46 protein-coding genes and 7 pseudogenes (2 of these 53 running past the window's edge) are annotated in these 57,671 nt (G+C 62.5%); 24 read left to right on the top strand and 29 right to left on the bottom strand.

The window, feature by feature from the left end:
• Positions 1 to 567, bottom strand: partial view of a LysR family transcriptional regulator gene (locus AB5975_21255; GenBank protein ID XDR19062.1) — the 5' portion only. 342 nt of this gene lie to the left of the window's left edge; 567 of the gene's 909 nt are visible here — the first part of the coding sequence; it begins with the start codon at positions 565 to 567; its stop codon lies off the left edge, out of view.
• A gap of 110 nt (positions 568 to 677) precedes the next feature.
• On the opposite strand from AB5975_21255, the gene AB5975_21250 reads away from it, so the two are divergent.
• From AB5975_21250 to AB5975_21240, 3 genes are all read left to right on the top strand, one after another.
• On the top strand, positions 678 to 1,739 hold the full coding sequence (locus AB5975_21250) for a YeiH family protein (GenBank protein ID XDR19061.1): 1,062 nt from the start codon (positions 678 to 680) through the stop codon (positions 1,737 to 1,739).
• 131 nt (positions 1,740 to 1,870) lie between these two features.
• Complete coding sequence (ppnN, locus tag AB5975_21245; protein XDR19060.1) at positions 1,871 to 3,244, top strand: nucleotide 5'-monophosphate nucleosidase PpnN; 1,374 nt, start codon at positions 1,871 to 1,873, stop codon at positions 3,242 to 3,244.
• Positions 3,245 to 3,340: 96 nt separating this feature from the next.
• Positions 3,341 to 3,661 carry a DUF2790 domain-containing protein gene (locus AB5975_21240; GenBank protein ID XDR19059.1) on the top strand — a complete coding sequence of 107 codons (321 nt, stop codon included), beginning with the start codon at positions 3,341 to 3,343 and terminating at the stop codon, positions 3,659 to 3,661.
• Between the two features lie 755 nt (positions 3,662 to 4,416).
• Here the strand turns inward: AB5975_21240 and AB5975_21235 are convergent.
• On the bottom strand, positions 4,417 to 5,562 hold the full coding sequence (locus tag AB5975_21235; protein XDR19058.1) for a GGDEF domain-containing protein: 1,146 nt from the start codon (positions 5,560 to 5,562) through the stop codon (positions 4,417 to 4,419).
• Between the two features lie 305 nt (positions 5,563 to 5,867).
• Here AB5975_21235 and AB5975_21230 point away from each other — a divergent pair, with 305 nt between their 5' ends.
• The gene (locus AB5975_21230; protein ID XDR19057.1) at positions 5,868 to 6,215 is read left to right on the top strand and encodes a hypothetical protein; all 348 of its coding nucleotides are present in this window, start codon (positions 5,868 to 5,870) and stop codon (positions 6,213 to 6,215) included.
• On the opposite strand, the gene AB5975_21225 is transcribed toward AB5975_21230, so the two are convergent.
• Entirely contained in the window at positions 6,160 to 7,101 is a 942-nt protein-coding gene (locus AB5975_21225) for a LysR substrate-binding domain-containing protein (GenBank protein ID XDR19056.1), read from the bottom strand. The two genes, AB5975_21230 and AB5975_21225, sit on opposite strands and share 56 nt — an antisense overlap.
• A 101-nt stretch (positions 7,102 to 7,202) precedes the next feature.
• Between AB5975_21225 and AB5975_21220 the strand changes: the two genes are divergently transcribed.
• Entirely contained in the window at positions 7,203 to 8,162 is a 960-nt protein-coding gene (locus AB5975_21220; protein XDR19055.1) for a DMT family transporter, read from the top strand.
• A gap of 9 nt (positions 8,163 to 8,171) precedes the next feature.
• Here the strand turns inward: AB5975_21220 and pssA are convergent, their stop codons facing one another.
• On the bottom strand, positions 8,172 to 9,500 hold the full coding sequence (pssA, locus tag AB5975_21215) for a CDP-diacylglycerol--serine O-phosphatidyltransferase (protein ID XDR19054.1): 1,329 nt from the start codon (positions 9,498 to 9,500) through the stop codon (positions 8,172 to 8,174).
• A 180-nt stretch (positions 9,501 to 9,680) separates the two neighbouring features.
• Between pssA and AB5975_21210 the strand changes: the two genes are divergently transcribed.
• A complete protein-coding gene (locus AB5975_21210; protein XDR19053.1) occupies positions 9,681 to 10,688 on the top strand; it encodes a GlxA family transcriptional regulator in 1,008 nt (335 codons plus the stop codon).
• Positions 10,689 to 10,756: 68 nt separating this feature from the next.
• Here AB5975_21210 and AB5975_21205 read toward each other — a convergent pair whose 3' ends face one another.
• The 3 genes and pseudogenes from AB5975_21205 to katG form a co-directional block, all read right to left on the bottom strand.
• Positions 10,757 to 12,091, bottom strand: coding sequence for an MFS transporter (locus AB5975_21205; protein XDR19052.1), 1,335 nt, complete (start codon positions 12,089 to 12,091; stop codon positions 10,757 to 10,759).
• 119 nt (positions 12,092 to 12,210) lie between these two features.
• Positions 12,211 to 13,421, bottom strand: a pseudogene (locus AB5975_21200) (M24 family metallopeptidase).
• Positions 13,422 to 13,682: 261 nt separating this feature from the next.
• A pseudogene (katG, locus tag AB5975_21195) lies at positions 13,683 to 15,937 on the bottom strand (catalase/peroxidase HPI).
• Positions 15,938 to 16,316: 379 nt separating this feature from the next.
• On the opposite strand from katG, the gene AB5975_21190 reads away from it, so the two are divergent.
• Positions 16,317 to 17,219, top strand: coding sequence for a LysR substrate-binding domain-containing protein (locus AB5975_21190; protein ID XDR19051.1), 903 nt, complete (start codon positions 16,317 to 16,319; stop codon positions 17,217 to 17,219).
• 11 nt (positions 17,220 to 17,230) lie between these two features.
• On the opposite strand, the gene AB5975_21185 is transcribed toward AB5975_21190, so the two are convergent.
• On the bottom strand, positions 17,231 to 18,109 hold the full coding sequence (locus tag AB5975_21185) for a DMT family transporter (GenBank protein XDR19050.1): 879 nt from the start codon (positions 18,107 to 18,109) through the stop codon (positions 17,231 to 17,233).
• Between the two features lie 246 nt (positions 18,110 to 18,355).
• On the opposite strand from AB5975_21185, the gene AB5975_21180 reads away from it, so the two are divergent.
• A complete protein-coding gene (locus AB5975_21180; GenBank protein XDR19049.1) occupies positions 18,356 to 19,180 on the top strand; it encodes an aldo/keto reductase in 825 nt (274 codons plus the stop codon).
• A 42-nt stretch (positions 19,181 to 19,222) separates the two neighbouring features.
• Here AB5975_21180 and AB5975_21175 read toward each other — a convergent pair whose 3' ends face one another.
• From AB5975_21175 to AB5975_21165, 3 genes and pseudogenes are all read right to left on the bottom strand, one after another.
• Positions 19,223 to 21,319, bottom strand: a complete 2,097-nt coding sequence (locus AB5975_21175) for a putative bifunctional diguanylate cyclase/phosphodiesterase (GenBank protein XDR19048.1) — start codon at positions 21,317 to 21,319, stop codon at positions 19,223 to 19,225.
• Positions 21,320 to 21,455: 136 nt separating this feature from the next.
• The gene (locus AB5975_21170) at positions 21,456 to 21,950 is read right to left on the bottom strand and encodes a GNAT family N-acetyltransferase (GenBank protein ID XDR19047.1); all 495 of its coding nucleotides are present in this window, start codon (positions 21,948 to 21,950) and stop codon (positions 21,456 to 21,458) included.
• Positions 21,951 to 22,053: 103 nt separating this feature from the next.
• Positions 22,054 to 23,540: pseudogene (locus AB5975_21165) on the bottom strand (aldehyde dehydrogenase family protein).
• Positions 23,541 to 23,742: 202 nt separating this feature from the next.
• Between AB5975_21165 and AB5975_21160 the strand changes: the two are divergent.
• The 8 genes and pseudogenes from AB5975_21160 (at position 23,743) to AB5975_21125 (ending at position 30,411) form a co-directional block, all read left to right on the top strand.
• Complete coding sequence (locus tag AB5975_21160) at positions 23,743 to 24,894, top strand: amine dehydrogenase large subunit (GenBank protein ID XDR19046.1); 1,152 nt, start codon at positions 23,743 to 23,745, stop codon at positions 24,892 to 24,894.
• A gap of 15 nt (positions 24,895 to 24,909) precedes the next feature.
• Entirely contained in the window at positions 24,910 to 25,446 is a 537-nt protein-coding gene (locus tag AB5975_21155) for a MauE/DoxX family redox-associated membrane protein (protein ID XDR19045.1), read from the top strand.
• Positions 25,447 to 25,450: 4 nt separating this feature from the next.
• A complete protein-coding gene (gene mauD / locus AB5975_21150) occupies positions 25,451 to 26,092 on the top strand; it encodes a methylamine dehydrogenase accessory protein MauD (protein XDR19044.1) in 642 nt (213 codons plus the stop codon).
• Positions 26,093 to 26,106: 14 nt separating this feature from the next.
• Complete coding sequence (locus AB5975_21145) at positions 26,107 to 26,628, top strand: methylamine dehydrogenase light chain (GenBank protein XDR19043.1); 522 nt, start codon at positions 26,107 to 26,109, stop codon at positions 26,626 to 26,628.
• Positions 26,629 to 26,632: 4 nt separating this feature from the next.
• The gene (locus AB5975_21140) at positions 26,633 to 27,151 is read left to right on the top strand and encodes a cytochrome C (GenBank protein ID XDR19042.1); all 519 of its coding nucleotides are present in this window, start codon (positions 26,633 to 26,635) and stop codon (positions 27,149 to 27,151) included.
• Positions 27,152 to 27,476: 325 nt separating this feature from the next.
• Positions 27,477 to 28,391, top strand: a complete 915-nt coding sequence (feaR, locus tag AB5975_21135; protein ID XDR19041.1) for a transcriptional regulator FeaR — start codon at positions 27,477 to 27,479, stop codon at positions 28,389 to 28,391.
• 124 nt (positions 28,392 to 28,515) lie between these two features.
• Positions 28,516 to 28,914 carry a c-type cytochrome gene (locus tag AB5975_21130; GenBank protein ID XDR19040.1) on the top strand — a complete coding sequence of 133 codons (399 nt, stop codon included), beginning with the start codon at positions 28,516 to 28,518 and terminating at the stop codon, positions 28,912 to 28,914.
• Positions 28,915 to 29,092: 178 nt separating this feature from the next.
• Positions 29,093 to 30,411: pseudogene (locus AB5975_21125) on the top strand (hypothetical protein).
• A 151-nt stretch (positions 30,412 to 30,562) separates the two neighbouring features.
• Here the strand turns inward: AB5975_21125 and AB5975_21120 are convergent.
• Both AB5975_21120 and AB5975_21115 read right to left on the bottom strand, forming a co-directional pair.
• The gene (locus tag AB5975_21120) at positions 30,563 to 31,075 is read right to left on the bottom strand and encodes a nuclear transport factor 2 family protein (GenBank protein ID XDR19039.1); all 513 of its coding nucleotides are present in this window, start codon (positions 31,073 to 31,075) and stop codon (positions 30,563 to 30,565) included.
• Entirely contained in the window at positions 31,068 to 32,201 is a 1,134-nt protein-coding gene (locus tag AB5975_21115) for an amidase (GenBank protein ID XDR19038.1), read from the bottom strand. The genes AB5975_21120 and AB5975_21115 overlap by 8 nt, the downstream gene beginning before the upstream one ends.
• Before the next feature lie 146 nt (positions 32,202 to 32,347).
• Between AB5975_21115 and AB5975_21110 the strand changes: the two genes are divergently transcribed.
• Entirely contained in the window at positions 32,348 to 32,827 is a 480-nt protein-coding gene (locus tag AB5975_21110) for a MarR family winged helix-turn-helix transcriptional regulator (GenBank protein ID XDR19037.1), read from the top strand.
• A 15-nt stretch (positions 32,828 to 32,842) separates the two neighbouring features.
• Here the strand turns inward: AB5975_21110 and AB5975_21105 are convergent, their stop codons facing one another.
• The 10 genes and pseudogenes from AB5975_21105 to AB5975_21060 all read right to left on the bottom strand — a co-directional run bounded on the left by AB5975_21105 (position 32,843) and on the right by AB5975_21060 (position 41,365).
• A complete protein-coding gene (locus AB5975_21105) occupies positions 32,843 to 33,340 on the bottom strand; it encodes a flavin reductase (protein ID XDR19036.1) in 498 nt (165 codons plus the stop codon).
• 11 nt (positions 33,341 to 33,351) lie between these two features.
• On the bottom strand, positions 33,352 to 34,311 hold the full coding sequence (locus tag AB5975_21100) for a 2Fe-2S iron-sulfur cluster-binding protein (protein XDR19035.1): 960 nt from the start codon (positions 34,309 to 34,311) through the stop codon (positions 33,352 to 33,354).
• A gap of 47 nt (positions 34,312 to 34,358) precedes the next feature.
• Positions 34,359 to 35,099 carry an SDR family NAD(P)-dependent oxidoreductase gene (locus tag AB5975_21095; GenBank protein ID XDR19034.1) on the bottom strand — a complete coding sequence of 247 codons (741 nt, stop codon included), beginning with the start codon at positions 35,097 to 35,099 and terminating at the stop codon, positions 34,359 to 34,361.
• Positions 35,100 to 35,109: 10 nt separating this feature from the next.
• On the bottom strand, positions 35,110 to 35,586 hold the full coding sequence (locus AB5975_21090) for an aromatic-ring-hydroxylating dioxygenase subunit beta (protein ID XDR23008.1): 477 nt from the start codon (positions 35,584 to 35,586) through the stop codon (positions 35,110 to 35,112).
• Positions 35,586 to 36,869, bottom strand: coding sequence for a Rieske 2Fe-2S domain-containing protein (locus AB5975_21085; protein ID XDR19033.1), 1,284 nt, complete (start codon positions 36,867 to 36,869; stop codon positions 35,586 to 35,588). Before AB5975_21085 ends, AB5975_21090 begins: the two co-directional genes overlap by 1 nt.
• A gap of 16 nt (positions 36,870 to 36,885) precedes the next feature.
• On the bottom strand, positions 36,886 to 37,248 hold the full coding sequence (locus tag AB5975_21080; GenBank protein ID XDR19032.1) for an IacB protein: 363 nt from the start codon (positions 37,246 to 37,248) through the stop codon (positions 36,886 to 36,888).
• Between the two features lie 17 nt (positions 37,249 to 37,265).
• A pseudogene (gene iacA / locus AB5975_21075) lies at positions 37,266 to 38,434 on the bottom strand (indole-3-acetate monooxygenase).
• Positions 38,435 to 38,952: 518 nt separating this feature from the next.
• Positions 38,953 to 39,888: a catechol 1,2-dioxygenase gene (catA, locus tag AB5975_21070; GenBank protein ID XDR19031.1), complete on the bottom strand. Its 936-nt coding sequence runs from the start codon at positions 39,886 to 39,888 to the stop codon at positions 38,953 to 38,955.
• A 43-nt stretch (positions 39,889 to 39,931) separates the two neighbouring features.
• The gene (gene catC, locus AB5975_21065) at positions 39,932 to 40,222 is read right to left on the bottom strand and encodes a muconolactone Delta-isomerase (GenBank protein XDR19030.1); all 291 of its coding nucleotides are present in this window, start codon (positions 40,220 to 40,222) and stop codon (positions 39,932 to 39,934) included.
• 21 nt (positions 40,223 to 40,243) lie between these two features.
• On the bottom strand, positions 40,244 to 41,365 hold the full coding sequence (locus tag AB5975_21060) for a muconate cycloisomerase family protein (GenBank protein XDR19029.1): 1,122 nt from the start codon (positions 41,363 to 41,365) through the stop codon (positions 40,244 to 40,246).
• Positions 41,366 to 41,500: 135 nt separating this feature from the next.
• Here AB5975_21060 and catR point away from each other — a divergent pair, with 135 nt between their 5' ends.
• The gene (gene catR, locus AB5975_21055) at positions 41,501 to 42,373 is read left to right on the top strand and encodes an HTH-type transcriptional regulator CatR (protein ID XDR19028.1); all 873 of its coding nucleotides are present in this window, start codon (positions 41,501 to 41,503) and stop codon (positions 42,371 to 42,373) included.
• Positions 42,374 to 42,405: 32 nt separating this feature from the next.
• On the opposite strand, the pseudogene AB5975_21050 reads toward catR, so the two are convergent.
• The 4 genes and pseudogenes from AB5975_21050 to AB5975_21035 form a co-directional block, all read right to left on the bottom strand.
• A pseudogene (locus AB5975_21050) lies at positions 42,406 to 42,501 on the bottom strand (hypothetical protein).
• Positions 42,502 to 42,746: 245 nt separating this feature from the next.
• Positions 42,747 to 45,959, bottom strand: a complete 3,213-nt coding sequence (locus AB5975_21045; protein ID XDR19027.1) for a T6SS effector BTH_I2691 family protein — start codon at positions 45,957 to 45,959, stop codon at positions 42,747 to 42,749.
• A 142-nt stretch (positions 45,960 to 46,101) separates the two neighbouring features.
• Positions 46,102 to 47,504: pseudogene (locus AB5975_21040) on the bottom strand (amino acid permease).
• 76 nt (positions 47,505 to 47,580) lie between these two features.
• Positions 47,581 to 48,612 (bottom strand): histone deacetylase family protein, encoded by a 1,032-nt coding sequence (locus tag AB5975_21035; GenBank protein XDR19026.1) that lies wholly within the window; start codon positions 48,610 to 48,612, stop codon positions 47,581 to 47,583.
• Positions 48,613 to 48,736: 124 nt separating this feature from the next.
• On the opposite strand from AB5975_21035, the gene AB5975_21030 reads away from it, so the two are divergent.
• Positions 48,737 to 49,219 carry an Lrp/AsnC family transcriptional regulator gene (locus AB5975_21030; protein ID XDR19025.1) on the top strand — a complete coding sequence of 161 codons (483 nt, stop codon included), beginning with the start codon at positions 48,737 to 48,739 and terminating at the stop codon, positions 49,217 to 49,219.
• A 38-nt stretch (positions 49,220 to 49,257) separates the two neighbouring features.
• On the opposite strand, the gene AB5975_21025 is transcribed toward AB5975_21030, so the two are convergent.
• On the bottom strand, positions 49,258 to 50,169 hold the full coding sequence (locus AB5975_21025; GenBank protein XDR19024.1) for a LysR substrate-binding domain-containing protein: 912 nt from the start codon (positions 50,167 to 50,169) through the stop codon (positions 49,258 to 49,260).
• Positions 50,170 to 50,266: 97 nt separating this feature from the next.
• Between AB5975_21025 and AB5975_21020 the strand changes: the two genes are divergently transcribed.
• From AB5975_21020 to AB5975_21000, 5 genes are all read left to right on the top strand, one after another.
• Entirely contained in the window at positions 50,267 to 51,358 is a 1,092-nt protein-coding gene (locus AB5975_21020) for a tartrate dehydrogenase (GenBank protein XDR19023.1), read from the top strand.
• Between the two features lie 194 nt (positions 51,359 to 51,552).
• Complete coding sequence (locus tag AB5975_21015; GenBank protein ID XDR19022.1) at positions 51,553 to 53,151, top strand: BCCT family transporter; 1,599 nt, start codon at positions 51,553 to 51,555, stop codon at positions 53,149 to 53,151.
• 120 nt (positions 53,152 to 53,271) lie between these two features.
• Positions 53,272 to 54,393 (top strand): aromatic ring-hydroxylating dioxygenase subunit alpha, encoded by a 1,122-nt coding sequence (locus AB5975_21010; GenBank protein XDR19021.1) that lies wholly within the window; start codon positions 53,272 to 53,274, stop codon positions 54,391 to 54,393.
• A gap of 78 nt (positions 54,394 to 54,471) precedes the next feature.
• Positions 54,472 to 55,443 (top strand): 2Fe-2S iron-sulfur cluster-binding protein, encoded by a 972-nt coding sequence (locus AB5975_21005; protein ID XDR19020.1) that lies wholly within the window; start codon positions 54,472 to 54,474, stop codon positions 55,441 to 55,443.
• A 217-nt stretch (positions 55,444 to 55,660) separates the two neighbouring features.
• Positions 55,661 to 56,740, top strand: coding sequence for a PAS domain S-box protein (locus AB5975_21000; protein ID XDR19019.1), 1,080 nt, complete (start codon positions 55,661 to 55,663; stop codon positions 56,738 to 56,740).
• Between the two features lie 5 nt (positions 56,741 to 56,745).
• Here the strand turns inward: AB5975_21000 and AB5975_20995 are convergent, their stop codons facing one another.
• On the bottom strand, positions 56,746 to 57,671 hold the 3' portion of the coding sequence (locus AB5975_20995; GenBank protein XDR19018.1) for a Fic family protein. The gene runs 601 nt beyond the window's last position; the window shows 926 of its 1,527 coding nt (coding positions 602-1,527); the start codon falls outside the window, past its right edge — the gene reads right to left on this strand; it ends in the stop codon at positions 56,746 to 56,748.

Raw genomic sequence — 57,671 nt, 5'->3', positions numbered from 1 at the left:
GGCACCCAGCGACGCCAAGGCCTGCTGGTCACTGCCAGCCAGCGGATGACCACTGGGCACGATGGCAACGATCTCGTCCTCCCGCCAGGCCGTCACTGCCGTGCCCAAGGGCAACTCCTGCCCGGGCGGCCCTTCGATCAGGGCGATGTCGACACTGTCCAGCGCAGCGACGATTTCCGCCGTGTTGCCGTGCGATGTCGTCACCAGCACCTCCGGGTGGCGGGCATGGAAGTCGGCAATCAGGTAAGGCAGCAGGTAGCTGGCGGGTGTGGTACTGGCACCGATACGCAAGGTACCGCGCTCCAGGCCACGCATGGCCTCGCGCAATGCCTGGGCCTGGCGGAAGGTCTCGCGCAGGCGCTCGGCATGGGCCAGCAACTGCTCGCCGGCTGCCGTCAACCGCACACCACGGCCGGCACGCTGATACAGCGGCTCGCCAAACGCCTCCTGCAACAGCTTGAGCTGGCCGGACACCGCCGGCTGCGACAAGTGCAAGGCCTGGGCTGCATGGCTGATGTTGCCGTGCTCGGCAACGGTGGCGAACGTTATCAGCTGTTCTGGGGTCATGAATTAAAAATATCAGCTATTCGGATATTTGCCATCCTAAATTACGATTTTTTATAAGCTTATAACCAGATTAACGTAGGCCTTGTCGAAACACTTTCCGGAGGACTCACATGGCCACGGTTCCGTCCAACCCTGCTTTTGCCCCTACCCTCTCTACCCGAGGGCGGCTCAATGGCATCCTGTTCGTCGCGCTGTTCGCGCTTGCAGTCACTCAACTGGCTGCCCTGCCCGCCATCGCCAACCTGGGCATCAGCCCATTGATCGTCGGTATCGTCGCCGGTGCACTGTATGGCAACGCGCTGCGAGACGGTGTACCGGCAAGCTGGGCGGCTGGTATCAACTTTTCCGCTCGCGGCCTGTTGCGCATCGCCGTGGCATTCTTCGGCCTGCGGGTAAGCCTGCAGGAAATTGCCGAGGTCGGCTGGTCGGGGCTCATCGTGTCGGTGCTGGTGGTGTCCAGCACCCTGCTGATCGGCCTGTGGTGCGGCATGAAAGTATTCAAGCTGGACCGCGATACTGCCTTGCTGACCGCCGCCGGCAGCGCCATCTGCGGCGCTGCCGCCGTGCTGGCATTCGAATCGGCGCTGCGCAGCGCCCCGCATAAAAGCGCCATGGCGGTCGGTAGCGTGGTGCTGTTCGGTACCTTGTCGATGTTCCTTTACCCACTGGCGATCAACGCCGGCTGGCTGCACCTTGACACCATGGGCGCCGGGCTTTTGCTGGGCGGCACCATCCACGAAGTGGCGCAGGTGGTCGGCGCGGCCAGCAACGTCAGCCCCGAGGCCACGCACATCGCCACCATCGTCAAGATGACCCGGGTCATGCTGCTGGTGCCGGTGCTGTTGGTGGTGGGCCTGTGGATCAGCCGGTCGCGCCAGGCCGGCCTGGCGCAGGGTAACGGCCGCATCGCCATGCCTTGGTTCGCCTTCGGCTTCCTTGCCCTGGTGCTGGTGAATTCGCTGCAGGTGCTGCCCGGCAGCGTGACCCAGACGGTCAACAGCCTGGACACCTTTGCCTTGACCATGGCCATGACCGCGCTGGGGATGGAGACGCGCTTCAGCCAGATCCGCCAGGCCGGGCCAAAGGCGCTGGCTACCGGGGCGATTCTTAACCTGTGGCTGGTCGGGGGTGGTTTGGCGATTACCCTCGGTGTGCAGAAGCTGTTGGGATGATTCAAGACCGAGTCGCCCGCTTTGCAGGCGACTCGGTTTCAAGCTTTTTCCACGCCCCCCTCGTTGCCGTCCACATTTCTCGGTATGGTGTTGTCAAAGAAGGATGTTTTACCCGCACAGGAAAGACTTAGATGCCTCAACGCAATGTCATCAATGCATCCGTCAGCCCCAAAGGCAGCCTGGAAACGCTGTCACAACGTGAAGTGCAGCAACTGAGTGAAGTCGGTACCGGTAGCCTTTACACCCTGTTCCGCCAGTGCGCCCTGGCCATCCTCAACACCGGCGCCCATGTCGACAATGCCAAGACCATCCTTGAGGCCTACAAGGACTTCGAGGTCAGGATCCACCAACAAGACCGTGGCGTGCGCCTGGAGCTGCTCAATGCGCCGGCCGATGCCTTCGTCGATGGCGAAATGATCGCCAGCACCCGCGAAATGCTGTTCAGCGCCCTGCGCGACATCGTCTACACCGAAAGCGAACTGGCCAGCCAGCGCATCGATCTGGAAAGCTCCCAGGGCATCACCGATTACGTGTTCCACCTGCTGCGCAACGCGCGCACCCTGCGCCCGGGCGTGGAGCCGAAGATGGTGGTGTGCTGGGGCGGCCACTCGATCAGCACCGAGGAATACCAGTACACCAAGAAGGTCGGCCACGAGCTGGGCCTGCGCAAGCTGGATGTGTGCACCGGCTGCGGCCCTGGCGTGATGAAGGGGCCGATGAAAGGCGCCACCATCGCCCACGCCAAGCAACGCATGCACGGCAGCCGCTACCTGGGCCTGACCGAGCCAGGCATCATCGCCGCCGAGGCACCCAACCCGATCGTAAACGAACTGGTGATCCTGCCGGACATCGAGAAGCGCCTGGAAGCCTTCGTGCGTGTCGGCCATGGCATCATCATCTTCCCCGGCGGTGCCGGTACGGCAGAGGAGTTCCTCTACCTGCTGGGCATCCTCATGCACCCGGACAACCAAGGCCTGCCCTTCCCTGTGGTTCTCACCGGCCCGCGCAGTGCCGAGCCGTACCTGCAACAGCTGCACGCCTTCGTCGGCGCCACCCTGGGTGAAGCAGCGCACCGCCTGTACGAGATCATCATCGACGACCCGGCGGAAGTCTCCCGGCACATGGTCGAAGGGCTCAAGGCGGTGAAGCAGTTCCGCCGCGAGCGCAACGATGCCTTCCACTTCAACTGGTTGCTGAAGATCGAGGAGAGCTTCCAGCGCCCGTTCGATCCGACCCACCAAGCCATGGCCGAACTGGACCTACGCCGCGCGCTACCGCCCCATGAGCTGGCAGCCAACCTGCGTCGGGCGTTTTCCGGCATCGTCGCCGGCAACGTCAAGGACAAAGGCATCCGCCTGATCGAGGAACACGGGCCCTATCAGATTCACGGCGACAGTGCCGTGCTGGACCCACTGGGCCGGCTGCTGCAGGCGTTCGTCGACCAGCACCGCATGAAATTGCCCGGCGGCGCGGCGTACGTACCGTGCTACCAGGTGGCGACCTGAGCGTCCCTTTCTGAAATGTAAGTTTGCCGTCATGCCCCTGTGGGTTGGCCATCGATAGCCTGAGTGCCGAGATGACTGACCTACAGAGGTTCGAGGATGAAAGCCTTACTTTCTGGCGGCGCATTGCTGCTAGTGCTGACTGGCCAGGCGCTGGCCTTTTCCGATGACCGTACCGAGCAGTTGCTGGCTGAACACCAGCAGGCGGTTTTGGCGTATGCGGCCAAGGCGGGCAAGCCGATGCCGACGGTTGAGGACTATCGCTACGGCATGAAACTGGATATCGCCAGTGTCGTGCGACAGTCCGGTGACCCACGAACCTGCACCGTAACGCCGAAGCTGATGACTTTCGAAGACAGCCAGGGGCGCTTGCAGACCATTCGCTACAGCGCGCAGTCGCAGTGCATCAACAACAAGTAAATACAACCGCCGCATCGTACATGTTTTGATCTTGATCTTGATCTTGATCTTGATCTTGATCTTGATCTTGATCTTCGCGACTTCAGGAGGCCGAGCGCAGGCCTTGCGGAGGGAGGTGACGGGCATGGATGCCCGTCAAGCGCTGGGCCCCAGGATGGGGCCTGCAGCGCGGTCCTCCCGGGAGCAAGGCCGGAGTGAGGGGACCCCGGAGCGCAGCGTAGGGGCCGGATGATGGGAGCGCAGCGTTTTTTGGTTACTTTTTGTCGCGTTTGACAAAAAGTGACTCGCCGTAAGGGCGAAAAGGTGAGTCAGTGTCGCCATCGCAAACGGACTGTTCGCTGAGTCAAAACAGACAAATTCTGCTTCTTGCTTCTTGCTTCTTGCTTCTTGGATGTGGGCCTTCACACCAAGTAAACATTCATTCACGCAGGTGGCGCAAAGTCACCTTTCCGCCCTTACGGCGGGTCCCTTTTTGTCGTGGCAAAAAGGAACCAAAAACCGTCCGCTCCCATCATCCGGCCCCTGCGCTGCGCTCCGGGGTCCCCTCGCTCCGGGCTTGCTCCCGGGAGGACCGCGCTGCAGGCCCCATCCTGGGGCCCAGCGCTTGACGGGCATCCATGCCCGTCACCTCCCTCCGCAAGCCCTGCGCTCGGCCTCCCGAAGTCGCAACCTGCGTCGCCTGAACTACCGCGCGCTAAAAAGCAAAAGCAAAAGCAAAAGCAAAAGCAAAAGCAAAAGCAAAAGCAAAAAACAGACTAGTGGCTAATGTCTGCCATGGGCCGCTCGACAAACCGAATGCTGTCGCGCCCTCCACGCTTGGACTGGTACAGCGCCACATCCCCCTGCTCGATCAACGCCGCCAGGCTCGCCGGTGGCTGGTCGAACAGGTTGGCACCGATGCTCAAGGTAACCGCCTGCGGCGTTGGCACGGTCTTGCAGGCGTACTGCTGGAACTGCTCACGCAGCATCCCACCCAGCTCCATGACCCGTTCACTACTCGCCCCACTCAGCAAGATGACAAACTCATCGCCCCCCAACCGCGCCGCCAGCGAGCGCTCGGGCAGCGCCGTGCGAATCATCTCGCTCAAGGCAATCAGCAAGCGGTCCCCGGCTATATGCCCGTGCAGGTCGTTGACCAGCTTGAAATTGTCGATGTCGATCAGCAGTAACGCCCCAGGTTGCGCAGGGCTCACGTCCTTGAAGAAATGCCCAGCCCGCACCTCCAGCGCTCGCCGGTTGTACAGCGCGGTCAGCGGATCACGGGCCGCCAGCCGGGCAATCCGTTCCTCACGCCGGTAACGCACGGTTCCCGTCATCGACAAGGCAATCAGCATGATCGCCATCGCCCCCTCGACCAGGGAAACCTGAATGATCAGCCCGCCAAAGGTGGCCAGGTCAATCAACGTACCCGGCGTAATCGCAATGATCGCCTTGGCTACATAGAATGCCCCATGAATCAGCAGCACATAGCGCAACTGCACCGCGCCAACACTCAGCGATCTGCCATGCGGCCGCAACAGGAAACTGGCCTTGAGCGTCAACGCCGCCACCAGCAACGAGTTGACCATCAGCATCACCTTCGACCACTGCGGCCCCACAGGCAACAGCAGCAAGGCGAACCAGACCACCACGATCATCAGCCAGGCACGCGACAAGCGCTCCTGGGTAAATCGCAGCACGCCCATCAGAAAAAAACCGTGCGCGACCACCAGCAAGCCATTGGCGAACCAGATGCCGATGAACAACAAACCGATCCCGCGCAGCAAAGCCAGGATGCAACCGACAGTAATGGTGGCGAAACCGGCGCTCCAGAACAGCAGAGAGGTTTCGCGGACACTGCGCCATTCAATTGCCAGGTACAAGGCAGCGGCAGCAGCCAAGGCAACCGAAATGGTCAACATCGTGGGTGGATCTAGCGCCATATACGCATTGGCCTATCTGGTTAACGAAGAAAGGCCCGATTGTATGCGCTCGTGATGACTTTTCAGAGGGGCCTTGCACGGTTGCCTGCAAATGATAGCCCAGCCCTTGCAGATGCCCGTGCGAGCGACATGTCATATTGACATCATCGTGTCATTCGCACCACAAGAACCGCGGTCGTAATGACCACACTTGGTCGGATAGTGCCGTACCGGAAGGGCTGGCCAACTGGCACGAAAGCTGAAGCGTGACCTTTCGCCAAACACTGCCTTGCGGACCAAAAACCATGAAAAATCCTCTGCTCCCTCTGGCGATGACCCTGACCATCGCCCTGCCCGCCTGCGCCGACCAGGTGCTCTCGGAAAGCGCCGACAATACCGTCGGCTATGGCGCTGGTGGCGTCAGCGGCCTGATGATCGGCGCCGCGCTTGGCGGCCCGTTCGGCGCCATCGCAGGTGCCGCCCTGGGCGCCTTTGGTGGTGCCGCCGTGCAACAAGGCAGCGGGCACAGCGACGCGGCCTATATGGTGCGCCACGACGACGGCAGCACCCAGCGCTACCGTTCGCCGAATGCCCACTTCAAGCCCGGTGATCAGGTGCAGGTGAGCGGTATTCGCCTGGCCCCGGCGCAGTAAGCCGCTGCCCGGACAAGTAACTCACCAGTTGCCGCCCGTGCGAACTCAGGCGCTCCCAGTCACGGAAACACAGGCGTAGCTCCAGGGTGGCCCAGCTTTCCGCCAGGGCCACCCGGCGTACCGGCAGCTCCTGCTCCGCACGCACAGCGGCGGTTTCAGGCAGCATGGCCACGCCTGCGCGCTGTGCCACCAACTGTGCGATTGCCTCAAAGCTGGGCGCTCGCACGCGCACCTTCAGCGGCATGGCCAAGTTCATCGCCAGCTCTTCGACAAAGCGCTGCATCGGCCGCCCACCCGGCAGGCAAATGAACGCGTAGCCCAGGGCATCGACCAGGCGCAGCTGTTCGCGCCCAGCCAGGGGATGGTCGGCGGGCACCAGCATGACCAAGCGCTCGGTGCGAAACGGCAGCGATACCACCCCCTCGCTGGGCAAAATGCCATCGTACACACCGATCTCGCACTCGTTGGCCACCACCACCCGCAGCACGTCCACACTCTTGTGCTCCATCAGTTGCAGGTCGACCTCCGGGTAGTCCGCCAGAAACGGCCCCAACACTGCCGGCAGCAATGTGCTGTTGGACACCGTAGAGGCCGCCAGGCGCAAGGTGGTGCGGTGCTCGCCAGACAGTTGCTGCAAGGTCTCCTGCAGTTTTTGCGCCTCACCCAGCACGCTGCGTGCGCCCTCCAGCACCAGGCGCCCGGAAGGCGTCAACTGCATGCCATCTGCCTTGCGGGTGAACAGCACCAAGCCACAACGTTCTTCCAGCAAGCGCAGACGATTGCTTGCCGCCGACACCGCCACCGGAAAGGTCGCAGCCGCCTTGCTCAGGCTGCCCGTGGCGGCAATGGCCAGCAGCAGGCGCAGGTCAGTCAGGTCGAATTGCATGCCATTCTCCAAATACGAATGCCCTGTTCTATAAAAAGCGATTCTAGCGTGACAGCCTTCTGTTCAGAATAAGCCTCGCCTTTCTTCCACGTAGGTAACGCATGAACGCATTCCGCAGCTTGATACAGCGCCAACTGCAAAGCGGCGCCCTGTACGCCGTACTGGCGGCCCTGGGCTTCAGCTTCAAGGCAATTTTCGTCAAGCTGGCTTACGCCGCCGGGCCGGTGGATGCCATCAGCCTGCTGGCCATGCGCATGGGCCTGTCGCTGCCGCTGTTCGCCTGGCTGGTATGGGCCAGCCGTGGTCAGGGCAGTGCCCCGCTCAACCTGGGTGACGGGTTGCGCGTCGCCCTGCTTGGCCTGTTTGGCTACTACCTGGCCAGCCTGTTCGACTTCTATGGCCTGCAGTACATCAGTGCTGGGCTGGAGCGGCTGATCCTGTTCACCTACCCGACGCTGGTGCTGGTGTTTCAGGCCATTGCCCTGCGTGAACGGCCGAGCCTGCGCACTTTGTCGGCCATGGGCCTGTGCTATCTGGGGCTGGGCATTGCCTTTGTCCACGACATCAGTGTCGCCGGGGTTGGCCAGCAGGTGGTGCTGGGCTCGCTGTGGGTGTTCGCCAGCGCGGTGACCTACGCGCTGTATTACGCCGGCACCGGCATGATGCTCAAACGCATGGGCTCGATGCGCCTGGCCGGGTTGTGCGGTACTGCCTCCTCGCTGATGGTGCTGGCGCATTACCTGATGGTGGCGCCGGTCGGGCAGTTGTGGCAGTTACCGAGCGCAGTGTGGGTGAATGCCGGGCTGATGGCCGTGTTTTCCACGGTGCTGCCGATCTACTGGGTAGCGTTGGCGATCCAGCGCCTGGGGCCGACCCATACAGCGGCGGTGGGTAACCTGGGGCCGGTACTGACGGTATTGGCCTCATGGGCGATCTTGAATGAAGAGATTTCGCTGTACCAGGTAGTGGGGCTGGCGGTGGTGCTGTTTGCCGTATCGCGGCTCAAGCCCCGAGCCAAGAAGGACATCGGGGCCGCGCCAGGCAAAGGTGCCACTGCCTGACGCAAGGCCTCAGAGCACTCGCTTGATCAACGGTTCCAACCGGCTAAAACGCAACCGCCGCAGAAGTTTGCGTACTTCCTTGGGATGTTCGGCCTTCACCCCCAGCGCCTCTGCCGAGCCAATCTTCGGCGCATGCCGGCGCAGTGCGTTCAGCTCCGCTTCCCGTGGTACCAGCCACTGCCCTTGCGGGTCATCGATCAGCAGGCCGTTTTCCAGGTCCAGGTTGAACCCGCGCGGGTTCAGGTTGTTACCGGTCAGCAGCGAATAGCGCTGGTCGACCCACACGCCCTTGGCATGAAAGGTATGCCCCGGATCGTTCCAGATCCGCACTTGCAACTGGCCGCTGGCAATCGCGGCATGGCGGCGCCTGGCGAAGGCACGCAGGTTGTCTTCGTACAGATAAGGCAAGGCGCCACTGGCACTGAACGGCTCACCGGGGGCGATGTAGAAGTCATTGGCCGTGCGGTGACCGACCATCAGCTCAACTTGCACGCCCCGCTCAAGCGCATGGTCAAGCTCGCGCATCACCACCCGTGGCGGGTTGAAATACGGCGTGCTGATGATGATCTGCGTGCGCGCCGCAGCCAGCAACGCGCACAGCGCCCGGTTCAGCGGGTTGCCACGGCCCACACCCAGCAGCGGGATCACCCGTAGCCCCTGCCCCGCAGCGCTGGCCGGCGCCTCGTAGGCCATGCGCCGCAGCCGCGCGCGCAAACGCCGAATGTCGCCGCGCAAGTTGCGGGTAGAGGGCGGCGCCGGCAGGTCGAGACGCGGTGTGGCGGTGGGGTGCAGCAGACGCTGCACCAGGCCGACCATGGCATCGGCCAGCTCAGGTGACTGGAACAGGTGATAGCGGTCCAGGCGATAACGGTCGAAGCGGTGCAGGTAGACGTTGTTCAGGCTGGCGCCGGTGTAGATCACGCAATCGTCGATGATGCTGCCCTTCAGGTGCAACACCCCGAACAGCTCGCGAGTCTGCACGGGCACACCATGAATGGCGATATCCAGCCCGCGCAGCTGGCGCTGAGCCTGGTACCAGGCAGCGTTGCCCGGTTGACGCCCACCACCAAGCAACCCGCGACGGGCGCGAAACCAGTCGACCACAATGGTGATTTCCAGGTTAGGGCGCGCGGCCTTGGCCTGGTACAAGGCATCCAGCACTTCCTGGCCGGCCTCGTCTTCCTGCAGGTACAGCGCGACGATGACGATGCGCCGGGTTGCCGTGCGGATGCGGTCGAACAGGCAGGTGCGATAGGCCTTGGCATCAGGCAGCACCTGGATCGACTCGGGCGCCAGGGCGTAGCCTGGCAACGCCGCCAGCATGGATTCGGGGTTCACGAACGATCACCTTCTGTGTGCAATCACTGTCGGCCCTGCCAGTTGGCGGAGCCATTCCTGGCCGCTGCGCACGGGGTGTAAGATCAACCCGGCAACGACCCATAACAACAAGAACCACGCGAGGCTGTATTTCTCACTGCCCCTGACGAACAATGCCTCAGCTTGCACAGGAACAGCGCAATGGTCCACCCCGCTTCTGCAAACCTCCCGCCGTCTATTGTAAAGAGTTGTTCCGTAAAGACCTTCGGCTTTCTGATTTTGCCCAATTTCACCACCATCGGCCTGGCGTCGGCGGTAGAAACCTTGCGCATGGCCAACTTGGCCGCGCGCAAGCCGCTGTTTCGCAGCGTGCTGATCGCGGCAGACGATATGCCGGTAGTGGCCAGTAACGGCATGCGCGTATTGCCCGACTACAGCATCGCCAATGCCCCCGCACTGGATGCCCTGCTGGTGGTCGGCGCCAACCCGATCGACCGCAGCCGTGGCAACCGCCCGCTGATCGACTGGTTGCGCCAACTGGCCCGCCAACGCTTGCCACTGGGCGGCATCTGCACCGGCAGCTACCTGTTGGCCAAGGCCGAATTGCTCAAGGGTTACCGCTGCACTATCCACTGGGAAGACCTGCCGACGTTGCAGGCCCACTTCCCCGGTATCGTGATCTCCAGCCAGCTGTTCGAATTGGACCGCGACCGTTATACCTGCTCGGGCGGCGTGGCGGCCATGGACATGATGCTGCAACTGGTTGCCCGCGAACCCGGTGGCCAGGACATCGCGGCCAAGGCCGCTGAGCTGTTGCTGTGCGACCGCGTGCGCGGGGAGCGTGAGCGCCAGCGGGTACCGCTGCGCACCCTGCTGGGTAGCGCTCAGCCCAAGCTGAGCCAGGTGGTGGCGATCATGGAGGCCAACCTGGAGGAACCGTTGGGGCTGGAGGAGTTGGCCAGCCTCAACGAGGTAACCGTGCGTCAGCTGGAGCGGCTGTTCCACAAGTACCTGCAACGCACGCCCAGCCAGTATTACCTGGAGCTGCGGCTGTCTCGGGCACGGGAGTTGCTGCTGCGCAGTGACGTGCAGGTGCGCGAGGTGGCGCTGGCCTGCGGGTTCAGCTCGCCGGCGCATTTTTCCAAGAGTTACAGCCGGTTCTTTGGTTTGTCGCCGTTGGGGGAGCGGCGGCAAGCTTCGTTGCATTGATTCAGCATTTGCAATGGCTTTACCGGCCTCTTTGCAGGCGTGCCCGCGAAGAGGCCGGTGCAGGTTGGTCAATCCTCCAGGGCCGTGTGGGCCGTCTCCCGGCACATCAGCATGGCCACCAGAGCAACCAACGCTGCCGCCAGCAAATACCCCGCCGGTGCCAGCTTGCTGCCGGTCACCTGTATCAACCAGGTGGCAATGAACGGCGCTGTCCCGCCAAACAGCGCATTGGCCACATTGAAACTCAGGGCAAAGCCACTGAAACGCACACGGGTGGGGAAGATTTCCGCCAGCAGGCACGGCAAGGTCCCGTCATTCATTGCCAACATCGCCCCGAAAACAATCTGGATCGTCAGAATCACCAGCAACGGCTGCCCGTCGAGCAGGCGGAACAACGGCACGGTCAACCCCAGAAACAACAGCGAAGCCACCACCAGCATGGTCTTGCGACCAAACTGGTCGGACAGCCGCCCCATCAGGAAAATCAAGCCGATGTACGTGGCCAGCGACACCGTCGAAGCGATGAACGAATCCCGCTCGCTCATGCCCATTTCACTGGACAGGTAGGTCGGCATGTAGCTGAGCAGCAGGTAGAACGCCACCGCGTTCAGGCAGGTGACACCAATACCGATGGCCAGGCTGCGCCGGTGCTGGCCCAGCAGTTCGCGCAGCGGTGTCGGGGCCATGCCGGCCTTGTGCTCCAGGCGCTGCTCCATCTCCAGGAACTTGGGCGTGTCTTGCAGGCTCATGCGGATGTAGCGCCCCACCAGGCCGAACGGCGCGGCCAACAGAAACGGCAAGCGCCAGCCCCACTCGTGCAGAGCCTCATTGCTGAGCAGCTCGTGCAGCACCGCGACGAACGCCGCCCCGAACAGCAGCCCCGCCGCCGTGCTGGCCGGCACGATGCTGGTGTACAAGCCCCGCCGGCCAGGTGGCGCGTATTCCGCCAGGAACGCCGCAGCACCGGCGTACTCGCCCGAGGCGGAAAAGCCCTGCACCAGGCGTATCAACAGCAACAAGCCCGGCGCCCACAGGCCGATTTGCGCATAACCGGGCAACAGGCCGATGCAGAAGGTGGACACCGACATGATCAGGATCGACCACGACAACGCATTGCGCCGGCCATGGCGGTCACCGAAATGCCCCCAGACAATGCCGCCCAGCGGGCGTACCAGGAACGACAGGGCAAATACCGCAAAGGTCGCCAGCAGGCCGGTGGTCTTGTCGGTCTGCGGGAAGAACGTGGCGGCGATGATGGTGGCCAGATAGCCGTAGGCAGCGTAGTCGAACCACTCGACGAAATTGCCCATGAAGCTGGCCCGTGCGGCCTTGCGCAAGGCCTGGCGTTCGGTGTTGTGCGCAGGGCCTTCGAAGGTGGAGGGATTCAGGGTGGTGCTGGACATGACGGGGTACCCTCTGGTTCTTTTAATTGGAGGCAGGGTCTTGTGGTCATACAGTGTTTTTTGTTGTCTGGGGCTGGCCTTCTTCACGGGAAGGCCCGCGAAGAAGGCGCCACCTTTCGTTATTTGCGAATGATGTTGTGCTCCGGCCCATATGGGAACTTGGTGATGTTCTCGGCGCCATTGTCGTTGACGATCAGGATGTCATGCTCGCGATAGCCCCCGCCCCCGGCCGCCCTTCGGGCAGCATGATCATCGGCTCGATCGACACCACCATGCCTGGTTCCAGCACCGTGTCGATGTCCTCGCGCAGCTCCAGCCCCGCTTCGCGGCCATCGTAGTGGCTCAAGGTGCCGAACGAGTGGCCGTAGCCGAAGGTGCGGTACTGCAGCAGGTCGTGGCGCAGGAAGATCTCGTTCAGTTCCCGAGCGATATCGCTGCAGCGCATGCCAGGGCGCACCAGTTTCAGCCCGGCTTCGTGCACTTCGACGTTGGCCTGCCACAGGCGTAGGTACTCGTCCGGGCAGTGGTCGAGGAACAGCGTGCGCTCCAGCGCGGTGTAATAGCCGGCGATCATCGGGAAGCAATTGAGGCTGAGGATCTCGCCCTTGCCCACCCGGCGGCTGGTCACCGGGTTATGCGCGCCATCGGTGTTGAGCCCGGACTGGAACCAGGTCCAGGTGTCCATCAGCTCGGCCTCCGGGAAGCGTTTGGCAATTTCCCGCACCATCGCCTGGGTGGCATGCAGCGCCACCTCGTACTCGGGCACGTGCTCACGCAGGGCCTCGACCACCGCCGCCCCACCGATATCGGCCACCTGTGCACCATGGCGGATAAGCGCCTGCTCCTCGGCCGACTTGATCATGCGCATGCGCATGCACGGCGCACCGATGTCCACCAGCTCGGCTTTGGGGTAGCAGGCAGCGAGTTTGCCGTGGTTCTGCAGGTTGAGGTGATCATGCTCCACGCCGATACGCGAGGCCAGCGGCAGTGCTTGCTGGATGGCGACGAAGTAGTTGTCGCGCTGCCAGTCGGTGTAGACGATGTTGTCGGTGCCGACCGTACGCCGCCAGGGCTGCCCGCCATCGATGTTGGCGCTGATCGAAACCACCTTGTGCTGGGTGATCACCAGCGCATAGGGGCGACCGAACGAGCAGTAGAGAAAATCGCTGTAGTAGTTGACGTTGTGGTACGAGGTGAAAATTGCCGCCTCGATGTCCTGCTCGGCCATGTAGGCCCGCAGCCGGGCGTGGCGGGCCGCATATTCCTGGGCGGAGAAGGTTGGCTGCACCTTGTCGCCATTACGGATTTTCAGGGTCTTGGGCATTTGCATGGTCGGGGTTCCTTGTCGTTGTGAGCACGCTGTTCAGGCCGGCCGCCTGAGAAGCATTGCAACAGAACCGACGAGGACGTTTTTGTATCTATCCGACCTGGAATTGGCGGGATCGCCACTGGCCCTGGGGGCTGCTTTGCAGCCCCTTCACGGCACAAGGCCGCTCCCACGGGTACCGCACAACCTTCTGGATTGCGCAGTACCTGCAGGAGCGGCCTTGCGCCGCGAAAGGGGCGCAAAGCGCCCCCGCTTCAAATAACACTATTTCAGGTCAAAACGATCCAGCTCCATGACCTTCTGCCAAGCCGCGACAAAGTCCCGCACGAACTTGTCAGCACCATCACTACTGCCATACACCTCGCTCAACGCCCGCAACTGGGCATGCGAACCAAACACCAGATCGACCCGGCTACCGCTCCACTTCACCTGCCCTGTCTTGCGGTCACGACCTTCAAAGGTTTCATTGTCCGCCGAGGTAGGCTTCCACTCCACGCTCATGTCCAGCAGGTTGCGGAAGAAGTCGTTGCTCAGGGTGCCCGGCTTGTCGGTGAACACACCGAGCTTGCTGCCGCCATGGTTGGCGCCGAGCACACGCAGGCCACCCACCAGCACGGTGAGTTCCGGCGCGGTCAGGGTCAGCAACTGGGCCTTGTCCAGCAGCAGCTTCTCGGCCTTGACGCTGTAGCGGGCCTTGCTGAAGTTACGGAACCCATCGGCCAGCGGTTCCAGCACGGCGAACGACTCGACGTCGGTCTGCGCCTCAGACGCATCGACCCGGCCTGGGCGGAAGCCCACGCTGCCACTGTAACCGGCATCCTTGGCGGCCTTTTCAACCGCTGCGGTACCCGCCAGTACAATCAGGTCGGCCAGGGAGATTTTCTTGCCGCCGTTGTTGAACTCGCCTTGGATTTTCTCCAGTGCCGCCAGCACCTTGTCCACACCCTGGTTTGCAGCCCAGCCCTTCTGCGGCGCAAGGCGCAAGCGGGCGCCATTGGCACCACCACGTTTGTCGGAGCCACGGAAGGTTGACGCGGAGGCCCAGGCGGTGGAGACCAGCTCACCCACACTCAAGCCCGAGGCCAGCACCTTGGCTTTGAGGGCCGCGATGTCTTGCTCGCCGATCGTGGATGGGTCGGCTTTGGGCAGCGGGTCTTGCCACAGCAGCTCTTCATTGGGCATTTCCGGGCCCAGGTAGCGTGCCAGCGGGCCCATGTCGCGGTGAATCAGCTTGTACCAGGCGCGGGCAAAGGCGTCCGCCAACTGGTCAGGGTTGTCCTTGAAGCGGCGGGCGATCGGCTCGTAGATCGGGTCGAAGCGCAGCGCCAGGTCGGAGGTCAGCATCGACGGTGCATGCTTTTTGCCCGGATCGTGCGCGTCGGCACCGTTCCCGCCCCTTTGCCCTCTTTCGGCCGCCACTGGTGTGCGCCCGCCGGGCTCTTGGTCAGTTCCCACTCAAAGTTGAACAGGTTATTCAGGTATTCGTTGCTCCACTTCGTCGGGGTGGAGGTCCAGATCACTTCCAAGCCACTGGTGATGGCATCGCCGCCCTTGCCAGTGCCAAACTTGTTGGCCCAACCCAGCCCTTGCAGCTCAAGGCCTGCCGCTTCGGGCTCGGGGCCCACGTTGTCGGCGGGGCCGGCACCATGGGTTTTGCCGAAGGCGTGGCCGCCGGCGATCAGCGCCACGGTTTCTTCATCGTTCATGGCCATGCGGCCAAAGGTTTCACGGATGTCCCTGCCCGAGGCTACCGGGTCGGGGTTACCTTCCGGGCCTTCCGGGTTCACGTAGATCAGGCCCATCTGCACGGCGGCCAGCGGGTTCTCCAGGTTCCGCTCGGCCGACAGGTCGCGGTTCTGTTCCTCGCCATGCTTGGCAGGCTCGGCCACCAGGTCACCCTGGCCTGGCGCCTGCGCCTTGAGCTGATCCTTGCCGTAGCGGGTGTCGCCGCCTAGCCAAACCTTTTCCGAACCCCAGTACACATCTTCGTCCGGCTCCCACACATCGGCGCGCCCGCCAGAGAAGCCAAACGTCTTGAAGCCCATGGACTCCAGGGCAACGTTGCCGGTGAGCACGATCAAGTCGGCCCAGGAAATCTTGTTGCCGTACTTCTGCTTGATCGGCCACAGCAAGCGCCGCGCCTTGTCCAGGCTGACGTTGTCGGGCCAGCTGTTGAGCGGGGCGAAACGTTGCTGGCCAGAGCCCGCGCCACCGCGGCCATCGCCAATGCGGTAGGTGCCGGCGCTGTGCCAGGCCATGCGAATGAACAGCGGGCCGTAGTGGCCGAAGTCAGCGGGCCACCAGTCTTGCGAGTCGGTCATCAAGGCGGTGAGGTCTTTTTTCAGGGCCTGGAAGTCGAGGCTCTTGAATGCCTTGGCATAGTCGAAGTCCGGGTCGGGGCTGGACTTCGAGGAATGCTGGTGAAGAATTCTCAGGTTGAGCTGGTCAGGCCACCAGTCACGGTTGGTGGTGCCGCCACCTGCGGTTTGATGGAACGGGCATTTCGATTCGTTCGACATCTGCGGGTACCTTTGGGTCGGTTATCCAGATTTCCGGTCTATGCCAGGTGTTCTTTCAGCCGAGCATGTGGGCTCGTGCCACCCCTCATCAGGTCTACACGGGGCTTGCGAAGCTGTCACGACGGGTTGGCGCGGCGTTGCACACAGGTGCTGTCACGCCGCCCGGTCGCGGAAGTCGCGGGGCCACGGGAAAGACTAGCCGAGCTTGGGCAGAGTTCTAATAGAGTGGCTGTTGGAGCTTGATAGGCTGGCTCTGTCAGGTGAGCCTGAACAGCGGCGCGACCAGCCCACCAAGAGGCCGGCACATTCGTACGATGCAAGCCGGCCTCCCGCATGCTTCAATTCACCGCCAGCCCTCTATTCCCGGAACCTGAAGCCAATGAACCGCAACGACCTCCGCCGCGTCGACATGAACCTGCTGGTGCTGTTCGAAGCCCTGATGATCGAGCGCAACCTGACCCGCGTCGGCGAAAAGCTGTTCATCACTCAATCCACTGTCAGCGCCGCCCTCGCCCGCCTGCGCGAACTGTTCGACGACCCGTTGCTGATCCGCAGTGGCCGCGCCATGGAACCCACACCACGGGCCATGCAGATTTTCGCCGAGCTGGGCCCGGCCATGGACGTGATATCCGCCGCCATCAGCCGCGCCCGTGAGTTCGACCCCACCAACAGCAGCAACGTGTTCCGCCTGGGCCTGTCGGACGATGCCGAGTTCGGCCTGTTTCCGGCCCTGCTGCAAGCCCTGCGCGAAGAGGCCCCAGACATCAGCGTCGTGGTACGGCGAGCCAACTTCCTGCTGATGCCTGGCCTGCTGGCCAGTGGCGAAATCTCGGTAGGCGTAAGCTACACCACCGACCTGCCGGCCACGGCCAAGCGCCGCAAGCTGCGCGACATCGGCGTGCGGGTGCTACGCGCCGATGACCGCCCCGGCCCGTTGACCCTCGACGAGTACTGCGCCCGCCCGCATGTGATGGTGTCGTTTTCCGGCGACATGAGCGGCAACATAGACCTGGACCTTGCGCGCATTGGCCGTTGCCGCAAGGTGGTGCTGGCGGTACCGCAATTCGGTAGCCTGCGCGCCTTGCTGCGCAACACCGAGATGATCGCCACGGTCCCGGACTATGCCGCCTGCGCCTTGGCCGACGACGGCAGCCTGCGCGCCGACCCGGCGCCGTTCGATATCACCGAAGCCGAGCTGTCGATGGTCTGGAGCGGCGCCCAGGACAACGACCCAGCCGAGCGCTGGCTACGCGAGCGCATTCTGCAGTTCATGGCCCGGTAGCTGAAGCAGCCTTACTTGCCCCGCTGCATCCACGCCGCGCCCAACCCACTGAGGCAGATCACCGAAATACCCACCAGGCTCAAGGTATCCGGCACCTGGCTATAGACGACAAACCCAAGCAACCCGGCAAACACGATCTGGCAATAGCTGAACGGCGCCAGCAACGCCGGCGCCGCATGGCGGAAGGCTTGGGTCAGCAGCAGGTGCGCGGTCATGCCGAAGCCGCCCAGTGCCAGCATCAGCAGGGCATGGTCCCAACGCGGCACCTCCCAGAAGAACGGCACCAGTGCACTCATAGCCAAGGTGTTGCACAGCCCTGCATAGAAGTTGCTGGTGGTCGGGCTGTCATGCGCGGCAAGGATGCGCGTCAGCAATTGGTAGAAGCAAAAACCCAACGCCGAACCGAACGGGTACAGAATGGCCGGGGTAAACATCGCCCCACCCGGGTGCACCACCACCAGTACGCCAATGAAACCCAGTACCACCGCCACCCACTGCCCCACCGTCACCCGCTCTTTGAGCAGCGGCGCCGACAGCGCGGTGACCAGCACCGGGGCAAGGAAGTTGACCGCCGTCGCCTCGGCCAGCGGCAAATACTGAAGGCCGGTGGTAAACAGCAGGCTGGTACTCAACAGGCTCAGGGCCCGCAAGGTTTGCAGTAGCGGCCGACGGGTGCGCAATACGTTCAGGCCAGACTTGGGCAGGAAGATGCCGGCCATCAGCAGCGTATGCACCACATAACGCGCCCACACCACCATGACGATCGGGTACAGGCCGCCGAGGAATTTGGACAAGGCATCGTGGCTGGCGAACAGGAACGTCGCCACCACCACCAAGGCTATGCCGCGCAGGGGTTGGTTGACGCCGGACAGCGGTGTGCTGGAACTCATGGCTCTCTCGATGACGGCGCGGCGCCATGCCACGCCCAGGGAAGGCCGCGCAGGCCTGGCCTGGCGGATGCAACAGCTCGAATTCTAGAAGAGATGCCGCAGCATAAGGAAGTTGATTTACCGCTTGTCCAGGCTGAGTGCGATTTCTGTTCGCTGATCGACCACTTTCCACCTTGCACGCATGGCCCGTGTGCTGTTGATCACCGACCATCGACCCACCTCCTGCACCCTCTACAAGGAATTTACATGCAAAGGCTCACCACCCGTAACGGCCTGGACCTGCCTGCAATCGGCCTGGGCACCTGGCCGATGACCGGCAGTGAATGCACCCAGGCCGTGCACCAGGCACTGGACGTGGGTTACCGGCACATCGACACCGCCACTGCCTACGAAAACGAAGCGGCCGTTGGCCAGGCGCTGCGCGACAGCGATGTGCCACGCGAGCAAATCCATCTGACCACCAAGGTTTGGTGGGACCGCCTGGAGCCCAAAGCCATGCGCCAGTCGCTGGAAGACAGCCTGCGCGCGCTGGGTACCGAACAGGTTGACCTGTTTCACATCCACTGGCCCGGCAAGGACTGGGACCTGGCCCGCAGCATCGACACCCTGGTAGCCCTGCGTGACGAGGGCAAGACGCGCCACATCGGTGTGGCCAACTTCCCGCTGGGGCTGCTGCGCCAGGTGGTGGAAACGCTGGGTGCGCCATTGTCGGCCATTCAGGTGGAGTACCACGTGCTGCTCGGCCAGCAACCGCTGCTCGACTACGCCCGCAGCCATGACCTGTTGCTCACTGCCTATACGCCGCTGGCACGTGGCCAGGCAGCCGCGCAGCCGGTGATCCAGGCGATTGCCCGCAAGCATGGCGTGCTGCCCAGCCAGGTGGCGCTGAAATGGCTGCTGGACCAGGACGGCGTGGCGGCGATCCCCAAGGCTAGCAGCCGGGAAAACCAGCTGGCCAACCTGGCAGCGTTGAATGTGCAGCTGGATGAAGACGACCGCGCGGCGATTGCCGGGCTGCCGAAAGATCAGCGCGTGGTGAGCCCGGCGTTTGCGCCGGACTGGAACAGTTAACCTTGAAAGCTGGCGCGGTCCCTTGCACGACCGCGCATCGGGTTAGCTCAGGGTTACCACCTGCTTCAACCGCTCGCTCGCCGGCGCTGGCCGCCCGTACAGGTAGCCCTGAAAGTGCGAGCAGCCCTCCGCCGCCAGCCGGCGCATCTGTTCCTCCGACTCCACACCTTCGGCCGTGGTCTTGATCATCAAACTGTTGGACAGGTCGGTAATGGCGCGGATGATCGACATCGCTTCGCGGCTGTCGCACATGTCATGCACGAACGACTTGTCGATCTTGATCCGGTCGAACGGGAACGAACGCAGGTAACCCAACGATGAGTAACCGGTGCCAAAGTCGTCCAGCGAAATGGACACACCCAGGTCTTTCAACGCACGCAGGGTACGCACGTTTTCCTCGCTGTTGCCCAGCAATACCGACTCGGTAATTTCCAGCTCCAGTCGCTGCGCCGGCAGGCCCGAGTCGGCCAGCGCCAAGGCCACGGTGTGCACCAGGTTGGCGTTCTTGAACTGCACCGCCGACAGGTTGACCGACACCGTCTGCTCACTGTCCCAACTGGCGGCCTCCTGGCAGGCCAGGTTGAGTGCGCGGTTGCCCAGTTCATGGATCAGTCCGGTTTCTTCGGCAATGGGGATGAAGTCCATGGGCATGACCATGCCGCGAGTCGGGTGCTCCCAACGCAGCAGCGCCTCATAACCGGTAACGCTGCTGGTCTGCTGGTCGACCACCGGCTGGTAATGCAACTGCAACTGGCCCAGGTGCAACGCGGTGCGCAAGTCGGTTTCCACCAGGCGGCGCTGGCGGGCGGCAACGTCCAATTCGACGTCGAAGCACTCGTAGCGGTTTCGCCCATTGCGCTTGGCTTCGTACAACGCCATGTCGGCGTAGCCCAGCAACTGCTCGGCCTGGTCGTTGTCATCCGGGGCGATGGCAATGCCGATGCTCACCCCCACGCTGAACTGGTGGCCTTCGATCTGGAACGGCGGGCTGATGGCGTTGATCAGGCGATGCGCGGTGTTGCACGCGGCATCCCGCCCCTCCAGGCCCGTCAGCACCACGGCAAACTCGTCACCGCCCAAGCGGGCCAAGGTGTCGTGTTCACGCAACTCGCGGCGCAGGCGCTTGCCCAACTCGCGCAGCAGTTTGTCGCCAAAGGCATGACCGAGGGAGTCGTTGATGTTCTTGAAGTTGTCCAAGTCCAGGCACAGTGCGGCGGTCAGCTTGGCGTTTTCGCTACCACGCACCAGTGCCTGGCGAAGGCGCTCATTGAACAGCGTGCGATTGGGTAACCCGGTGAGCGCGTCGTGGTGCGCCATGTGGTGGATCTGCGCATGGGCGGCCAGCTCTTCGGTGGCATCTTCGGCTACGAACAACACGTAGTCGGCCTGGCCCTCGCGGTTCTGGCTGAGCAAGGTGCGGCTGCGCAAGGTGCGTGGGCCACGGGCGGTATCGACACGCGTTTCAGCGGCATGCCCCTTGGGGCTGCGGGCACCGCGCGCCAGCTGCTGTTCCAGATAATCGGCAGCGGCCGGTGCCAAGCATTCGCCGGGCAACTGGCCAATCATGCTGCGCCCTGGCCCGCCAAACAGGCGCTCGGCCTGCTGGTTGGCCAGCAAGATGCGCTGGCTTTCCAGGTCCTGGACAATGACGCTGGCGGGGATGTTGGCGATCACCGAATCAAGAAACTGCGAGAGCTTGGCCATTTCCTGGCTGTATTGCTCGGCCAGCTCCTTGGCCTGCAACAACTCCTGTTCCTGGCGATGACGCTCGGAAACATCGCGGGTGACCTTGGCGAAACCCACCAGTTGCCCGGCATCGTCGTACACCGCTTCAATCACCACATGGGCAAGAAAGGCCGAGCCATCTTTACGCAGGCGCGAACCCATTTCTTCAAAACGCCCCGTGCTGCGCGCCTGCTCCAGGTTAAGCGCTGGCAACCCGGCTGCGCGCTCGGCATCGGTGTAGAACAGCGAGTAATGCTGGCCGACGATTTCATCGGCATGGTAGCCCTTGGCGCGCTGGGCACCGGGGTTCCAGTTGGCGACGATACCCTCGGGGGTGAGCAGGTAGATGGCGTAATCCACCACGCTCTGGATCAACAGCCGGTACATGATGTCGGGGTTTGCAGCTAGCGACATGAACTTTACCTGAACCTTCGAAGCGCATGAAAGGGACCCCGGCTTGCGGCGGCCGGGTTTTGGAAAGCGTTGATGGCATTATGCCGCTCATGACGATTTTGTGAAGTGGCTCACAAAAATGTCGCTTTCTCACCCTTCAGTGGCGGGCACCGCTCACCAGGAAATTGAGCAAGTCCGGTTCATCGTCCAGGGCGATTGCCTGTGCCGGGCGCGACAGGTTCGCCAGCACGGCCTTGCAGAACGCCACGGCGGGCGGGTCCTGGGCGTAGCAGCGCAGCAGCCAGTCACCCTCGCCGCCCAGCAACTGCAACGCCACCGCTTGGCCAATGCCCTGACGGCGGTACTTTTTCAGGATGAACAGATCGGCCAGCTCCCGTGCATCGATACCTCGCAGTTCGCTGCGCTCCACCAGCACGAAGCCGGCGATGAAACCGTCCGCCAGCACCAGGTACGCGGCCCAGCCGTCGTCCTGCCAGTAGCGTTGCAGGTGCTCGTCGTGGATGTAGAAGCGGCCATCCACCTCGACATCTTCCTGCTCCCAGTCGGACGACTCATAGGAATAGTACTGGTAGAGGTTGCGGATCAGCGGGGCCTGGTCGGCGGTGGTTGGCAGCAGCGCGATGGGCAGCATGATGGGGCAAGGCTCGGGTAAAACCTGAATTCTACGCCATGACTCACCGCCACTGCATGGAACCGGGCGCGCCCCACCTTACAGGCGCGCGCCAGTAGGCAGGTCAGTACCTGATCATCACCGACTTCAGTTCGGTGTAATCCTCGATGAACGCACTGCCGAACTCACGCCCTACCCCCGATGCCTTGGTCCCGCCAAACGGTACCGCCGGGTCGAGGAAGGTGTGCATGTTGACCCACACCGTACCCGCCTCGATCTGCGGGATCAGGCGCAGAGCCTTGGACAGGTCGTTGGTCCACAGGCTGGCGGTCAGCCCGTAAGGGCTGTCATTCATCATTTCCAGCAACTGCGCTTCGTCATCGAACGGCAATATGCACACGATCGGGCCAAAGGTTTCTTCGTGCAGCAACGGGTCGCGGGCGTCGTTGGCCAGCACCACCGTGGGCTCGACGAAGTAACCTGGTCGCTCGACGGCCTTGGCCCCGCACACCACGGTGTTAGAAGCATGGGCCCGCTCGAAGAAGCCAAGAATCTTCTGCAGATGCGTGGCATTGGCCAAAGGGCCGAACTGGGCATCTGGGTCCAGTGCCGAACCAATCTTCAATTGCCCCAGCGCTGCAGCCAGCTTGCCCGTGAATTCGTCCACACGGCTGCGGTGCACATACAGGCGCTCCGGCGAGGCGCACACCTGCCCCTGGTGCACATAGGCCGTTTGCACGATGCCGGCTACCGCGCCGTCGACATCCACGTCGGCCAACAGCGCCGCCGCGTTTTTGCCACCCAGCTCCAGCGTGGCGCGGGTCAGGTTGGCCGCCATGGCCGCCTTGCCCACGGCGATGCCGGTCGGCACCGAGCCGGTGAACGCTACCTTGGCCACCTCGGGGTGCTCGATCAGCATCTGGCCCGCTTGGCCGCGCCCGTTGACCACGTTGAACGCGCCGGCCGGTACCCGGCTTCGACCGCCAGCTCGGCGATGCGCAGCAAGGTCAGCGGGGTGAACTCGCTGGGCTTGACCACGATGGTGCAGCCGGTGACCAGCGCCGACGCGATCTTCCAGATGCCAATCATCACCGAGAAATTCCACGGCACGATCCCGGCCACCACACCCACCGGCTCACGCAGGGTAAAGGCGGTATAACGTTCACCACCAAACGAAGGCAGCGAGGGGGTCATGGTCTGCCCGGTGATCTTGCTCGCCCAACCGGCGAAGTAGCGCAAAAACACCACGCTCTGGGCAATTTCCAGCCCGCGCGACAGGTTGATCGACTTGCCCGAGCACAGGGTTTCCAACTGCGCCAGCTCTTCGGCATTGGCCTCTATCAGGTCGGCCAGGCGGTTCAGCACCACGCCTTTCTGGTATGGCGAGACTTCGGCCCAGCTGCCCTTGAAGGCTTGCCGGGCGCTGCGCACGGCACGTGCCACCTCGGCAGCGCTTGCCTCGGCCACACGGCTGATGACCGCGCCGCTGGACGGGTCGTGAATGTCCACCGAAGGCCCGGCCTCGCCCGCCTGGTAGCGGCCCTCGATGAAATGGCCATGGGGCCTGGCGAGGAACTCGACCACGGCGGGTAACAGCGGGATATCGCTCATGACATGCACTCCTGGATGGCGGCGCCAACGTGGCGCCGGGCCGATCTTCAAGCGCCTGCCCGCCCGCCTGCCAGCCCTCTGCAGCGTTTTGTCAGGCAGCCTCAAGAGAATGTCACGCAGGCCAAATCCCCCCTGCTGGCCAGGCGGCACACTGCGATGACTGCGATTTCTGCACAAACCATAACAACATCGGAGATAGCCAATGCGTCGCGTCGACAGGCTCAGCATCTCGGCAGCCCTGGCCTTGGCCTTGGCGGCAGGCAGCAGTGCGGTGCGGGCCGACCTGCCCGCCGAAGAGATCGGCCACAACACCTTGCCGTTCCCGCCAGACCCTCACCGGGTCTACATCCTGGATGTGGACTTCAAGAACCCCATCGCCGGCAAGGTGGTGGTGGTGGACCCCAAGGCCAAGCGCATGCTCGGCATGACCACCAACGCCTTCGTCGCCCCCACCGCGCTGAGCCCGGACAACCGCACGCTGTATTCGGCCAACCTGTTCTACTCGCGCGGCACCTACGGCGAACGCACGGATGTGCTGGTGGCCTGGGACACCCAGACCCTGCAGCCGACCTGGGAGGTGGTGCTGCCTGCCAAGCGCGCCTCGACCCTGACCGAGAAGTACGCCATGGGTGTCAGCGCCGACAACAAGCTGGCCTACGTCTTCAACCTGACGCCGTCGACTTCGGTCACCGTGGTAGACACCCAGGCGCGCAAGGTCGCCAGTGAAGTGCCCATCAGCGGCTGCGTGCTCAATTACCCGGTAGGCAAGCGCAGCTTTGCGTCCCTGTGCGGTGACGGCCAACTGCTGGTAGTAACCCTGGATGACGCAGGCAAGGAAGTATCACGCACGCAAACGCCATTCTTCGACCCGAACAAGGTGCGCCTCAACGAACGCGCCATTGCCAACGGCGACACCTACTACTTCACCACCACTCAGGGTGAGGTGTACCCGGTGGCGTTCGAGGGCGGCAAGGCCAAGCCGCTGCCCACCTGGTCGCTGGTCAGCGACGAAGAGCGCAAGCAAGGCTGGGCACCGGGCGGCTGGCAGGCCCTGGCCGTGGCACCAGGCCTGAACCGCTTGTATGCACTGATGCACGACCAGCACACCGACGGCAAATGGGAAGACCCGAGCACCACCATCTGGGCGTTCGACCTCAAGACCGGCAAGAAGCTCGGCACTCTGGACTCGCCCAAACCCGTATGGAGCCTGCAAGCCAGCCACGACAAGGCACCGATCCTGGTGGCCACCGACCTGGAAGGCGGCGTGCAGTTCTTCGACCTCACCAGCAACAAGCACAGCGGCGCGATGGACCAGATCGCCGACACCCCTGTGCTCACCCTGGCCCCTTGGTAAGCAGGAGATCGGACCATGCTCGACCCTGTCCTCGTAATTGCCAGCAGCACCGCACTCGCCGCACTGCTGGCCAGCGCTGCCAGCCACAAGCTGCGTGACCGGCGCGCGTTCAACGCCATTGTGCGTGCCTATCAGTTGCTGCCGGCTCCGCTGGCGCCAGGCGCCACCGCCAGCCTGGCGCTGATCGAGCTGGCCTTGGCCCTGGCCCTGCTGCTACCCGCCTGGCGCACCGATGCAGCACTGGGGGTGGCGCTGTTGATGGCGCTGTACGCCAGCGCCATCGGCCTGAACCTTTGGCGTGGCCGGCGTGACATCGACTGCGGTTGCTCTGGCCCCGGCGCCGCGCAGCCACTGCGCCCGGTGTTGCTGCTGCGTAACCTGGTGATCGCCCTGCTCGCCGGCCTTGCCGCATGGCCCGTGGCCGAACGCGCCTTGGGCGTGCTGGATATTTTCGTGGTGAGCGCGGCGGCAGCCGTGGCGCTGCTGCTTCATGTCGCGGTGGATGGCCTGCTGGCCAACCAACCGCGTCTTGCCAAATTGAACGGGAGATAACCCCATGCAACTGCTTATCGCATCGAACATCCTGCTCTGGCTGCTGCTGATCGCAGTCGCCTTCACCGTCATGGCCCTCGTGCGCCAGATTGGCGTGCTGCACGGGCGCATCGCCCCGGCCGGCGCGCTGATGGTGGACAAAGGCGTCACCGTGAACGACCCCGCGCCACAAGTGACTGCCGCCGACCGCCACGGCCGCCCGGTGAACATCGGCTACCGCGGCGAACGCTCGCAGTTGCTGTTCTTCCTCGCCCCCGGCTGCCCAGTGTGCAAATCGCTGCTGCCGGCGGTGAAATCGATTGCCAGGGACAACAGCGGTTCGCTGGACGTGATCTATGTCAGCGACGGTGATTTCGCCGAGCAACAGGCACTGATCGAAGCCAACGGCCTGCAGCAAGCCAGCTACGTAGTCGGCCCGGAGGTGGGCATGACCTACCAGATCGGCAAACTGCCCTATGCCGTACTGATCGACGCAGCCGGCACCCTGCGCGCCAAAGGCCTGGTCAACTCGCGCGAACACCTGGACAGCCTGTTCGAAACCCTGCACCTGGGCAGCGCCAGCCTGCAGCACTACTTGCACGGCGACCCGTCGCACAGCCATGACCACGAACACGCCCACACCCACCAGCACAGCGCGCAGCACTGACCGCGGAGCCGACCATGAGTTTTCTCGACAAACTGTTTGAACGCTCCAGCCGCCATGTCGCCGATACCACTTCGCGGCGCAAAGTGTTGGCGCGGCTGGGCTCGCTGATCGTCGCCGGCGCCGCCCTGCCGGTACTGCTGCCCATCGACCGCACCGCCAAGGCATTGGCCGCCGAGCAGCCGAAGATGGGCGACCCAGGTGACCCGACCAGCTGCGACTACTGGCGCAACTGTTCGATCGACGGTTTCCTGTGTTCGTGCTGCGGCGGCTCGATCACCTCCTGCCCGCCTGGCACCGAAGCCTCGCTGGTGACCTGGATCGGCACCTGCCGCAACCCGGCCGACGGCAAGAACTACATCATCTCGTACAACGACTGCTGCGGTAAGCACGCCTGCGGCCAGTGCGCCTGCTCGCGCAACGACGATGAACAGCCGCTGTACCGGCCATTCAACAACAACGACATCAACTGGTGCCTGGGTGCAGCCTCGAAGATCTACAACTGCACCGTCACCATCATCCGTGGCGTGGCGGTGTAGCGCCATGCGTGGTGTGACGCTGTTGCTGCTCCTGTGCCTGCTGGCCCCCGTGGCCCAGGCCAGGACCCTGCCCAACCCCAACCAGCGGCCTGCCCCCGGCAACGAAGTACCACCGGTACCGATCGCCCAGGCCGGCTACTCGGTGCCGGTGAACTACCAATTGCAGTGCGCCGGCTGCCACCGTGACCATGGCGAAGGCTCGGCGGCCAACGACACACCGCGCATGCAGGGCTTTGTCGGCAACTTCCTGCGGGTGCCCGGTGGCCGCGAGTTTCTGGTGCGGGTGCCGGGCATATCCCAGTCGGCGCTGAACGACCAGCAGATCGCCGACCTGCTCAACTGGTTGCTGATGCGCGATGGCATGGCCGGTAACAGTTCGCCTGAACAGTGGGCGGCCTATACCGGCGCGGAAGTACACCGTGTGCGCCAGCAAAGTATGCTGAACCTGCCTCATGTGCGCGCCGGCTTGATCGAAGACATGCGGGCCAGGGGCATCGCCATCGGCGACGGCCTTGGCCATTGAAGCATCACGCAAGCGTTGTACCTTCAGCCCGCCCGCTCAGCGGGCTTTTTTTATGCCTGTCAGATAGTCGCGGTGACGAAACATCGGGTGGGAAGTATCTGCACAGTGCTGCACCAATAGCCCTCATAAACATCCCGCCAAGGAGCAAACCAGACCCAGCACACAAATTTAATAGCTATTTATATCAACGACTTGGGGTGTATCCACACGGTTCGTATCGGCAATAGGGCTCGCTTTTTGCTTGAATATTCAAGTGAATTTTAAACTTTATCTCCCAAGAGTCGCCCAAGCGACCCGTTACAACGCTACCCCGTGCGAGGCCCCTATGATCCCTGCAACCCGCATTACCGACGACCGTTTCCAGGCTTGGCTCAGCCAAGTCAATGAAGCCTGTGGCCACTTCAACGGCCGCAAGCTCGACCCAGGGTTCGTCGGCCAGCTGGAAAAGTGCCAGGCAGGCCAGATCTCCATGAGCATCGTCGACATGACCCAGGTGAACCTGTTCCGCGGCCCGCGGGAAATCCGCGCCAGCGGTGCCGACAACTACTATGCGGTGCTGCAGATGGCCGGCACGTCGCACATCGAACACCAGGGTGCACGCATCGAATTGCAAGCTGGCGACCTCACGTTGATCGACGCCAGCGCGCCATTGGACATGCACTTCCACCAGCGCTCGCGGCAGTTGTCGCTGATCTTGCCGCGCGCGCGGGTGGAAAGCGGCACCCGTGGCACCGGTGTCGCCTGCGCCAAGCGTATCGAGGCGCAAACGCCGCTGGCCAACATGGCCCGGCTGATGATGCTGGAAACGGGGCGTACCCGGCACATGAGCGACCATGAGAGCCAGGCCGTGCTCGACGCACTGATCGCCCTGCTGCGCCCAGCCATCAGCCACGACACGGTGCCCGGCAGCCACGAGCGCATGTTCCGCAAGGCCCTGGCGCTGATCGACCAGCGTATTACCTGCGAACAGCTCACCCCCGAGTTCATTGCCCGCGAAGTGGGGATCTCGATGCGTAGCCTGTACCGCATCTTTGCCAAGCATGGCTTGGTGATTGCCCAGTACATCCGCAACCGCCGCCTCGACTTCTGCGCCGAGCACCTGCGCAACCCGGCGATGGACCAGAAGGTGTCGTCGCTGGGGTATGCCTGGGGGTTCTCGGATTCGAGCTATTTCAGCACTGCATTCAAGGCGCGATTTGGGGTAACGCCTGGGGAGTATCGGCGTCAGCATGCCAATTGAGCGGTACCGACAACGCTGTGGCAATACCAGAAAACACCTTGGCAGGCACAACAAAACCCAGCGACCGACGCTGGCGCACAATCAAACCGAATACCGACAAGAACCCACCCAGGACCCGTGCGTGATGCCCACCCTCGCCCCCCACAAGTTCGCAATCCCGTTCCTGCTCGCCACTCTGGTCAGCCCCCTTGCCCTGGCCGAAGACTGCGCCGCGCCACAACGCCAGCAAGGCGAACAGGTGTTTGCCCGTGACTGCGCAGCCTGCCATTCGGCACAAAAGGGCGGCCCGGCAATGATGGGCCCCAACCTGCACGACGTGGTAGGCCGTACACCTGGCAGCGTGCCAGGCGCCAACTACTCGCAGGCCATGAAGAGCCGCCAGGCCAGCTGGACGGCGCAAGCCATCGGCGCCTTCATCGAGCAACCACAGGCCGCAGTCCCCGGCACCTACATGCCCTACGCCGGGCTGCCGGATGCTGGCGAACGCCAGGCGGTGACCTGCTTCCTCGCCGGGCTCAAATAACGCATTCCTTCAAGGCATTCCCACCAAGGCCCCTTCACGGGGCCTTGTGTTTTTATCGGCCTGGCACAACGCCAAAGGCAACTGGCAGCCAGGGCAAAAGCCCGCGCCGAGGCTTCCTGCATGATCACTGGCATGTCTTCAGGACTTCTGCCAAACCCATAACAAAGGAAGCCAGACCATGCACCACCGCCCATTCCGCCTCACCTTGGCCGCACTGTTGGCCGGGGCTTCGCTGGGCACCTGCGCGCAGGAGCTTTACAGCGATGCCGAGCGCCACCTGAACGCCAATGTCGAAGCCGTGTTCGGTGTATTCCACAGCGAGGAAAGCTACGCCGTCGCGCGCGACCAGCCCGGCTCCACATCATGGCGCGAGGGCTATGTAAAATACGGCCTGAGCGGTGACCAACGCCTGGGCAGTGCCGGTTCGCTGTACGGCGCTTTCGCCCTGCTCAGCTCTGGCACCTGGGGCGACGGCGACGCCGCCGGCTTCAGCGATGGCAGCGAACGCACCACCAAGATCGAGGACGCCTACCTGGGCTGGAAGTCCGGCAACCTGGTGCCACTGCTTGGCGAAGACGGCATCGACCTGTCGTTTGGTAAGCAGATGGTCGCGGTAGGCGATGGTTTCCTGATCCAGGGCGATTCCTTGAATGTTGGCCACGGCCTGCCCAATGGCGAGTTCAACCGTGGCGGCGCGTACTACCTGGCTGTGCGCAAGAGCTTCGACAAAACCGCCGTGTTGCGCCTTGGCGGCAGCAAAGGCTGGCGCGGCGACCTGATGTGGCTGCAGTCGGACAACCGCGCCCAGGCCAACACCGAAATGCATGTGGCCACCCTTGAGCATGTGGCAGACGCGGGTACGGTCGGGCTGACCTACATCGACACCACCCATATCGACAAGCAATACGCCTCGCCGATGCAGCAGGAACGCGACGGCATGAAGACCTACAGCATTCGTGGCCAGGGCAATGCCGGGTGGAGAACCTGTTCCTGTCTGGCGAATATGCCAAGCAGGACAAACCGCACGCCGCGACTGAAGACGCCTGGTATCTGGAAGCTGGCTGGACCTTTGCCGACCTGCCCTGGGCACCGAACGTCAGCTACCGCTACAGCCGGTTCTCGGAGCAATACGACACGCTGTTCTATGGCCTGGGCCGTGGGTTGGGCACCTGGTTTCAAGGCGAGGTGGCGGGCAACTATGCCGGGCCGTTCAACAGTAATGCGCGGATCCAGAAGGTGGGGTTGACGGTAAGCCCGGCTTCGTCACTGAACGTGGGGCTGATGGGCTTCAAGTTCGACACGATCGACCGCAGCCTGGGCAATGTAGATGGCCACGAGGTGGACCTGTATGCGGAGTGGACCCTCAACGAGCACCTGATGATAGTGCCACTGGTGGGGCTGTACACGCCTGAGCGCAGTGCCGAGCAAGGCGGTACACAGTTGGGCAATGACAACAACAACCTGTACAGCCAGGTTGTGTTCGTCAGTACCTTCTAAACCACTTGCACCGCTCGTTTGTAGGAGCGGCCTTGTGTCGCGAAAGGGCCGCAAAGCGGCCCCGGCAATTTATGCACCGTACTGAAATCCCGGGGCCGCGCTGCGGCCCTTTCGCGACACAAGGCCGCTCCTACAGGGATCGCGTCTGGGCTTAGTCGTTAGGCACCGGCAAGGGGGCCTCACTGTTCCAGGCCGTAACCGGCCGGCTGAACTGGTTCTCGGTCTGGAAGTGAGCCATGCGCCACTGCCCCTCCTCCAGCGCAAAGCGCACCGTCAGCCGCGCAGCATTCAGGTGCGATGCACCGTCGGCAAAGGTGCTGGTCTGCAACATCACCCAGCGCCCCACACCCTGCTCGCCGTCCATCTCGATCACCTCACTGGTGAGAAAGTGCACGTTCAAGGCAAAGTGCGCCGGGGTTTTCATGTAGGTGGCAAACATCGCACGGATCGCCTCACGGCCACGGTAGCCGCCAAAGCTGGCGGCATACCGGGCGCCCTTGCCTTCCCACACGGCTTCACGGGTAAACAAGCCAGCCAGTTCGTCCAGCGGGGTGCTGCAATCGAGCTGATCGCACAGTTCCATATAGCGATTGATGCACACCCGAATGGCCTGCTGACGCTCGAACACCTGCAAGCGGGCCTGCAACTCATGCAAGTCAGTCATTGCTGCCCCCGTTGCCGCCATACAGGTTGAGCAACAAACGCTCGGCCACTGCCAGCAGCTTCTCGTCCGCACCTTTGGCCCCCACCAGTTGCAGGCCCACCGGCAGGCCGGCCTCGCTACCCAGTGGGATGCTCAACGCCGGGTGCCCGGACAGGTTGAACGGCCGCACCAGCGAGGTCATGCCCAGTACGGCGCGAGTGTCGCTGGCCTCCTCCAGCCGCAGCGGGAAGTCCGGCATGGTCGGCAACGCCAGTACATCGTAACGGGCAAGGGCTTGGTCGACTTCCTCGGTAAACCGCTGGCGTACCGCCTCTGCCTCAGCCAGCGCGGCATCATGGGTCTGCCCCGCCGCCGCCAGGCGCCCGGCGATGTCACTGCCAACCTTGCCGGTTTCCAGCAGGTGGCCACAGGCCTGGAAGGTTTCGCGGTTGATCACCACCATGCCAGCCTCATACGCCGCGCCAAAATGCTTGAGCTCGACATTGCCCAGCGGCAAGCCGCTGGCGCTGAGTGCCCCCTGCACCGCCTTATGTATGCCCACTTCAGCCGTTACCCGCAGCACACCGATACGCGCCTTCGCAGGTACCTGGGCGGGCACGAACGTCGGGTCTATCATGGCCATGGCGCGCACCAGCATCGGTAGGCTCGCAGCGAACGGGCCAACACAATCGAGGCTGCTGCTGGCCGGCATCACCCCTTGGCGGCTGACCCGGCCAAAGGTCGGCTTCAAGCCGAACACGCCACAGCAACAGGCCGGCACGCGCACCGAACCACCGGTGTCGGTGCCCAGGCTGAAGTCGACCAGGCCAGCAGCCACTGCAGCCGCCGAGCCGCTGGACGAGCCTCCGGGAATACGCCCCGGAAAACGCGGGTTGGCCGCCGTGCCGGTGTGGCGGTTGATACCGGTAGTGCCGAAGGCCAGCTCGTGCAGGCCGACCTTGGCAGTCAAGCGCGCACCGGCCGCCAGCAGGTGGCTGACCACCTCGGCATGCCGCACCGCCAACGGCGCATCCTCCAGCGCTTGGCTAGAGGCACGGGTGGCGGTGCCGGCGACATCGATGGTGTCCTTGATCGCGACCCGCGGGCCGCTGCCGCCAAGGTCGAGGGGTTCTACGATTATTGTCATTGTCATACCGCCCTTTGGATGAGGGAGCCTTGCCAGATACTTGAAATGTCAACTGAATATTCCAGCACCTAGGCGCACCTTTGTAATAGCCAAATGCATGGAAACGTCTATGATGTCGCGACTATTTCCGCACACGTAGTGAAGCGATGAGCACTTCGAAGAACACAGGCCACAGCCATCACGATCCGGCCAGCGATGAGTTTCGCAAGGAAGACTTCCCTTTTTACTGGCTGGCCCGTGTGCATGGCCGCTACACCCAGAACATGGAACGGCTGCTGAAGAAGATCGACCTTGACGTGCCGCGCTGGCGCGTATTGTGGATCCTCAACGAGAACGGCGAATCGAGCATTTCCGAAATCTCCACCCATGCCATCGCCAAGCTGTCGACCATCACCAAAATCGTCTATCGGATGAAAGACGACGGCCTGGTCGACACCGCCCCCAGCCCCGAGGACGGCCGCGTGACCCAGGTACGCATCACCGAGGCTGGGCTGCAGAGCATCGCGCGCATGCAGGATGTGACCCGCGACCTGTTCCAGCGCAGCTTCAAGGGGCTGACCGAGGCGCAGGTGCAGCGGTTGAACAAGATGCTCGAAGTGGTTTTCCATAACCTGGATACCTTCTAGGCCGCAGGAGCGCGTTCAGCAGGCCTTGGAGGTTTCGCACACCCGGTGATACGCGCGGTTGAAGTACACCAGCCCATCATCGGCACCGCCCTGGCGGATGTCCTGGATCTCGCAGTAGAAAATGCTGTGCGAGCCAACTTCATGCACCTGGGCAATGCGGCAGTCGAAGTTCACCAACGCCTCCTGCATCACCGGCGCCCCGCTCTCCAGGACCGTCCACAACGTCGAGGCAAAGCGTGCTTCCATGCTCAGGTTGCGGTTGGCGAACACCCCGGACAACTCCTGATGGGTGCCGGCCAGCACATTCACGCACAAGGCGCCGTTGGCCTTGAACTGCTCGTTGGAATACGAAGCACGGTTCATGCAAACCAGCAAGGTGGGCGGTGAGTCGGTCACGCTGCACACCGCCGAAGCGGTGAAGCCGAAGCGCCCGGCCGGGCCGTCGGTGGTAATGACCGAGACGGCGCCACCGAGCATGGCCATCGCGTTGCGAAAACGGGTTACCTCTACCATGGTCATGCTCCTCAGATATCCAGCACCAGCTTGTTCGACTTGGCCCGCGAGCAGCACACCAGGATCTGGTCGTTCGCGGCCTTCTCTTCATCGGTCAGGTACACATCGCGATGGTCGGGCTCGCCTTCGAGTACCTCGCACATGCAGGTGCCGCACACACCCTGCTCGCAGGAAATATCGATGCGTATACCCACCTGGGCCAAGGCATCGAGGATGCTCTGGCCCTCGGCGACCTGCACAGTCTTGTTGCTGCGCGCAGCGACCACTTCGAAGCCCTGGCCAGTGGCGTCGACCTCGACCTGGAAGTACTCCTTGTGAATGTGCTCCTCGGCATAGCCCTGCTGGCGCGCTCCTGCGATCACCCAGTCCATGAAGCCCGACGGGCCGCAGGTGTACAGGTGCGTACCGGGCATGCCAGCGCCGAGTACATCGGCAAGGTTCAGGCGCTGCGTCGCCTCTTCATCGTCAAAATGGGTAACCACCCGTGCCGCGAATGGCGCATCGGCCAGCGCTTCGAGAAACGCACTGCGGCTACGCGAGCGCCCACAGTAATGCAGTTCGAAATCGGCGCCCTGCTGGTGCAAGGCGTGGGCCATGGCAATCATGGGTGTGATCCCGATGCCGCCACCCAGCAGGATCGAACGGGCGGCGCCAGCCGCCAACGGGAACAGGTTGCGCGGTGCGCTGATCTGTACCTCGCGCCCCTCCATCAGGGCCTCGTGCACACCCACCGAACCACCACGGGACGCCGGGTCTTTCAAGACGCCCAGGCGATACACCGTCACATCCGCCGGGTCGCTGCACAGCGAGTACTGGCGCACCAGGCCGGGCGCCACATGGATGTCCACGTGCGCGCCGGCCTCGAAAGCCGGCAAGGCAGCGCCGTCGGCTCGCCCAAGGTCGAGTACGACCACGTCGGCCCCTTGAATCTCGCGCTTGCGCACGACTACGTTCAACAGTTCTTCATTCATGCTCGGTGTCCTGTAGTAACCAGGGGCGCGCGGGCGCCCCGTCAATGTCAACGCATGAACAAGCCGCCGTTCACATCCCAGGTCGCCCCGGTGGTGAAATAGGCCTCGGGCCGTGCCAGTTGCACGATCAGGTCACCCAGAAAGTCGGCATCCCCCAGGCGCTGTACCGGAATGTTGGCCAGAAGGCCCGGCAGCCGTTCGACCGGCACCGCGGCATGCACCGCTGGCGAGTCGACAGGGCCCGGGGCGATGGCATTGACGGTAACGCCGCGAGCGGCAAACTCCTTGGCAAACACCTTGGTCAGGGTGATGATCGCGCCCTTGCTCGCCGCATAGTGCGCGCCGGTGGCCGTGCCGCCGTTTTGCCCTGCCAGCGAAGCCATGTTGATGATCCGCCCGTAACCGGCCTCGGCCAGGTACGCGCCGAACACCTGGCAGCCGAGGAACACGCTGCGCAAGTTCAGGCCGACCACGGCGTCGAACTCTTCCGGGCTGATCTGCATCAGCGGCGTGGTCCTGGTCACGGCGGCGTTGTTCACCACCACGTGCAAGCCGCCGAAGCGCTCAAGCACCTGGGCCAGGGCCTGCTCGAAATCGGCCTTGCTGGCGACATCCAGCTTTACCGCCAACGTGCGTCCAGCCTGCCCTTGCAGCTGCTCGGCAGTGGCCTGGGCAAGTGCCAGGTCACGGTCCGAGACCACTACGTCGAAGCCTGCGGCCAGCAGCCGGGTGCAGAAACGCTGGCCCAGGCCCTGGCCGGCGCCGGTTACCAATGCGACTTGGTTCATGGCCTTGCCCTCAGAGGATGTAGCCGATACCGGCGAGGGTATCGTCACTGTTGATCAGGCTGATCACCTTGCGATGGACCCTGAACCCGCCCTCGGCTCGCACCAGGGTGTACGTGAGGTCGGCGCTGTAGTGCTTGAGGCTTTCCTTGCGGAACTCGCGCACGTTCTGCGCAGCGCGCACGGTGACATTGACGCCGTCGTCCGCGAGCACACGGATACGCGAAATCGTGCGCACGGTACGTGGCTGCGGGCTGGTCGAGATCGACTCGCCACCGATGAGCCGCTGCACACGCAGGGCACGCATGTGGTGGTCGTCATAGGCGTAGTTCAAGGTGTTCTCGTAGTCGCTTTCCTTGGGGTCGATCGGGATGATGTAGGTGCCTTTGTCAGTCCACAGGTTGAGCCAGGCGTCGTACTCGCCATGGTCGAGCATGTCGCCTTCCTGCCAGATGAACGCGGTGACTTCGTTGAACAGGTTCAGGTTCATCATTTGGCCTCCGCGGTCATCATCTTCTTCCACTGCTGGTACGCCGCGCGCATGCCGGTCTCGGCACTGACGTCGGAAATCAGGCCATCGGCGCTGGGCTTTTCACCCACCAGGCCACGGTTGAGCATGATCCACAGGTCTTCACCGGCGCGGGCGCCCTTCTGCACCCGCTCCCACGCCTCGGAATCGTCCGGGGTGCCGAAGCCCATCGGCCCCTGGAAATGCTCGTGCAAGCGCAGGCGATAGCGGTTGGCCGCCGCCGGGCCGCCATCCATGGTGATTACCGCATGATGGATTTCGGTTTCGCTCACCGAAATCGGCTGCAGCACACGGAAGAACGCCATCGAACAGGCCACGTTGGGGAACAAATTGAGGTTGAAGCCCGAACCACCGACCGCGCGGACGATGCGCCGCACCTGCGCCTCGTCGATGCCTTCGTCGCGCAGTTCGGCGGCAAGGCTTTCGAAGCGCTCCGGGATCGGTTTGTCGAGGTCGGCCTCCAGGTCGACCAGTTCGGGGATCATCACCATCACGCTGTGGCCGTTGCCCAGGTCTTCGACATAGCCAGGGCCCTTGACGAAGTCGAACAGCTCCAGGGTCTGCTCATCGACCGAGGACAGGAAACTTTTGTGCACCAGCGGGAAGTGGTAGGCGTCAGTGGTGTTTTCCAGCTGGATCTTCCAGTTGCCGGGGAAGCGGAAGCGGTGCTCGCCCGGCACTTTGATGCCATAACCGGCGCCCTGTTTCATGAACAGGTCCATCCACTTCTTCGCCGCACCGAGAAAGTCCTCCAGCGGCTCGATGTCATCCTTGAACGTGGCGAAGACCATGCCGGCGTAGCTTTCGGTGCGCAGGCTGACCAAGGGCAGCTCGGCCTTGTCCAGGCAGTCGCCGTAGCTTTCCGGGTGCGGGATACCGCGCAGCGAACCATCCAGGGCATAGCCCCAGCCGTGGTACGGGCAGACAAAGCTGTTGGTCTTGCCCTTCTTGTGCTCGCAGACGGTGGCGCCGCGGTGCCGGCAGCGGTTGAGCAGCACGTTGATGGCCTTCTTGCGGTCGCGTACCACGATCACCGGCTGCTTGCCGATGTAGGTGGTCTTGTAACTGCCGGCTTCGGGGATTTCGCTTTCATGGGCGACCCAGATCCAGGTGCTGTGGAAGATTTTTTCCAGCTCGGCATCGAACAGCGCCGGGTCGGTGTACAGAGAGGTGTGGACACGGTCGGGCTGCACCAGCTCGGCCGGATCGATTGCCAGGTTGATGGCGGGAATCAGGTTGCTCACGGGATTATTCCTCTTCTCAGGCGCGCTGGATGATCAGTTCACGGCCAACACGGGCCTCGACCTTGGCGTAGCGCCACAGCTTGTAAGGCCCCTCGCCCACCGCCGTGGTGCGGAACAGGTTGCAGGCGGCGTGCACGGCCTCGATGTTGGGCACATCGGCCAGCAGGTAGGTGGTCCAGGGGAAGCCATCGGACGGCCCGACCATGGCTTGGTCATCGTCCATGTTGCCCAGCACGCGTACCCCGGGCAGGTCGTGGATGCCGTTCCACATGGCGCTGAAGGCGGCCCACACCTGCAGTTGCTCTTCACGCGGGGCATCGAAGAAGTTCTGGTTGATGCCCATGCAGAACAGCACGCGCAAGGCTTTTGTGTCGCTCATGACAAATCTCCCGAGGGTTACAGGTAGCCCGGCAGGGGCTGTTTGCCGAAGAACATGGCTCCGGCGTTCTGGTAGGTGACGTCGCCCATGAAGGCGTGCTGGGTGACCACTTGCGCATCGTTGACGCAGCGCGCCAGTGGGCTCTCGTTGTAGATGCCAGTCATGCCGGACAGCAGTTGCGCACTGCGCGCCACTTCGGCGGCAACGCGCGCGGCATGGGTCGAGGACAGGCGCAGCAGGTTGGTCACCTCGACCGGCACCGGGTCGCCAGCCAGCACATGCCCCCAGGCCTGCTCGATGGCTTCGTAGAAGAAGGCCCGCGCCGAACGCAGGGCGGCCTCGGCCTTGGCCACGTCCACCTGGGCCAGCGGCCGGTCGGCCAGGGCCGGGCGCCGGTGACCGAAATGCGCCCGCTGGCCATGCCCGACAGCTCGTCCAGTGCGGCGCGGGCAATGCCCAGGCCGACCACCGACAGCACCTGGGTGGCGAACGACAGCGACGGGTAGCGGAAGAACGGCTCGTCCAGGTTCGGCTTGCCGCCGCGCACGAAGGTCCACTGCTCGCCCACCCGCACATCCTCGACCACCAGGTCGTGGCTGCCGGTGCCGAGCAGGCCGACGGTGTCCCAGGTTTCTTCGATGCGCGCCTGGCTGCGCGGCAGCACCGCCAGGCGCGGCAGGTCGAGCTTGTCGCCGTTGCGCGGGGTGATACCGACGCCAACGATATCGGCGCCCATCGAGCCGCTGGAGTACTTCCAGCGGCCGTTGACCTTGAAACCGCCGGGCACGGTTTCGGCCGGCTGCGGCGGGAAGATGCCACCGGCGAACACGGTGTCAGGGCTGTTGCCGTAGATTTCGGCGATGGTATCCAGCGGCAGCGCCGCCAGGTACACCGGGCTCATGCCGAAGCTGGCGACCCAGCCGGCAGAGCCGTCAGCGTGGGCGATGCGCTCGATCATTTCGCAGAAGGCCGCTGGCGAGCACTCCAACCCACCAAAGCGCTTGGGCACCAGGGCGCGGTATACGCCATGTGCTTTGAACGCATCGATCACGTCGCGGGAAATATGGCGCTGGCGATCGAACTCGCCGAGGCGGGCACGATCACGAACGCCGTCAAGCAAGGCCTCGAAAGCAGGGCCGCAGGCAAGCGCCGACAGGGGCGCGTCACGCAGGCAAAGCGAATCCATGGATTATCTCCGTCTCAGGCGCGGTTCGGGTGTTGAGGCTGGGAATGGCGGGCGGCGCTGGCCACTGGCAAGCACCGGCCACGCGGGGAAGCGAAGGCAGGTTGGGGCGGCATATCTGTCTCTCTTGTTTTGGGTGCCGGTGACAGATATTTGCGATTATTTACGTGAATTGTCAATTGAATTTTCACGCTAAAAACAAAGAAAATCACCTCGCTCACTTGCGCTTGAAAACAGATAAAACCACGTTAATCGTTGATTTATGTGGATTTTTTATAAGAAACAGGTAGACCTGAGCTCACGCGCAAGCGAAAAATATTTAGACTACTTTTCACGTAATTCGGCGAGGGATATTTCGAAAGGACCAGAGGGGGAAACAGAAGGGAAATGCAGATGGATTTTCAGCGGACAGCAAAAAGCCCAGGCCCTCCCCGCACGGAAAGGCCCAGGCAAAAAACACAGTGAAAGACGCTCAGAATGCCGGGGGCTGCTGCGCAGCCCCAACGTTCTGCGCCTGGTACTCAGCCTTCCTGCAACGCACGCGGCCGGTGGCTGCGCGCCTCGGCCTCCGGCGCCGCGGCCCCCTGCAGGTGGAAGTCGAACGAAAGCTCGGCAAAGCGCTCGCCTTGCACGCCACGGTCACGCGCCGCCGCCGCATCTTCGACAAAGCGCAGCTCGCCAATCAGCCCGTCACGGGTAGCGTAGGCAAAGTCGTCCCACAGGTACTTGTCACCCTCGAAGTTGATCTGCGTGGTCAGGTGGCGGTACCCCGGCGCCGAGATGAAGAAGTGCACATGCGCCGGGCGCTGGCCATGACGGCCGAGCAGGTCCAGGCATTCCTGGGTCGGCCCCTGCGGATCGCAACCATACCCCGACGGCACGATCGAACGTGCACGGTAGCGGCCCTCGGCATCGGTGATGATGCGCCGGCGCAGGTTGTAGTCGGACTGGGTCGAGTCAAAGTACGAATAGGTGCCCTGGGTGTTGGCATGCCACAGGTCGACGGTGGCACCGGCCAACGGCTTGCCGTCGGCATCGAACACCTGGCCCTGGAGGAACATCACCACACCTGGGTCGGTGCCGTCGTCCATGCGCACTTCGCCTTGCGCCAGCGGCGCCCCGGCGACGTACAGCGGGCCTTCGATGGTGCGCGGAGTGCCGCCAGCAAGTCCGGCTTCGGCGTCCTTGGCGTCTTGCAGCAGGTCGAGGAAGTGCTCGATGCCCAGGCCAGCAGCCAGCAGGCCCGCCTCGTTACGGCCGCCCAGGCGGTTGAGATAGTCAACGGCGTGCCAGAACTCGTCTTCGGTGATCTCCAGGTCTTCGACCAGGCGTGCAGTGTCTTGCAGCACGCGCAGGATGATCTGCTTGAAGCGCGGGTTGCCTTCGGCGTGGTCCAAGCCAGCCACCTGCTTGAAGAAGGCTTGAATGTCGGCAGTGTGGGAAATTTTCACGGTCATCGTGCTTACCTCATATTGTTCTTGTCAGGTAGACAGGTGCGAATCAGCGGTCGTCGCTGTGGATCGACGAGGGATGCCGGCACAGGCCGTCGACCTCGATGTCCATGTACGGGAACAGTGGCAGCTGCATCAGCGTGTCATGCAGCGCCTCGACGCTGGGCACATCGAATACGCTGTAGTTGGCGTAGTGCCCGGCAATGCGCCACAGATGGCGCCAGGTGCCTTCGCGCTGCAGGCGCTGGGCCAGTTCCTTTTCGTCGGCCTTGAGCTGGGCGGCCTTGGCCGGGTCCATGTCGACCGGCAGTTTCACGGTCATCTTCACGTGGAACAGCATGGTTATCTCCTTACTTGCTTATCAGCGACGGGCGAAGCGCGCCAGGCGCTGTTCGTCCAGGGTCAGGCCCAGGCCTGGGGTACGGGGGATGTGCAGTTGGAAGTCGCGGTACTGCGGCGGCTCGTTGACGATTTCCTCGGTCAACAGCAGTGGCCCGAACAGCTCGGTGCCCCAGGTGAGCTGGCGCAGCGTGAGGAAGGCATGGGCCGAGGCCAAGGTGCCGATCGAGCCCTCGAGCATGGTGCCGCCGTACAAGGCGATGCCGGCGGCCTCGGCGATCTGCGCGGTGCGCAGCACGGCGCGCGGGCCACCATTCTTGGCGATTTTCAGGGCGAAGATACTGGCGGCGCCGTCGGCGGCCAGGCTGAAGGCGTCTTCGACGCTTTCGATCGACTCATCGGCCATGATCGGTGCCGGGCTGCGCTGGTTCAGGCGCACCTGGCCACCGCGATTGATGCGCGAAATCGGTTGCTCGATCAGGTCGATGCCGTTGTCGCCCAGTACCTGGCAGGCGCGAATGGCCTGGGACTCGTCCCAGTATTGGTTGACGTCGACACGCACGCTGGCGCTGTCGCCCAGCTCACGCTTGATCGCCACCACGTGTTTGAGGTCCTGCTCCACCGGGTTGGCGCCGATCTTCAGCTTGAACACACGGTGGCGGCGGATTTCCAGCATGTGCTGAGCTTCGGCGATGTCGCGGGCGGTGTCGCCGCTGGCCAGGGTCCAGGCCACTTCCAGGCTGTCACGCACACGGCCGCCCAACAGCTCGCTGACCGGCAGGCCCAGGCGCTTGCCTTGGGCGTCGAGCAAGGCGCTTTCGAGGCCGGACTTGGCAAAGGTGTTGCCCTTGGCCAGCTTGTCCAGCTTGAGCATGGCGGCATTGATGTTGTCTGCCGGCAGGCCGATCAGCGCAGGCGCCAGGTGCGCGTCGATATTGGCCTTGATGCCCTCGGGGCTTTCGTAGCCATAGGCCAGGCCGCCGATGGTGGTGGCCTCACCGATACCTTCCACGCCATCGCTGCAGCGCACGCGTAATACCACCAGGGTCTGCTGCTGCATGGTGTGCATTGCCAGCTTGTGCGGGCGAATGGTCGGCAGGTCGACGATAATTGCCTCTATACGTTCAATCAGCGCACTTGTCATTGTTGCCAGGTCCCGTCAGATCGGGCTGCCAGTTGCAGGCCCGAATGGTGCATTTACTTGATTGTTCAAGGATTGCGCGAGACCCTGATGACAGTCCAATATCAAATGAATCTCCCACCATACCCTGGAGGTCTGATGGAGCTGCGCCACCTGCGTTACTTCAAGGTTCTGGCCGAGACCCTGAACTTCACCCGCGCCGCCGAGTTGCTGCACATCGCTCAACCGCCGTTGAGCCGGCAGATCAGCCAGCTGGAGGACCAGCTCGGCACCCTGCTGGTGGTGCGCGAACGCCCGCTGCGGCTGACCGAAGCGGGTCGCTTCTTCTACGAGCAGACCTGCACCGTGCTGCAGCAGTTGCAGAACATCAGCGACAACACTCGTCGTATTGGCCAGGGCCAGCGCCAGTGGCTAGGCATCGGTTTTGCCCCCTCCACCCTGTACAACGTGCTGCCAGAGCTGATCCGCGAGCTACGTCAGGACAGCGAGCTGGAGCTGGGCTTGAGCGAGATGACCACGCTGCAGCAAGTGGAAGCGTTGAAGACCGGGCGCATCGACATCGCCTTCGGGCGCATTCGCATCGATGACGCGGCCATTCAGCAACAGGTACTGCGCGAAGACCCGCTGGTGGCCGTGCTGCCCAAGGGCCACCCGCTGGCGGGCAGCCCGCTCAGCCTTGCCCAGTTGGCGGGCGAAGCGTTCATCCTCTACCCGGCCAACCCTCGGCCCAGTTATGCCGACCATGTGCTGGCGCTGTTCGCGCAGCACGGCATGAGTATCCGCGTCAGCCAATGGGCCAACGAACTTCAGACCGCTATCGGCCTGGTGGCTGTAGGTGTAGGGATAACCCTGGTGCCGGCGTCGGTACAGCAGCAGCATCGCACCGATATCGAGTATGTCGGTTTGCTGGATAGCGGCGCGGTCAGCCCGATCATCCTTAGCCGGCGCAAGGGGGATGTGAGCCCGGTGGTGCAGCGGTGCCTGGCGTTGATTGCGCAGCAGGCAGTCTGAGTGAACAGCACAGGACCTTGGGGGCAAGCGTTTTAGCGGACATCGTTTGTTGCGGGTGCACTGCGAGATTCAAGGTCGATTTCCGTTGGCCACCGGACCTTGGGCGCTAGGCGATGCATGGGGCTAAGACCATCGTCATCGTTCCAGTCCCGGGGTGGGTGGACGAATTTTGGTAGGGCGTCAGGGCCTCAGCAAAGCCACGACTCCTCTTAAGCTGAACGTTGATCTTGGTAGTTCTAGATACACGTCATCATAGTAATTGGGTGATGGCCTTACATTTTTCACGTCGCATCTGAGATCAGGTATTTCTCTGACATGGGGCAAATCGTAGCTCCACCCAAGCGACCGCTCCCATTGAGTTTTTGATCCGCGATTAATCATTTTCCCCTCGCTCACATACCTCTAGGTAAGCACTCGGAATAGTCCGATCTAGCCAATACATGACCAACAGCGTTGCTCCAGTTATTGTGTGCTTCCCGACAGTGGGCATAAGCTCCACTACGCCTGAAACCTCCAACCAGCAAACACCGTTCTGCTCACTACATTCTCGCTGTTTTATTACTATAGAATCAGCTTTATAGTCGGGTATCCTTGGTGGGGTGAAACTAGAGAATCTTGTAGATTTCGATAACTCCTCTGTAGTGATAGCGTGAAAGTCATCAACAACAATGGTCTCTCCACCTTTGTACTCAGGAAACTCTCCGTCGCCGACGCGGTGGACAATTAGAACCCAGCGAAAAGCAGAAGCACCATCTCTATAGTTTGGCAAAACCACCTGAAATCTAAGTTTTTGCTCTGTCACCAGACCCACTAGACCTCCAATTTTCGGCGCTGCGGGATCTGTTACCATGCTCGACTCAAAATTGAACTTCGCCTTAACACCAAGAACTGCTGCATTAAGCTCTGCAAACGCAATATCTGCGTATTCAGGCGCATCCCAATGTACTGCCGGTGTTTCATCTCCTTTTCCAAACCAGCAGCGCCTTGCCCAACGCTCCAATGCTGAAGATCTATTTTTTTCAGCCTGCTTGCTCAATGCAAATGCAGCCAAGCTCAATATTACAGCGAGGCCTAAAGGTCCTAAAATTAGCGATTTAAATACGGCACCAGCAAAAGCCACAGCACCTATTCCGTAGAATACAGCAGAAGTAGCATGAAGAATCCGCGCTGTTTTATCCCCCGCTGCCGAAGCTCGCTTGGCGGCGGATATTGCTTGTGCGGTATCGAAAACTCCGGCTACTGCACTGAACAAGGCGCCGAACTTAACGAGCGCTACTCCAACTGCTGGTACGCCGCGGGTCCAAGGCGCTTTTATATAACCAGCGCTGGAGCGCATAACGAGTCCAACCAGTTCAATCTGCCCTCCCAATATCCCCAGCTGCGCTCCCTGCAGCGCCAGCTTGGCCTCATGCGCTTTCGGTCCAATCTCCTCCTCCGCTTTTTCCTGATTCCTGGCCAGGCTGTCGTATTGAAAGTACAGCCCTCCAATTGCCAGCAGTACTTCCCAACTTCCCGCCACACCGCGCAAGCCGCGAAAGCCGGTTCGGACCAACTGCGCCGCCTGCTGCGAAGTGATCCTCATCCCCTGCAACACCTTGCGCGCATTCGCCTCCAGCGTTCCCGCCGCCACCGAGACATCCACCAAGGTAATCTGTGCCGCGCTGCTGACTTGGGTCACCTTCATATTGGCTTCCTCAAACAACCGGCCACGCACCTCTTCAGCCGTGCCCTCGACCCACACCGTCACGGTGATCATGGTGTGGGTAAACCGCGGGTCGAGCACTGCCAGGCTCATCAACCCATGCTGGATGATCGGGCGCACCTTGCGGAACGGCTTCATCGAGCCAAATTCGAAGTCATCGATGCTGCGATGCATCCGGTCCCGTGCCTCGGCGATGGAGGCATTGGCCTTGTGCTGCAATTCGCGCAGGTGGGCACTTTGCAAGGCGTAGTACTCGCCCAGCTTCATCTTCACTTCCAGTTCGATCAGGTGCACGCCGTTGTAGAGGAACTGCGTCGCGCTGTTCAGGTGCCGCACGGCTTTTTGAATGCCAGGGAGCACGTTGGGCGCCAGGCGCTGGCTGGCCGCGTTGAGCGCGCTCTGCGTTTCGGCGATGGCCTGTTTGAGGGTGTTGCGCATGCGCAGGCCCGCGTCGTCGCTGGCAATGATCTTGCTCAAGATGCCGTAGAGCTTGTCGCTGTCGTTCCAGTTGATGGCTTCGGCAGCGGTAAAACTGGGCAGCAGCCCGGCCAGCAATGCACGGTCCCGCATCAACAACGCGCGATAAGGTGGGCTGTCGGGGTCTTGCAGCCATTTCAGCCAGAGCGTTTCGCTGGTGCCGGCCGCTGGCACCGTACCGAGCACCACGGCCTCGGTAATACCGCCCCCCAGGCACAACGCCATGGTCTTGGCATACGCCACGCCAGACTCACGATGATCACCGTCGTAATCGTACTGCTCGGCCACCTTGAACATGGGCGTGTCGAACAGTGCGGCATACGCACGGGCGTCCTTGTCGATGTAGCGCTGGAACTCGGCTTCCTGCTGGTCGTACTCGGCCTGGAACGCCGCCCGTTGCGGTTCGTGGTAGCGCTCTTCAAGCCGCTCGTCACTTTCCAGCTGCGCACGCTCGACCAGGCGCTGACGCTCTACTGCCGGATCCACGAACACCGGAGGCCCGTCGCCGGTCATTGGCTCCAACGACGGTATTTTCTGTGCCGCCCACTGCCGGTGCGTCGCGCGAATGATCTGCAGAATTTGTGAAGTCTGCAGTTGATACGCCCGCATGGGCTCTTCGCGCCAGACTTGACGCTTCACCACCCAGTTCAGTCGTTGATGGTTGTACTCCTGAATCAAGCCAACGGTGTCGTCGAGCACCACCGCCAGCACACCGCTCTCCAGCTTGTGCCGGTTCATCGCGTTGACCAGGTACCCCTTCAGTGCAAACCGGCGCAGCCAGCGGGTGTAAAAGCCATGCGCACTGTCGAACGGCGAACACCCGTGCTGCGCGTACTCGAACACCTCCTTGTCGATTTGCAGGTTGTCAGGCGTCATGGCGATGCCCAGCAATTCGGGGTTGTTGCGCGCCTGAGTCAGGTCCAAACCCTCAAAGCGATGCGCAGGTGCCGTGCCGCGTTTGTAGGCATTCAGCACGCTCACCGGCCAAGGGTCGCTCGAAAAGGCCAGCCAGGCGCTGCCATAGCGGTCGGTATCGATGTTCAGGAAAGATGAGGGAATGTCGTGGTTTTCATTCACGCACTTTTCGGGGAGTGGTGCGGGCAGGCCGTCGGAAGGTTCATAGGGGTTGAAGCGGCGCAGGTGGCCCTGCTCGCTGACTTCGTAGGCATGCCAGACCTGTTGGTCCAGCAGCACGTACAGGTAGCCCATGCGCAAGGTGCGCAGGCCCATTTTCGTCGAAACATGTAGGCTGCCGGCAACAGTGGTGACACAACCAGGACGTGCATCCGGCACTAAGGCGCGGCGCAGTGGCAGAATCGGCAGGCCTTGCCGCTCGCAGGACATGCACTGGTCGTGCGGCAGCCCGGCTTCGGCTACCGCAATGGCGATACGTTGGCTAAGGGGCATAAGCGACCTCGCGTAGAAAGGGACCCTGATGGTCCCTGAACCCTAACGAGGAATCGCTTGCCGGAGGCTCAGTGGGCTTCCTAAAAACCTGTAGGAAACTTCTCTAAATCAACCACTGGACGGTCACGCCACTGTCGGCTCATTAATTGTGCTCACGGCGACGATGGTAAGCCACCAGCAAAAACACGAACCACAACGGCATCACGCATAGCGCCAACCGGGTATCCGGCTGCAGCGCCAGCAGCACCAGCACAAAGCCGAGAAAGCCCAAGGTCGTGACTGCCATCGGCACCCCGCCCGGCAACTTGAACAGCGAGGCGTCGTGCGCAGCTGGGTTGCGTCTGCGATAAGCCAGGTACGCAGCAAGGATCATCGACCAGGTGAAGATCACCAAAATCGCCGACACCGTCGAGATCAGCGTGAACACGGTCATCACCTCGGGAATGATGAACAGCAAGCTCAACCCGATCAACATGCACGCCCCGGAAAACACCAGGCTGTACACCGGCACGCTCAGTGCCGAAAGCCTGGCGAACAGGGCCGGTGCGTTACGCCGCTCGGCCAGGCCGAACAACATCCGGCAACCTGAGTACACCCCACTGTTGGCCGATGACGCAGCTGACGTCAGCACCACGAAATTGATCATGCCCGCCGCCGCCGGAAAACCCGCCAGCAGGAACAGTTCGACGAAGGGGCTGCGGTTGGCCGGCACTTCGGCCCACGACACCACGCTGATGATGCACACCAGCGCCAGGATGTAGAACAGCAGGATGCGCAGCGGGATGGTGTTGATCGCCTTGGGCAGCGAGCGATGCGGGTTCTTGGCCTCGGCGGCGGTGGTGCCGATCAGTTCGGTACCGGCGAAAGAAAACACGGCAATCTGGAACCCGGCAAAGAAACCGCTGATGCCATGGGGCAGCACCGCACCCGGCGCGACCACGTTGGACAGCGAGGCGACCACACCATTGGGCGAGGTATAAGAGGTAGCGATCATCACCGCCGCCGTGATGATCAACAGCACGATGGCGACGATCTTGATGATACCGAACCAGAACTCCACCTCGCCGAATATGCGCACCGCCAGCAGGTTCAACCCCAGCAGCACGAACAGGGTGAAGAACGCGGGCAGCCAGGCCGGCGCATCGGGGTACCAATACTGAAAGAACCCCGCCACCACGACCACGTCGCCGACCACCGCCACGCTCCAGCTCAGCCAATACGACCAGCTCAGCACAAAGCCGGCGCGCGGGCCCAGGTAATGGGCAACGATGTCGGCGAACGACTTGAAGCGCAGGTCGGACAACAGCAGCTCGCCCATGGCGCGCATCACGAAGAAGACGAAGAACCCGAGGATGGCGTAGACCAGAAGGATCGAGGTGCCGGACAGCGCGATCACCTTGCCCGACCCATGAACAGGCCGGTGCCGATGGCGCCTCCGATGGAAATCAGCTGGATGTGGCGGTTTTCCAGCGTGCGTTGCAGGTGCCCGTCACGGGTGGGCTCTGCCGGTTTGCTTTGCTCAAGGCTTGCGGACATGTCTTGCATGGGCGACCTCTTGTTATTGTTGGTCTGGCTAGTCGTGCTGTGCCGTGGCCAGCGTGGCCACGGCTTGTCGCGGGGCTTAACGCGCGCTTTCGAAGCCTTGCAGGGTGTTCACCGCGTTGATGCCGATCTCATCGACCATGTAGCCGCCTTCCATCACGAACAGGGTCGGGATGCCAGCACTGGCGATCTCGGCGCCCATGCGCAGGAAGTCTTCACTGGTGAGTTTGAAATGGCTGATCGGGTCGTCCTCGAAGGTGTCGACGCCAAGCGACACCACCAGGTATTCGGGCCGATGCGCGACGATGCGCTTGAGCGCGTCCTGCAGGGCCAGCTGGTACTGCGCCCAGCGCGTGCCTTTGCCCAGCGGGTAGTTGACGTTGAAGCCTTCGCCTGCCCCCACACCCCGCTCATGGGCGTAGCCGGAAAAGTACGGGTAGGACACGTGAGGGTCACCATGCAGGGAGGCGAACAGCACATCGGGGCGATCGTAGAAGATGTTCTGCGTGCCGTTGCCGTGGTGGAAGTCCACGTCCAGCACGGCCACACGCTTGGCGCCCTGGCTCAGGCAGCGCTCGGCGGCGATGGCAGCGTTGTTCAGGTAGCAATAGCCGCCCATGTATTCACGCGCCGCATGGTGCCCAGGCGGGCGGCACAGGGCGAAGGCACTGTCGGCACCGTCGATGATGCGCTGCATGCCGGTCAGGGCAACGTTGGCGCTGCTGCGTACCGCCTCCCAGGTGCCAGCGGTGATCGGCGCGCCGGCGTCCATGGCGTAGAAACCAAGCTTGCCGTCGATGAAGCCGGGCTCACGGTCGATGGCCAGGTCACGCACCGGCCACACCAGCGGCAGCGCGTCGTGGGTCTTGCCGGTGGCGGCCCATTCCTGCCAGGCGTTTTCCAGGAAGCTCACATAGCGTTCGCTGTGCGCCGCCACGTAGCAGGCACGGTCGAACGCCTGCTCGGCGATGACATCGCCCAGGCCGGTGCCGAGCACCCGGGCCAGCACGGTGTCGGCACGCTGGGGGTTTTCAAACGATGGCGTTATCGCGCCGTCCTTGAGTTCCGAGCCATGGTGCAAGCGGTGGTTGTTACTAAAGACTGTCAGCACGCGAATGTCCTTTTTCAAGGGAGTTACCGGGTAACCAATTTTCGCGAGAGACCGCTGGAAATGCTTTGCTTTATGCTCAGCCAAACCGGATTCTTTAGCAAAGTATTCACAGGACCACCAAGCTATGAGCAAAGCTTTTGCTATCGAAGAATTGGACGAAACCGATCGCGAGCTGCTGCGCCTGTTGCAGGCGGACGGCACCCTTTCGAGCGCGGCACTGGGCGAACGCCTGTCGATGACCGTGACACCCTGCTGGCGTCGGCGCAAAAGGCTGGAAGAGCTGGGCATCATCAAGGATTACCAGGCCAACCTCGACCGCAGGAAATTGGGGTACGACGTGATGGCATTTGCCCAGGTGCGCTTTGGCAACCACTCGGCCAATGCGCCGGACGAGTTCGAGCAGGTGATTCTGAAGCTGCCGCAGGTGCTGTCCTGCCACAAGGTGACCGGTGAGGCCGACTATGTGCTGACCGTACTGGCGACCGACCTGGAAAGTTATGGGCGGTTTGTGGAAGAAGTGTTGCGCCGGCAGCCGGGGATTGCCTCGATCCAGTCCAGCCTGGCGTTGCGCGAAGTGAAAGCGGTTTCGCGTGTACCCGTACCCTGAAGGCCGCTCCTATACAAAGCGCGCGTCAGGGCCAGTGTCTACTCTGGCAAGCTATACCGCTCGGCAAAGTACTGCCGGAAAAAGTCCACCGCCACCCGCACCTTGGCCGAACTGGCCAATGGTGAGGTGTACACCGCCCAGATATCCGCTGGCTGGTGATAGTCCTCCAGCACCTGGACCAGGCGCCCATCCTGCAGGCTGTCGTGCACATCCCACCACGAGCGCAGCAAGATCCCGCGCCCGTCCAGGCACCACTGGTGCGCCACTTCGCCATGGTTGGTCGACAAGCCGCCGGTGACCCGCACGCCTTCCTCACCGTCCGGCCCCATCAACTGCCACACGCCAAACGGGTGATCACGTTCCTTGATCACCAGGCAGTCATGGCTGGCCAGTTCGCCCAGCACCTTGGGCGTACCGCGCCGGGCCAGGTAAGCCGGCGCGGCGCACAGTACCCGGCGGTTACGCGCCAGCGGCTTGGCGATCAGGTTGGGCGCAATGGCGTTGCCCACGCGGATGTCCAGGTCGACGCCTTCGGCAATCAGGTCCACCAACCGGTCGTGCACGTCCAGGCGAATGTCCAGGCGCGGGTAACGCTCGGCCAGCTCCGACAAGGCCGGCGCCACGAAGCGGCGGCCCAGGCCAAGGCTGCTGGCAATGCGCAATTGCCCGGCCGGCTCACGGTGCTGGGCACTGATGTCATCGCCCATGCGCTGCACCGCATCGAATATCTGCAGCGCCCACTGATACACCCGCTCACCCTCCTCGCTCACCGTCACCCGCCGGGTGGTACGGTGCAGCAGGCGTACTTCCAGGGTTTGCTCAAGCATGCGGATGCGCTTGCTGATGTACGCCGCCGACATGCCCAGCTCGTCCGCGACGGCGGCAAAGCTGGCGCGCTTGGCCACCTGAAGGAAGATATTGAGGTCGTCGAGGCTGGGCAGATTATTCACGTATCGTGTTCCAAGAATCCATGATTGGCCAGATTATCTCCGGATAAAGCCCTTATAGCATAACCAGCACCTGTTCCCTGGATAACGAGTGCACCCCATGAGCAAGACTTTCAGAATTGCGGCAATCCCCGGCGATGGCATCGGCAACGAAGTACTGCCTGAAGGCATTCGTGTAGTCGAGGCCGCTGCGCGCAAGCATGGCCTGGACATCAGCTTCGAGTTCTTCGAGTGGGCCAGCTGCGACTATTACCTGGCCCACGGCAAGATGATGCCGGACGACTGGTTCGAACAGCTCAAGGGCTTCGATGCCCTGTACTTCGGTGCTGTGGGCTGGCCAGACAAGGTGCCGGACCACATCTCGCTGTGGGGTTCGCTGCTCAAGTTCCGCCGAGACTTCGACCAATACGTGAACATCCGCCCAGTGCGCCTGTTCCCTGGCGTGCCTTGCCCGCTGGCAGGTCGTGAACCAGGTGACATCGACTTCGTGGTCATCCGCGAGAATACCGAGGGCGAATATTCGTCGCTGGGTGGGCGCATGTTCGAAGGCACCGAAAACGAGTTCGTGCTGCAGGAATCGGTGTTCACCCGTCGCGGCGTCGACCGCATTCTCAAGTACGCCTTCGACGTGGCCCAGACCCGCGAGCGCAAGCACGTCACCTCGGCCACCAAGTCCAACGGCATGGCCGTGAGCATGCCGTACTGGGACGAGCGCACCGCTGCGATGGCTGCCAATTATCCGGAAATCAGCTGGGACAAACAGCATATCGATATCCTCTGCGCGCGCTTCGTGCTGCAGCCGGACCGCTTTGACGTGGTGGTGGCTTCGAACCTGTTCGGCGACATCCTCTCCGACCTCGGCCCAGCCTGCGCCGGCACCATCGGCATCGCGCCGTCGGCCAACCTCAACCCCGAACGCAAGTTCCCGTCGCTGTTCGAACCCGTGCACGGCTCGGCACCGGACATCTACGGCAAGAACATCGCCAACCCGATCGCGATGATCTGGTCGGGTGCGCTGATGCTCGACTTCCTTGGCAACGACGGCGCCGACCCACGCTACCACGCCGCCCACGACGACATCCTCAAGGCCATCGAGCAGGTCATCGCCGCCGGTGATGTCACCCGCGACATGGGTGGGCAGCAGTCCACCCAGCAAGTTGGCCAGGCCATCACCGCGCTGGTCGAAGCCTGACGCACAGGGGCCGATTGTCAGAAGTGTCTGACAATCGGCCCCTTGCCTCTTGCTAGCGGCGCAGATTGTATGCAGAATCTGTTAACCATTAGATATTAGTAAACTAAAGGTTAACAACCACGGAAGGAGTTGTACCGCTACACCCCGGATGCCTGCCGGGTATGACAAGTACGCCAACGTCCCAGGAGACGATGATGTCGCACAAGAATAAAAAGATTGATGTGTTCCTGATTACCGTGAGCCTGATTGCCGTGCTGCTCACCGTGATCGGCCTTGCAGCCTTCCCCGCCCAGGCTGAAAGCGCCGCCAACCAGTTGTTCGAGCTGTCCACCCGCACCTTCGGTACCAGCGTGCAGGTGCTGGTGTTCGCCAGTACCCTGGCGGTGCTGTACCTGGCTTTCAGCAAATACGGCAACATCCGCCTGGGCAGTGGCAAGCCTGAATACGCCACCGCCACCTGGGTGTTCATGTTCATCTGTGCCGGCATGGGGTCCTCGACCCTGTACTGGGGCGTGATGGAATGGGCCTACTACTATCAGACCCCAGGCCTGAACATCGCCGCCGCCACTCCCAAGGCGCTGGAGTACAGCGTGGGCTACTCGTTCTTCCACTGGGGCATCAGCGCCTGGTCGATCTACGCCTTGGCTTCGCTGGCCATGGCCTACCACTTCCATGTCCGCAAGAAGAGCGGCCTGAACCTGGCTTCGATTATCGAAGCGGTGACGGGTTTCAAGGCCACCGGGCCAGTAGGCCGTACTGTCGACCTGATCTTCCTGTTGACCATGATGGGCGCCCTGACCGTGTCGCTGGCCCTCACCGCCTCTACCCTGACGCGCGGCCTGCATGACCTGACCGGCACCCCGGATACCTTCACCGTGCAATTGATGGTGATCGGCGGCGTGGCGGTGATGTTCTCGCTCAGCTCCTACATCGGCATCGATGGCGGCCTGCAGCGCCTGAGCAAGATGGTGTGCATCGGCGCGCTGGTGTTTGCCGCTGTCGTCCTGCTGGTCGGCCCAACCCAGTTCACCCTCAACAACACCGCCAACTCGATTGGCCTGATGATCCAGAACTACGTGCACATGAGCCTGTTCACCGACCCGGCCGGCGACGGTGCCTTCACCCGCAACTGGACGGTGTTCTACTGGCTGTGGTGGGTGTCGTACGCCCCGGGCGTAGCCATGTTCGTCACCCGCGTTTCGCGTGGCCGGCAGATCAAGGAAGTGGTCCTGGCCCTGCTGCTGGGCGGCAGCTTCGGTTGCTGGTTCTTCTTCGGCGCACTGGAAAGCTACAGCATGCACCAGTTCATCACCGGCGCGGTGGACGTACCGAAGATGCTGGCCGAGCAAGGCGGTGAATCGGCTGTAACCCACCTGCTGCTGGCGTTGCCGTGGGGCCAAGTGTTCCTTGGCGTGTACCTGTTCATCATGGCCATCTTCTGCGCTTCGCACATGGATGCCGCAGCCTACGCGGTGGCAGCCACCAGCACTCGCAACCTGCGTGAAGGTGACGACCCGACGCCGACCCACCGCCTGTTCTGGTGTGTGGTATTGACCCTGGTGCCGTTGGCCATGCTGTTCGCCAAGGCTTCGCTGTCGACCATGAAGACTGCCGTGGTGCTGACCGCAATCCCGTTCATGGTGATTCTGCTGGTGAAGATCTACGGCTTCCTCAAGTGGATGGTCGCTGACTACGGCCAGGTACCGGCCCACATCATCGAAGAAGAGGCTGCACGGATGGCCGGTGAACAACCTGCCGAGCATGCACCGCGCAGCGCTGCTGCCGTGCATTGATGAAATCAAAGGGGCCGCACTGCGGCCCCTTTGAAGGGTTGCAATTTTTTTTGCCTGATCTGTTAACCAACAGATACGCGTTAACCAACAACTAAAAACCGAGCTTGTGAGAAACCTGTCATGAACGACTTCAAACGCCTGCCCGCCGATTTCTGCGCAAACGCCGACGAGGCCTTCACCATCCCGGCCAATTTCTACACCAAGGCCGCAGTGTTCGAACACGAGAAAGAAGCCATCTTCGCCCGCAGCTGGATCTGCGTGGGCCACCGCAGCGAAGTGGCAGACAACAATGCCTACATCACCCGCGAAGTAATTGGCGAAAGCATCATCGTCGTGCGCGGCCGTGACAGCGTGCTGCGTGCGTTCTACAACGTCTGCCCGCACCGTGGCCACCAGTTGCTCAGCGGCAGCGGCAAAGCCAAGAACGTCATCACCTGCCCATACCACGCCTGGACCTTCAAGCTCGACGGCGAACTGGCCCACGCCCGCAACTGCGACAACGTGGTGAACTTCGACAAAGAGAACTCCACCCTGGTGCAGCTGCGCGTAGAGGAATATGCCGGCTTCATCTTCATCAACATGGACATGGACGCAGGCTCTGTCGAAGACCAGTTGCCAGGCCTGCAAACGCGCATGCGCGAAGCCTGCGCGGTGATCGACGACCTGCACCTGGCAGCACGCTTCGTCAGCGACACCCCTGCCAACTGGAAGTCGATCGTCGACAACTACCTCGAGTGCTACCACTGCGCCCCGGCGCACCCAGGCTTCTCCGACTCGGTCGACGTCGGCCAGTACAGCCACACCATGCACGGTAACTGGACCCTGCAATATGGCCTGGCCAAGCCTTCGGAACAGTCGTTCAAGTTCGACGAAAACGTGAAGGACCCGTCGTTCGCCGGCTTCTGGGCCTGGCCGTGCACCATGTTCAACGTGCCGCCAGGGGCCAACTTCATGACCGTGATCTACGAGTTCCCGGTCGATGCCGAAACCACCCTGCAACACTACGACATCTACTTCCTCAACAAGGACATCACCGAGGAACAGCAGAAGCTGATCGACTGGTACCGCGAAGTGTTCCGCCCAGAAGACCTGCGCCTGGTCGAAAGCGTGCAGAAGGGCCTCAAGTCGCGAGGCTACCGTGGCCAGGGCCGCATCATGGCCGACCGCGAACGCAGCGGTATGAGCGAGCACGGCATTGCCCACTTCCACAACCTGATCGCCGTGGCCCACCTCGACGATTGATGGCAACCGCTCCACGTTTTTTTGCACGTAAAGGTGCGCGGCAGGGCCTGCCGCGCGCCCAGGCAGTCGAGGTGAACCATGGCCAACACTTATGAAATGTTCAGCGTCCGCGTAACCGACGTGGAACAAGCCACGCCGCTGATCAAGCGCTTTACCCTGGCCCGCGAAGACGGCGCGGCGATGCCCGCCTTCACCGGCGGCAGCCATGTCATCGTGCAGATGCAAGGCGCCGACGGCAGCCAGTTCAGCAACGCCTACTCGCTGATGAGCGACCCGCGCGACACCCGCAGCTACCAGATCGGCGTGCGCCTGGAAGAGCAGTCCAAAGGCGGCTCGGCGTTCATGCACCAGCAGGTGGAGGTCGGCACTCGCCTGACCATCTCCTCGCCCAACAACTTGTTCGCCCTCGACCCTTCGGCTGGCCGTCACGTGCTGATTGCCGGCGGCATCGGCATCACCCCGTTCCTGGCGCAATTGCACGAGCTGGAAGGCGGCAGCACCGACTACGAGCTGCACTATGCCTTCCGTGCGCCAGAGCACGGTGCGTTCCAGGACCAGTTGGCCAACGGCCCGCACGCTGCCAACACGCAATTCTACATCGACAGCCTCGACCGCAAGCTTGACCTGGCCGCCTTGTGCGCGGGGCTGGACGCGCAAGCGCACCTGTACGTCTGCGGCCCCAAACCGCTAATCGATGCGGTCATCGCCTGCGCAGCCCAAGCCGGCATCGCCGAACAGCGCGTGCATTGGGAACAGTTCGCCGCCACCCCGGTCACCGGCAGTGCCTTTACCGTGGTGTTGGCGCAGTCGGGTGTGGAGTTGCAAGTGGAAGAAGGCATGACCATTCTGCAGGCCATCGAGAAGTCCAAGGCCGCCAAGGTCGAGTGCCTGTGCCGCGAAGGCGTGTGCGGTACATGCGAGACGGCCATTCTTGAAGGTGAAGCCGAGCATTACGACCAGTACCTGAGCGACGAAGAAAAAGCCGCGCAGCAGAGCATTATGCTGTGCGTCTCGCGCGCCCGTACGGCGCGGCTTGTGCTTGATCTCTGACAAATGCGGTCCCTGTAGGAGCGGCCTTGTGTCGCGATGGGCCGCACAGCGGCCCCAGGATCTTTGCCCTGGCACACAATTGCCGGGGCCGCTGTGCGGCCCATCGCGACACAAGGCCGCTCCTACAAGGAGTTGCAAATCGCCCAGGGCCGTCAACCCAAAGTTGACAAGTTGCGTATACTGGCAGGCTCTTGGCCCAGATCAGGACACCCTGCCGATGTTGGAAAACAGCTTCGCCTTCCGCCTCAAGGAACTGCTCGAGCATCACAAGCTGACCCTGCAAGCCGTGGGCACGGCCTTGGGTATTTCGCGCACCGCCGTGCACAAATGGACCCGTGGCGGCGAGATCGACTACGACAACCTGCGCAAGCTGGCCGACTTTCTCAAGGTCAACTGGATCTGGCTGCGCTATGGCGACGAGGCACTGCAGAACATCCAGCAACCACAGGTGGTCGAGCTGCCCATGACCGACCTGCGCCGGCGCCTGACCGCCGAGATCATGGAAAGCGAAACACGCATGAAGCTGGCCCAGGAAGGCGCGCGCATCGTCACCTGGGAATGGAACCTCATCAGCGACGAAGTTACCTACTCGCCCAACGTCGAGCAGGTCTATGGCTGGCCGGTCCACCACAACGAAGACTTCTGGAGGCACCTGCCCGACGAAGACGTGCAGCGCATGCAGGGGATGTACGCCGACGCGGTGGCCGACGGCAGTGGCTGCGAATGCGACTTCCGCATCACCCGCCCGGACGGTGAAGTGCGCTGGATTTCTTCCCGCGCCACGGTCGTGCGGGACAGCGCCGGCCGCTCGGTGAAAATGGTCGGCATCAGCATGGACAACACCGAACGCCAGGTCGCCCAGCAGGCGCTGAGCCAAAGCGAGGAGCGCTTTCGGGCGATCTTCGAGCTGGCCTGGGGCGCCCTCGCCTACATCGACCCGGACGGCACCTGGCAGCGGGTCAACAACAGCCTGTGCGAGCTACTGGGCTACCGTGCCGACGAGCTGTATGGCATGACCTTCCAGCAGATCACCCACCCCGACGACCTGGCCCAGAACCTGCAGTTGCTGCAGCGCATGCTGGCCGGCGAAACCGAGCGTTACGAGGTGGAAAAGCGTGTGCGCCACAAGAGCGGCGAGTACATCTGGGTACGCGCGCGCACCTCGCTGCAGCGCCGTGCCAATGGCGAGCCGGAGCACCTGATCAGCGTGTTCGAAGACATCGGCGCCGAGCGCCAGGAGCATGAGCGGCTACAGGCGCACATCGCTGCGCTCGAGGCTCGACTGGCGTCCCGCTAAGCAACCTACAGGACGTCGTCAAAAGCCGAGCGCACAGCGTGCACAACGCGCTCGGCCCGTGCGGCATCCTCCAGCTCCGGGTAAGCCTTTTTCAACTTGCCGGAAACCTGCCAGCCGTTTTCCTTGAGTGAGCGGATAATGCGACTGGCGTCCGGATCGGGCATTTCCAGCACGTCCTTCAGGTGCTCCTGGGCACGCCGGAATACCACCAGCACCCGCGCTTCATCGGCCATCTCCTTGCGCACGGTATGCTCGATGACTCGCGCGGTGTACAACACATGCGCGGTCAAATCCGGGTATCGCCAGGCGACGGCCGCATCATCGTACTCATCGAACATGAAGTTGCTCGAGGTGCCGTCCGTGTAAGTGGTGGCTTTGCCAAACCGATATGACGCCCCATAGCGCTGCATGAACGGCCTGGAAAATACTTCCAGCACCTGGTCGTATCCCACACGAAACGCGATCGAACTGGTGATGGTAGCGGACACCGGCAGGATGACCCCGGCAGGCATGGCCTTGTCGCGAATCAAGGTGTCATTGATGAGAAAACGATGGATGCGGCCATTGCCATCACGCATCGGGTGGATGTACACGAAACCAAATGCCAAAACGGCGGCCCTGGCTAACGACTCGGCACCTCGTGTAGCTGCTTCGAAAGCCTTGAGCCCATCGATCAGCTCCGCGACCTGGCCGTAATGGGGCGCGATGTAGTGCACGATGTCTTCGCGCATGGTCGCCTGCCCGACAAAAACAGGGGACTGCCGCAACCCCAGACCAAGTGCTTCGTGCCCCAATATCCCGGCCTGCAACTTGTGCAGCGATCGCTCGCTCAGCGGTTCTTCGACAGTGCCACAATACCTGGCAATCACGTGCGCAAACCGTTGGATCCTGTCCGCTTGATCGGCTTCTTTCTCGATTAGAAAGCTGGCGC

The sequence above is a fragment of the Pseudomonas putida genome (genome assembly GCA_041071465.1).
Lineage (GTDB): Bacteria > Pseudomonadota > Gammaproteobacteria > Pseudomonadales > Pseudomonadaceae > Aquipseudomonas > Aquipseudomonas putida_P.
Note: the sequence above shows the minus strand (reverse complement) of the source record. Positions and strands in the feature narration are given on the sequence as shown.

Excerpts from the sequence above, each read along its gene's own strand:
- AB5975_21190 (XDR19051.1), top strand. The coding sequence starts at position 16,317 with ATGAACCGCAACGACCTCCGCCGCGTCGACATGAACCTGCTGGTGCTG.
- AB5975_21175 (XDR19048.1), bottom strand. The coding sequence starts at position 21,319 with ATGTCGCTAGCTGCAAACCCCGACATCATGTACCGGCTGTTGATCCAG.
- AB5975_21115 (XDR19038.1), bottom strand. The coding sequence starts at position 32,201 with ATGACAATAATCGTAGAACCCCTCGACCTTGGCGGCAGCGGCCCGCGG.
- AB5975_21105 (XDR19036.1), bottom strand. The coding sequence starts at position 33,340 with ATGGTAGAGGTAACCCGTTTTCGCAACGCGATGGCCATGCTCGGTGGC.
- AB5975_21250 (XDR19061.1), top strand. The coding sequence starts at position 678 with ATGGCCACGGTTCCGTCCAACCCTGCTTTTGCCCCTACCCTCTCTACC.
- AB5975_21045 (XDR19027.1), bottom strand. The coding sequence starts at position 45,959 with ATGCCCCTTAGCCAACGTATCGCCATTGCGGTAGCCGAAGCCGGGCTG.
- ppnN (XDR19060.1), top strand. The coding sequence starts at position 1,871 with ATGCCTCAACGCAATGTCATCAATGCATCCGTCAGCCCCAAAGGCAGC.
- AB5975_21230 (XDR19057.1), top strand. The coding sequence starts at position 5,868 with ATGAAAAATCCTCTGCTCCCTCTGGCGATGACCCTGACCATCGCCCTG.
- catC (XDR19030.1), bottom strand. The coding sequence starts at position 40,222 with ATGCTGTTCCACGTGAAGATGACCGTGAAACTGCCGGTCGACATGGAC.
- AB5975_21210 (XDR19053.1), top strand. The coding sequence starts at position 9,681 with ATGGTCCACCCCGCTTCTGCAAACCTCCCGCCGTCTATTGTAAAGAGT.
- feaR (XDR19041.1), top strand. The coding sequence starts at position 27,477 with ATGATCCCTGCAACCCGCATTACCGACGACCGTTTCCAGGCTTGGCTC.
- AB5975_21240 (XDR19059.1), top strand. The coding sequence starts at position 3,341 with ATGAAAGCCTTACTTTCTGGCGGCGCATTGCTGCTAGTGCTGACTGGC.
- mauD (XDR19044.1), top strand. The coding sequence starts at position 25,451 with ATGCAACTGCTTATCGCATCGAACATCCTGCTCTGGCTGCTGCTGATC.
- AB5975_21110 (XDR19037.1), top strand. The coding sequence starts at position 32,348 with ATGAGCACTTCGAAGAACACAGGCCACAGCCATCACGATCCGGCCAGC.
- AB5975_21080 (XDR19032.1), bottom strand. The coding sequence starts at position 37,248 with ATGAGCGACACAAAAGCCTTGCGCGTGCTGTTCTGCATGGGCATCAAC.
- AB5975_21170 (XDR19047.1), bottom strand. The coding sequence starts at position 21,950 with ATGCTGCCCATCGCGCTGCTGCCAACCACCGCCGACCAGGCCCCGCTG.
- AB5975_21130 (XDR19040.1), top strand. The coding sequence starts at position 28,516 with ATGCCCACCCTCGCCCCCCACAAGTTCGCAATCCCGTTCCTGCTCGCC.
- AB5975_21185 (XDR19050.1), bottom strand. The coding sequence starts at position 18,109 with ATGAGTTCCAGCACACCGCTGTCCGGCGTCAACCAACCCCTGCGCGGC.
- AB5975_21225 (XDR19056.1), bottom strand. The coding sequence starts at position 7,101 with ATGCAATTCGACCTGACTGACCTGCGCCTGCTGCTGGCCATTGCCGCC.
- AB5975_21235 (XDR19058.1), bottom strand. The coding sequence starts at position 5,562 with ATGTTGACCATTTCGGTTGCCTTGGCTGCTGCCGCTGCCTTGTACCTG.
- AB5975_21220 (XDR19055.1), top strand. The coding sequence starts at position 7,203 with ATGAACGCATTCCGCAGCTTGATACAGCGCCAACTGCAAAGCGGCGCC.
- AB5975_21160 (XDR19046.1), top strand. The coding sequence starts at position 23,743 with ATGCGTCGCGTCGACAGGCTCAGCATCTCGGCAGCCCTGGCCTTGGCC.
- AB5975_21100 (XDR19035.1), bottom strand. The coding sequence starts at position 34,311 with ATGAATGAAGAACTGTTGAACGTAGTCGTGCGCAAGCGCGAGATTCAA.
- AB5975_21095 (XDR19034.1), bottom strand. The coding sequence starts at position 35,099 with ATGAACCAAGTCGCATTGGTAACCGGCGCCGGCCAGGGCCTGGGCCAG.
- AB5975_21020 (XDR19023.1), top strand. The coding sequence starts at position 50,267 with ATGAGCAAGACTTTCAGAATTGCGGCAATCCCCGGCGATGGCATCGGC.
- AB5975_21000 (XDR19019.1), top strand. The coding sequence starts at position 55,661 with ATGTTGGAAAACAGCTTCGCCTTCCGCCTCAAGGAACTGCTCGAGCAT.
- AB5975_21030 (XDR19025.1), top strand. The coding sequence starts at position 48,737 with ATGAGCAAAGCTTTTGCTATCGAAGAATTGGACGAAACCGATCGCGAG.
- AB5975_21205 (XDR19052.1), bottom strand. The coding sequence starts at position 12,091 with ATGTCCAGCACCACCCTGAATCCCTCCACCTTCGAAGGCCCTGCGCAC.
- AB5975_21120 (XDR19039.1), bottom strand. The coding sequence starts at position 31,075 with ATGACTGACTTGCATGAGTTGCAGGCCCGCTTGCAGGTGTTCGAGCGT.
- catR (XDR19028.1), top strand. The coding sequence starts at position 41,501 with ATGGAGCTGCGCCACCTGCGTTACTTCAAGGTTCTGGCCGAGACCCTG.
- AB5975_21180 (XDR19049.1), top strand. The coding sequence starts at position 18,356 with ATGCAAAGGCTCACCACCCGTAACGGCCTGGACCTGCCTGCAATCGGC.
- AB5975_21060 (XDR19029.1), bottom strand. The coding sequence starts at position 41,365 with ATGACAAGTGCGCTGATTGAACGTATAGAGGCAATTATCGTCGACCTG.
- AB5975_21140 (XDR19042.1), top strand. The coding sequence starts at position 26,633 with ATGCGTGGTGTGACGCTGTTGCTGCTCCTGTGCCTGCTGGCCCCCGTG.
- AB5975_21090 (XDR23008.1), bottom strand. The coding sequence starts at position 35,586 with ATGAACCTGAACCTGTTCAACGAAGTCACCGCGTTCATCTGGCAGGAA.
- AB5975_21015 (XDR19022.1), top strand. The coding sequence starts at position 51,553 with ATGTCGCACAAGAATAAAAAGATTGATGTGTTCCTGATTACCGTGAGC.
- AB5975_21155 (XDR19045.1), top strand. The coding sequence starts at position 24,910 with ATGCTCGACCCTGTCCTCGTAATTGCCAGCAGCACCGCACTCGCCGCA.
- catA (XDR19031.1), bottom strand. The coding sequence starts at position 39,888 with ATGACCGTGAAAATTTCCCACACTGCCGACATTCAAGCCTTCTTCAAG.
- AB5975_21010 (XDR19021.1), top strand. The coding sequence starts at position 53,272 with ATGAACGACTTCAAACGCCTGCCCGCCGATTTCTGCGCAAACGCCGAC.
- AB5975_21005 (XDR19020.1), top strand. The coding sequence starts at position 54,472 with ATGGCCAACACTTATGAAATGTTCAGCGTCCGCGTAACCGACGTGGAA.
- AB5975_21145 (XDR19043.1), top strand. The coding sequence starts at position 26,107 with ATGAGTTTTCTCGACAAACTGTTTGAACGCTCCAGCCGCCATGTCGCC.